This is a genomic window from Spongiactinospora gelatinilytica (assembly GCF_003236385.1).
Classification (GTDB): Bacteria; Actinomycetota; Actinomycetes; order Streptosporangiales; family Streptosporangiaceae; genus Spongiactinospora; species Spongiactinospora gelatinilytica.
Genome location: NZ_POUA01000009.1, coordinates 1 through 51,330 on the forward strand (window position 1 = coordinate 1; position 51,330 = coordinate 51,330).

A 51,330-nucleotide genomic window follows, 5' to 3' on the forward strand; every position below is an offset into this window, starting at 1 on the left:
CCCTTTGACCTTGAAGATGCGCGTGACAGCGGTAGGGTCCTCGGCATCGGCGCCCAAGCCGTAGACGGTTTCGGTCGGAAAGGCCACCAGGCCCCCGGCGTGCAGCACACCGGCCGCCTTGTCGATGTCATTGGTCGTTGCCGTCACCCTCACAATCCTCCCACTGTCCCGCTCTCGGCTGTCCCATGACCGCCTGGCACACTACGGCAAGCCCAGGGCAACGACCATCGCGATCGCCCCCGGCCGGCTGCTTCACGACCCAGGCCGGGATAATCTCGACACCGTAGGCCCTCCCGAGCCGACCGGCGGACGGTCGGCGAATCGTAAAGGAGACCCAGCGTGGATGCCGCACCCCGCATCGACGCATCCGGCCCGGTGACCCGCGGAGTGGATGCGCTGGAGGTGAGCGCTTTGCCCTACCGCTGCGGGATACGCGCCCGCGGCGCGATCAGCGCGGCCACCCGGCACCGCTGGGAACAGGCCCTGGCCGCACTGGCCCGCCGACATGCCGACGTGTCCTACCTGGAACTGTCGCAAGTGGCATTCGTGGACGTGGCCGGCGTCAGAGCGCTGGCACTGACCGCGATCAACCTGCCCGGCCGGCTGCTCGTGGTCGAACATCCGCCGCCACAGGTGCCACGCGTACTGCAGATGTTCTGGCCCGGCCTGCACGAGATCGAGGTGGTCCCGCGATGAGCACCGTGGCCACCGGCGAGACCTTCGAGCACCCGGCGCTGTTCTACCGCACCGCGCAGGAGTACACCACCCAGACGGTGCGGTTCGTACGCGACGGCCTGGCCGCCGGCGAGCCGGTGGCGGTGGCCGTCCCCGGACCCAACCTGGAACTGATCAAGGCCGGGCTCGACACCGACGCCGAGCGAGTCGTGTTCCTGGACATGACCGAGGCCGGCCGTAACCCGGGGCGGATCATCCCCCGGGTGCTGCGCGCGTTCGCCGACGCCCACCCGCACACGCGGGTACGGATCATCGGCGAGCCCATCTGGCCGGGCCGCACCGCGGTGGAGTACCCGGCGTGCGCGCAGCACGAGGCACTGATCAACGCGGCCTTCGCGGGCCGCGCCGCGACGATCCTGTGCCCCTACGACCAGGCGGGCCTGGACCCCGAGGTGCTGGCCGATGCCCGGGCCACCCACCCCCTGCTGATCACCCAGGGACGCGCGCACCTCAGCGACGTCTATGACTGGCAGGCGGTCCTGGCCCGCTACAACGAGCGCCTGCCGCCCGCGCCCGATGCCGCCACCTTCATCTTCGCCGCCGGGGAGCTTCCCGCGGCCCGCGCGTTCGCCGTCGAGCAGGCCCGGCGGCTGGGCCTGACCGGGGAGCGGCTGGGCGATGCCGAGCTCGCGGTGGCGGAACTGACGACCAACAGCGTCATCCACGGCGGTGGACAAGGCGCGCTGGCCATCTGGGCGGAGGCGGGACAGATCGTGTGCGAGGTCCGCGACGCCGGGCGGCTGACCGATCCCCTGGCCGGCCGCCTGCCCGCCGACCCGCACCAGACCGACGGCCGAGGCCTGATGGCCGTCCACACCATGGCCGATCTGGTACGGGTGCACACCGCGGCGGACGGCACGGCCGTGCGCTTCTACCTCGACCTCTGAAAGGGTGTCCTCGGTCCTTGAACGGTGGTCGCCGCCGGCTCAGGCAGGGCGTGGGTGTGCCGCCTCGCGTTGGTAGCGGGCGATCCACCGCTCATTGAGCTCGTCGGCCTGGCACCGATGCCGCGCCACGACCGCCCGGCCGGTCGGCATTTCTATCTGCAGAAACGCCACGATGTCGCGGGTGACTCCCGCCATGTCGCCACAAAGTTCCTCATAGCGCACCACATACGGCTGCATGCCGGCCGAGGCGAACCACGCCTCCCACGCCGCGTTGTCCCGCTCGATCCACCACGTCGTCACGGCGTACGAACACCAACCGCGTCCTGCCGAACACCCTGGTCAGCAGTCGCGCATCGTCCTCGGCGAGCTCGGGATCGAACTCGGGATACAGCGCCCTCAGCTCACCGAGCATCTGCCCAAGGCTCTCCCACATGAGCTTCGCCCCGAACACGCCATTCTCGCCACGGCCCTCGGCCAACGCCGTACGTAAGAAGTCGGCGTAGGCCCAACTCCCGTCCGCGGCCCGCGGTATCCGCCACCGATCCGCCCACAGCGGCTCATCCGGCCGGCGGAAGTACGCCTGCGGCCGACCGGCCACCCCCGTCGACTCCAGCAGCCCGAGCAGCAGTGAACTGCCCGTCCTCGGGGTGGCGCAGACGAAATACGAATCAACCCGCCCGGCAGCATCCCTCGACTCGGTCACCGCGCCACGGTACGGCCAGGAGGCGCGCTTCAGGCAAGCGGATTTCGACACGAACGCTCAGCGGCGGTATCCCCGTGTGCAAGTCCTGGGCGTGGAGTTGAGGTGCGGCTCAGCGCCGGGTGTGGGAGCCCGGCGGGCCGGGCCACAAGACGGCCATCGCCATGATGGCGGACAGCACCAGCAGCACGTCGAAGAGCCAATCCAGGAGGAACACCCGACCATCCCTTCGTCTCGTCAGGGCATGCGCCCACGTGGACGAAGGTCTTCCCGCACCCTCCCGTCGCGGCCGGGAGGGCCACCCCGCCGGGCCCGCCTCCGGTGCGGGCCGTGATGTCGATCAGGGTGTCGGGCGGCGGGTACTCCCCTCCGCTTTCTCCCACTATCGCCCTGCGACATGCTCGGGTCAATCACACCGCGTCGTTGCCAGGACGAGATGGAGCGATGCCTGGGATTGTTCTACCCTGGGCCTGGCGAGGGGAGTACTTCCCAAGCGCCGATCCGGTCAATACGGGCGTACCACGCGCCCCCGGACGGCCGCCCGGACCCCGGGTGAAGGAGACCTCGAACGACCGAGCGCGTTCGAGGAGGTTCCATGTCCCCGGGGACGATTTCGGCTGCGTCCGGACAGGCCGGTATCGCGTCGATGGCGTTGTGGTCGATCACCGTGGCCGTCCTGATTCTGCTGCTGGCCATCGACATCGTGCTCACCCGGCGCCCGCACGAGGTGCACATGCGCGAGGCGGTGGGGTGGTCGGTGTTCTACCTGGCGCTGCCAGTCGCCTTCGGAGCCTACCTGTGGGGCGTCTTCGGCGGCACGACGGCGGCGGAGTTCTTCACCGGGTACGTGGTGGAGAAGTCGCTGTCGGTGGACAACCTGTTCGTGTTCATGCTGCTGCTGGCCGCCTTCGCGGTGCCGTCCGATCTGGTCCAGCGGGTGTTGTTGTACGGGATCGTCGGGGCGCTGGTGCTCCGGGTGGTCTTCATCGCGCTGGGGGCGGCCGCACTGCGGAGCGGGACATGGGCGTTCCTACTGTTCGGGGCGATCCTCATCGTGACCGCCGGCAAGGTCTGGGCCGAGGCGCGCAAAGGGGAGGGGCCCAAGGTCGACATCGACGCCATGCGCAGCGTCCGGCTGCTGCGCCGCTTCGTCCCGGTCACCGGCGACTACCGCGGCTTTCGGCTGGTGGTCAGGGAGCAGGGCCATCTGGCCATCACTCCGCTGGCTCTGGCCACGGTGGCGGTGTTCGCCACCGACATCGTCTTCGCCGTCGATTCGGTGCCGGCCGTGTACGGGGTGACGGAAGACCCCTTCCTCGTCTTCGTCACCAACGCCTTCGCGCTGCTGGGTCTTCGGGCGCTGTACTTCGTGCTCCAGGGCGCACTGATGCGGCTGCGGCATCTCAACCACGGGCTGGCGATCATCTTGGCGTTCATCGGGGTCAAGCTGGTCCTGCACTGGGCCCACGGCATCTGGGCCTGGGTGCCGGAGATCCCCACGGCGGCCTCGCTCGGTGTGATCGTCGCGGTTCTGCTCACCGTCACCCTCACCAGCCTCCGCGCCGGCCGGGCCGGCCGGGCTGACCGTCAGGCCGAACCATCCGCCGAGGAGGCCGGCAACAGGTCGGTGCCCGGCTCCTGAGCCGTCCGGCCACGACGATGCCCCTGGCCAGCCGGCCACCGGTCGTTCGACGAGAAGCAGGCGCCGGGTGCGGCGCCTGCCCCTCCCCCCCTCACCCGCGCACTCCCGCTCACCGGCGGGATACCAGCGGCCAAGGCCGAGAGGCTCAGCTCGGCGTGCCCGGCGACCTGGCCGGTGACGTGGTCAGCGGCGCTCTGGCTCGGAGGCGAGAGATGTGACCGTCGCCGGCGAATCGGGCGCCCCCGGGGGCGCCACCTCCACCCGTGCCGAGCCGATGTCGAAGTAGAGCCCCATCAGTTTCAGCGTGCCGGCCTGGACCTGCTCGTTGACCGCCGGGTACGTCCTCAGGTTCGCCAACTGCTGTTGGATGTTGAGCCGGCAGAGCCGGTCCAGCTTGGTGTCCGGGTCATCCCCGTCGGCGCCGCCCTCCAGCAGGGCCAGGCTGGAGTCGCCGTGCCGGAGCCAGCGGCCCAGGTGCCGCAGGTGGGCCGTGGTGGCGGGGCCGTCGAGCAGGGCCGCCATCGCGCCGCAGCCGGAGTGTCCGCAGACGGTGATGGTGTGCACGTTCAAGATGCCGGTGGCGAACTCGATGGCGGAGGCGATCGAGTCGTCGCACGGGTCGGAGTCGGCGCGCGGCACCAGGTTGCCGATGTTGCGGACGGTGAACAGGTCTCCCGGTCCGCTGGAGGTGATCAAATGGGGCACGATGCGGGAGTCGGCGCAGGTGATGAACAGGTGGGCGGGCTGCTGTCCGGCGGCCAGCTCGGTGAAGACGGGCCGTACCAGCGGCGCGGTACGGCGGTGGAACTCCTGCGTCCCCTGGGTGAGCCGGCACTCACTTTCGGTCATGGCCGGCTCGGCCCGGCGGCGGTGGGCCCAGGGCAGCCACCAGCGTCCGGCCGGCTTCGGCGGGCTTTTGGCAGGGGACATCCGCGCGCCGCCCGCCGCCATCGTGTACCACTGGTCGTGGACCTCGTCGATGGCGACCGTGCCGCCCAGGCGTTCGTGGTCCAGCCGCCAGGAGTGGACGGCCTCGAAGGCGGCGTTGTCCATGAAGTCGATGTTCAGGTCGAGGTCGACGGCGGTGCCGGTGGGGATCGCCCGCAGTTCCTGGGTCAGGTGCGGCACACCGAGAAAGGTGAGCGAGCCGGAGACGGTGACGTGCAGGCGCCCGTCCGGTTCCTCGCGCTTGTCGATGGTGACCCGCGTCAGCCGCCGCAGCGCCAGCAGCGCGGCCAGGGCGAGCCCGGCCAGGACTCCCTCGGCGAGGCCGATCACGATCACTCCTGTCATGGTGACCAGGTAGACCGGCACCTCGTTGTGACCGTGCACCTTCCTGGCATTGCCGAGGCTGATGGTCCTGATGCCGATGAAGACCAGCAGGGCGGCCAGCGCCTCGATCGGGATCAGCTTGATCGTCCCGCCCAGGCACAGCGCGAAGATCAGCACCCACACGCCGTGCAGGATGGCCGAGGAGCGGCTGCGGGCGCCGGCCCGGATGTTGGTGGTACTGCGGACGATCACTCCGGCCACCGGGAGCCCGCCCAGGGCGCCGCTGACCATGTTCGCCACACCCTGCCCGCACAGCTCACGGTCCAGGTCGGCGCGGCGGCCGTTGTGCATGCCGTCGGTGGCCGTGCAGCACAGCAGCGATTCGGCCCCGGCCAGCAGCGCGATCAGCAGCGCCGCCCCGGCGACATGGTGCCAGTCGCCCTGGGGCACCTGCGGCGGCGCCCAGGTGGCGATGGCCCCCGACAGGTCGATGCGGGTGACGTCCCAGTTCAGCAACCAGGCCGTGGTGGCGGCCACGGACAGCGCCGCCAGCGGCGCCGGGACGGCGCTGATCCTTTTGGGCAGCCGCTCCCAGACCAGCAGTACCAAGACCGTGAGCACGCCCACCATGACCTTGTGGCCGTGCATGCCGATGATCTGGCCGGGCAACTGAATCAGGTTCGCCAGGGCCGAGTGCTGGGGACTGCCGCCGAGTACCACATGGAGCTGGGCGAGGGCGATGACGATGCCGACCCCGGCCAGCATGCCGTGCGCGACCGCGGGTGAGACCGCCAGCGCGGCCCGCGCCGCCTTGAGCAGGCCGAGCAGCACCTGTATGGCGCCGGCCAGGATGGTGATCAGGCAGGTGGCCTGCCAGCCGTAGGTGTGCACCAGGCCGGCGATCACCACGGTCAGGCTGGCGGTCGGCCCGCTGACCTGGATCGGGGAACCGCCCAGCCGGCCCGCGACGATGCCGCCCGCGGCGGCGGCGATCAACCCGGCGGCGAGCGGCGCCCCGGCCGCCATGGCGATGCCCAGCGACAGGGGCACCGCGACCAGGAAGACGACCAGCGACGCAGGCAGATCATACCTGAATGCACTCAACAGACTACCCTGTGTGACCATTTTCATGGAGGCCACCCTAATGTCGCCGTACGCCTCCAATCCCGGCATGGCATGTGCCGGACGCCCGGCCGCCATGCCTGCCTCCACCCGCCCTGCTCGGCGATCGAGCCGGGACACCGGCAGGCGCACCGGCATGACCGCGGAATTCCCCCGCGCGTACGCGTAGCGGTGTCACAAAAGCCACGAACCCCGGCCCTGCAGAAGGCCCCGACGTCGCGCCGGCGGGGGCGGAAGCGGTCGGGCACGTCGGCGTGACCCGTCATTTTTCGGCTCGCGCTGCCCCTGGTCGTCGCGTGCCGCGCAACACCGTCGTATGGTCGGCCGACGCCGCCGTCTTCACGGCCGTCCGGTCGCGGTCGTGGCGCAGCCCGTGGTAGATCGCCCGGAGCGTCAGCAGGGGCGCTTCGGCAGGCCAGTGGCTTGGATGTGTCCACGGGGCAACGGTGACCAGGCTTCCTGCCGATCGCATGACGCGCTACCAATGACGTGTGGAGCATCTATACTGGGATCTCGGATCGTGCGCAGGCGGTGCCTCCTTCGAGGTGGAGCTGCGCGGCTCGGCCGCGCGAGTGTGCCTCATGGACGGCGACCACTACCAGGCGTACCTCGACGGTGACCAGTACCGGTATCACGGCGGCTTCTACGACGTCAGCCCCGTCGTCCTGGAGGTGCCCTACGACGACTACTGGTACCTCGTCGTCGACAGCAACGGCCGGCGGATCAAGGTCCAGGTCACTCAGGTCGTCGATCGAGTGAATCGTCCCGGGTCTCGCCATGACCAGTGTCCGGTGGCGTGATCTGGGAGCGCGCCTCCGTGACCTGCCTCATGATGCGGTGCGCCCCGCAGGCTTCGGCGGTGGCGTACGCCTCCTCGGCCAGTGCCAGCGCGTCCTCACGCCGGCCTTGCGCAATGGCGATGTAGATCAGTCCGACCTGGTCTGCCGCGACACCGGCCAGTAGCCCGATCTCCCGGCGCAGTCGCGCTGCTTCCTCCAGACGCTCCCGGGCGGCATCCAACCGACCCGCGAAGTGGTCGGCGATCCCCAGATGCCGAAGCGCCTCCGACTGGGTGTACCGGTCTCCCGCCGGCTTGGCCAGGTCGTATGACCGCTCCAGGAGAGGTAAGGCGCTATCAACATCATTCCGTACGACCTGATGGAAACAGCCCAGCCAGAACACCGCCTCCGCTTCACCCGCCGAATCACCGAGCATCCGATACAACCGCGCCGCATGCTCGAACAGCCCCAGCTCACGCGAATCCTCATGCCGATCCTCCAGAAACCACGCATGCAGGATCCGTCCACGAGCCAGCGCCAGATCGGCCTCGACCTTGTCCAACGCCTGCTCGGCCTCTGTCAGCCCGCCGAGGTCGCCGGCGAAAACAGCGCGCTCATAGGACAACTTGGCCCGCTCGATACCGCTCTCCATGCCCATCCCGCTTCCCTGGTTCTCGTCCTCGGGGCTCATCGATGCCCTTTGTACGGGTGTACGAGGTCGACGACACCGTATGCCACTTGCCTCATACTGACGACGCTCATCCATCGGCCTCGAAGATGAAATCGTGCAGGCCTTCGAGAACGTCGAGCGGACCCTCGCCACGGCCGGCGCCACATGGCGCGACGTCATCGCCGTGACCTCCTACCACGTCCCTGGCTCCGCCGACTTCATCGGCGAGGTCCACAACCGTGTCATGGCGGAGCAGTTCCGCAGGCGCATGGGCGACCGCGGAACCATCTGGATCGAGATCGGTGTTCCCGCCCTTGGTGCCCCGAAGATGCGCGTCGAGATCCGCGTCACCGCCATCATCGGGCGCGACGACTGACGCACGCACCGCCTGAGCGGCCGGCCCCGCTAAAGCCTCCGGTTGACATAGGCGATCCGCCAGCCGCTCCGCGTCACGGTAAGCCCGGTGATGGACAGCGGAGCCAGGTCGATGCGGGCGGTGCTGAGCGGGTCCGCCCCCAGGGCGTGGCCGAGCGCCGCCCTGATGGTGCCGGCGTCGCAGACGGCGACCTGTTCCGGCTCATCTCGTACCGAGTCGAGCCAGCCGGCCACCCGCGACGCGTGCGCGGCCAGGGACTCGCCGCCGTGCGGGGCGGCGGCGGGGTCGGTGAGCCAGCTCATCAGCGCCTGCGGCTCCTCCTGCGCGACCTGGTCATAGGCAAGGCCGCGCCATCGGCCGCAGTCGGCTTCCCGGAGGGCCGTCGCCCGGCGCGCGTGCAGTCCCATGGCACGGGCGGTCTGCCGGGCGGCCTTGCCGGGCGCCGCCCATACCAAAGAGGTCGTCGTAAAGCGCAGCGAGGCGGCCTTGGCCAGGCCGGCCGCGTCCGCGTCCTCATCGCCGGGGAAGCGGGCCGCCCGCATCCCCGGCGTCGTGGCGTGCCGGACGAAGAGCACCCCAGGGTTCAGCTCGGTGCCGCGGCGGCCGGAGCGGGCGCGATCGTACGCCTCGCCGCCCGGTCGCTCGCCCAGCCGAACAGCACGCCGAGCGCCGTCCAGAAGACGAGCTGGGTACCGATCGAGGCGAGCCGGAACTCCCACAGCAGTGTGGCCGGGAAGCCCTCGGGCACCTCGTCGACCGTGGGCAGCAGCCACCATGCGGCCACCACCGGCACGAGGAACGCGACGACCGCCGCCACCCGGCGAGCCCACGGATCCCCGGTGATCCTGCGGGCGGTGGCCACCGCGATCACGGTCGCCGCCAGGCCGACGAGGATCATCGCCACATAGAGCAGGGTGCGGCTGTTGATGGTCGCCGGATCACCCACGGCGGGGGGATTCGCGGGATATTTCACGAACGGCACGAGGATGATCGCGGCGAACGCCGTCCCGGCCATGACAAGCGCGAGCCGTCCATCGGACGTCGGCCCGACCGGCCCGCCCCGACCGGCCCGCCCGACTCGTCCGACTCGTCCGCGAAGACCCGCGAACACCAGCGCGAAGATACCGCCCACGGCGAGTCCGTAGAGGCCGGTGGCCAGGAAGAGTCCGGCCTTCTGCGCGGGCCTGCCGACCACGGCCTCCTCGCTGTGGCCGTGTTCGGCCTCCTCGGCGTGCTCAGGAGCCGCGGCCTGCGCGGCGGCCTCCTCCAGGGCGATGGCGTCGTCCACCCGCGGTTCCCCGAAGGCGAAGGCGAAGCCGCCCGTGACAAGTCCGGCCAGCAGCCCCACGAGCAGGCCCCTGACCAGCAGGGTGCGTACCACACTCGGCCCCTAGTGGCAGGGCACGCCGAGCAGGTGCCGCCCGTCGTGCATGAGTTCGTGCAAGAATGCGCCGGTCTGGGAGACCGCGCCGTTGTCCATCAGGACCAGGTACGCGACGAGCAGCAGCACGGGTACGGCCGCCAGCCAGGGGCGCAGCCGCGGAAAGGGGATGCTGGACGGGGTGGACAAGCCACTCATATAGAGCCTCCTCAGGGTCACGCGTCCCATCTCACGAGGTCACGATCGTCAAGCGACCTGGCTCCCGGGATCTGCGTCCCGGATACAGTGGCGCGTCCGCACCGGCATCTCACCGGATTTCCCTTGAACAATCGTGAAGTCAAGCGGAACGTATCCCGCCTCCCCGGTCGCGTCAACACGGATCAAGGAAGTACGGGCTGCTCGCTCTCGTGCATTGTCGCTATAACGCTCGGAGGGTAACGACGCGATCAGCGGATCCGTCGCCGATCGGGTCGCCGTTCTGGTCTGGGGCCAGACGGTCAGGAGTGAGGATCCCACCCACGGCTATCGTCGCGGCGGTGTGGTCATGGAGCTGCGCAAGGTCGCGACCACATGGAAGCTGGACCACGTCTGGCCACCGACTCCGCGGCCGGACTCGGCCGAGATGACCAGCGGGGACTGGCCGTCCGGCAGAGCGGCGACCCTGCTGTCGGCCGCGTCGGGCGATGGTGCCCGCGCCATCGCGTTCGACGCCATCACACCCGCAGGCGCGTGGGTGTTCCGTCTCGGCGCGGACGAGACCGTGAGCAGGCTCGACATGGTCCCCGAGGGCAGGTCCTTCAAGGTCGAGAGCAGTTGGGAGCTTGGGGCGTCCTGAACGGGAATGTTACGAGGTCAGCCAGGTGGTGAGGGCGATGGCCGCCTCGCGCAGGTCGTGGTCGCGGCGTTCTTCGCTCATCTGATCGACGGTCAGCCGGAACTGCGGCGCGATGACCACGAACACCTGGTTGTACAGCGCCCGATCGCCGCCCCCGATCTCGGTGCCGCCGGCCTGTACTTCGACGCCGAGAGCGGCCAGTTCGGGAACCTCGACTTCGGGGAAGTCCTTGTACTTGGGGTGCGCTGACGGCAGGCCGATGGTCACGGCGGACGTCGGCACGTCCTTCCCCCACGAACAGGTCGCCCTGTCGGGGGCATCGTACCGCTTGTTGAACTTCTTGCCCTTGATCAGAACACCCATGGCCGAGACCAGCCGGGGATCGTCGCATTGCTCCGGCAGGGCGAAGGAACGTGTGGGGGTGGGCGATACGGTCGGCGCCTTCGACGCTGCCGACGTAGGGGAATTCGAGGGTGAGGCGGTCGTGGCGGGGGTACCGGCACCGCACCCGGCGAGCAGGCTACCGAGGAGCATCGTGCCTGACGCGGCTAATACGGCTCTGACAGTCATGGACATCGCCACAGTGTCCAAGATCGCTGATCGTCCCACCAGGAGGCCCGAGCGCCGCCTCGTTCTCGCCGGTGCAGGCGGCACGGTTGCAGGATTCTGCTACTGATCGACACCCATCTAATTTGACAGCCATCTAACCAATAGCTCATGATGACTACTGATTCGACCATATTCTAAGCAGAAGAGGGGGGAAGCACTGCGTGCCTTCGCCGAACTCGCCCGGCCCCCGTTGATCGACCCCAACGCCCATTCCTGCGGCAGCGTGCCCGCCCACGGGGTGGACGAACTGTCCCATCCCGAGCCGGGCTACTACGCCGTCGGCGTCAAGTCCTACGGCCGCGCCCCGACGTTCCTCATGGCCACCGGATATGAGCAGGTCCGCTCGGTGGTCGCGGCACTCGCCGGGGACTGGCAGGCCGCCCGGCAGGTGCGGTTGGACCTGCCCGAGACCGGGGTGTGCTCCTCCTCGGCGGCCGAGGCCCAAGAGCAGCGGATCGGGCCGGCCACCCCGCTTCCGCTCGCCACCGTGAATGCCACGAGGGCCGAGGGCGGCTGCTGCGGGTGACCGTTCTCGACGGGAGAAAGATGATCAACATGCTCCTCGCATGGCGGTTCGGCGAGCCCTTGTGAGCACCGCCACTCCGGCCACCGGCTCGTCCGCCGCCCCCCGAGGCGCCGGCGGCGGACGCTCCCGGCCGCAGTCCCGGCACGGCCGGCGCATCGTCGCCGCGCCGGCCGTCGCCTGGGTGGCCCTGGTCGCCTACCACCGCGTATGATTTCGACGAGCATCGAAATACGAGGAGGTGGGGGCCGTGGGGGCTGCTGTGGCCGCCGTCACGATCGAGTGCTGCCCGCCGATCGCGCGCCAGCGGCTGAACGAGTCCGAGGCGGCTGAGCTGGCCGTCCTGCTGAAAGCGGTCGCCGATCCGGTCCGGCTGCGGCTGTTGTCGATGATCGGCTCCCACACCGGCGGCGAGATCTGCGTGTGCGACCTGACCGGCGCCTTCGACCTGACCGCCCCCACCATCAGCCATCACCTGAAGGTGCTGCGCACCGCCGGGCTGATCGACGGCGAACGCCGCGGCACCTGGGTGTACTACCGGATCATCCCGCAGCAGGTGGCCAGGCTCGGCGCGCTGTTCACCCCGCTCGCCGAGACCGCCTCCCCGTGAGCGGACGTCTGGGCTCGTCTACTGCGGCAGCAGTTCGCCGATCAGCTTCTCGATCCGCTCGCGGATCTCATCCCGGATCATCCGCACGGCCTCGATGTCCTGCCCGGCGGGATCCGCCAGAGCCCAGTCCTCATAGCGTTTGCCGGGGAAGATCGGGCAGGCGTCGCCGCAGCCCATGGTGATCACCACGTCCGAGCCCTCGACGGCGTCAACAGTGAGGATCTTGGGCTGGTGGCCGGTGATGTCGATGCCCACCTCGCGCATGGCGAACACCGCGACCGGGTTGATCTCCGCCGCGGGCCGCGATCCGGCCGAGCGGACCTCGATGCGATCACCGGCCAGATGCGACAGCCATCCGGCGGCCATCCGGGAGCGTCCGGCGTTGTGGACACAGACGAACAGCACGCTAGGCAGCAGGGGCATGGGCGGGCTCCTTGCCGAACAGGCGCCGGCCGGCCAGGCCGACGTAGACCAGGGCGACCAGGACGGGCAGCACCGGGTACATCATCAGCAGCAGGCCGAGCGCGATGGGCAGCGAGATCTGGCCGATCTTCACCGTGTCCAGCGCGGTGTTCAGGCCGGGCAGCAGGCGGCCCAGCAGCAGCCCGGCGGCCATGGCCAGGCCGATCCACAGGGGCAGCAGCCGGTCCAGGGCCGACAGGGCGCCGATCACTGCGGCCTGGCGTGCCGGGGCGTGCGCGGAGGTGGAGGTCATGGGGTTCCTGTGGTGGTGGCGGGTAGGTTCAGCAGGCTCGACAGTTCGCCGAGGGTTTCGGGGACCAAGCGGTAGTACACCCACGAGGCCCGGCGTTCGCTGACCAGCAGGCCGACCTCCTTGAGCACCTTGAGGTGGTGGGAGATGGTGGGCTGGGAGACCTCAAAGGCGCCGGTGATGTCGCACACGCAGACCTCGCCGCCCTCGCGACTGGCCACGATGGACAAGATGCGCAGCCGTACCGGGTCACCCAGCGCCTTGAACACGCGGGCGATCGCGGCGGCCTGGCCGGCGTTCAGCGGCTCGCGTGCCAGCGGGGGGCTGCACTCCAGGAGTTGCAGCAGGTCCATCGCATCCTCCAGCTCGGCTCGGATCGAACGCGACTGGCATCGATCGGCGTCGAATCCACCATATGCCATATTGATACTCGCCTATTCACGGCCGCGGCAAGGGTACCTCCAGCTCGGCCAGTAGCCCCCGGACCCGGCGCTCGATCTCATCGCGGATCGGCCGGACCTCATCGGTCGTGCGGCCATCGGGGTCGTCCAGCTCCCCGTCCAGGTAGCGCTTGCCGGGGTAGACGGGGCAGGCGTCGCCGCAGCCCATGGTGACCACCACGTCGGCGGCCTGGACGATCTCGGCGGTCCACGGCTTGGGGAACTCGCGAGAGATGTCGATGCCCCGCTCGGCCATCGAGGCCACGGCGGCCGGGTTGATCTCACCGGCGAACTCCGAACCGCCCGACCGCGTGCTCACCGGCCAGGTGAGTGAAGAACCCCAGCGCCATCTGCGAGCGTCCGGCGTTGTGCACGCACAAGAACAGCACGATCGGCCGTCCGTCGCCCTTGCCCTCGACCCGGGCCAGGGCGTGCAACCGCTGGCGGGCGAACCGTTCGGCCGGCAGCGGCAGGAAGTTCGCCACCGCCGCCTTGGCGGCGAACTGCTCGTAGCTGCTGTGCAGAGGCGTTCGATCGTCTCGGTGCCGAACACACCGGTGAACGCCTCGCGCAGCCGCCGTGCCGCGGTGGTCAGGGCGAGCTGCTGGTCGATGGTCAGGTCCTCGCGCTTGTAGGTGCTGGTCATGAGCACTCCCGCCACAGCATATCGATGTCCGACTATTTCGGCCCCTATCGATATCGACAGGTATCTATGGGAGGTGGGCGAACGCCAGGTGAACACTCGCACCTCCCCACGCACCGGCCTGCCGGCGTCGCCAAAGGCACGATCTACCTGCACTGGAAGACCCACGACGAGCCGTTCGCCGCGCTGCCCGCGCCGCGAACGGGTCCATGTGATCTCTCCACGGGCCGCCGCCGTCGTGACCGGCCTTGGCGCGCCACTGTCACACGCCTCGATCGTGGCCCGCGGACTGGGCATTCCGGCCGTGGCCGGCACCGGGTGGACGGCGACCGTCATGGAGGATCACGCGCCGGCTGTTCGCCGTCGCTAGGAGCGATCGTTCGTGGGACCGCCGTCCTGCCCGCGTGTCGAAGCGCTGGTCGCGGCCGGTACGCGCGAGCCGGGCAGTGCGCCGCGCAGCCGGGCGGCGGCGGAGACGGCCGGCCACACCCGGATGGCCAGGTTCCGCATGAGGATTCCGCGCCGGGTCGCGGGTACGAGGAGCCCCGCGGCCAGGCCGACGCCGCGCTGCCTGGAATCGGCCAGACGCCGATGCCGGCTCTCGTAGCGGCGGAACGCCGACGGCGGGTCGTCCGGGCCGGCGGCCAGTTCCCCGGCCAGCGTGTACGCCCCCGCCATGGCCAGGGTCGAGCCGTCACCGAACAGTGACGCGCAGGACGCCGCATCGCCGAGCAGCGCCACCCGGCCCTGCCACCAGCGGGGCAGGGCGACCCGGCTCACCGCGTCGAAGTACAGGTCGTCGGCGGCGCGGACCCGCTCCAGCAGCTCTGGAGCGCGCCAGGACACCCCGGCGAACGCGCGCGCCAGCATCCGCTTGTGCCGGCCGGTGTCGCGGGGGTCGAAGCCGGGTTCGGCCGGGGCGCGGTAGAGGAAGAACGCCCCCTCACCACCCGGGACGGGGCAGACGGCGACGGCCTTGCCCGGCACGTTGTGCATGACGATGTCCCTGATGCCTTGGCCGGGACCGGGCTCGCCGCCGAGCGGCATGGTGGCGACGTACAGGCCCATGTGGTGCACGAGGCCGGTGCCGAACGTCAGCCGCCGGGTCACCGAGTGCAGCCCGTCGGCCCCGATCACCAGGTCGAAGCGGCGTGCCGTACCGCGCTCGAAGGTGACCTCGACCCCGTGCTCGTCCTGGGCGAGCGAGGCGATGGAGTCGTCGAAGACGTACTCGGCGTGCTCGCGGCCGGCCTGGAACAGGATGGCGGACAGGTCGGCGCGGGGCAGTTCGATCTCGCCCGGCCGCTGGACGGCGCGCATGTCCAGCCGGCCGGTCCGCCTGCCGTTCGCGTCGACGAAGGTGAGCCCGGCGTTGCCGGTGGCGGCCTGACGCAGCCGAGGCAGTATGCCCATCCGCTGGGCGATGCCGACGGCCGGCCCTTTGACGTCCACCGGGTTCCCGCTGGAGCGCGGCTCCCGGGCCCGTTCGACGACGGTGACCCGGAAGCCGTTCCTGGCCAGCCAGTACGCCAGCGTCGGGCCGCCGACGCCGGCTCCGGAGATCAGTACGGTCCGCTCGCTCATGACACACCCCATAACCGGATGAAATTACTCCGCTTTGTTGACTGTAACCTAAGCGGAGAAGAATCGTCCAGTTCGAGAGGCGGCCGAGACGTGGCAGGTACGACACCGCGGCTGCGCGCGGACGCCCGCCGTAACCGGGATCTGATCGTCACGGCCGCTCAGCGGCTGTTCCTGGAGCAGGGCATCGACGTTCCGCTGGATGAGGTGGCCCGCCAGGCGGGCGTGGGCATCGGCACGCTCTACCGCCGCTTCCCCGACCGCGACGCCCTGCTGCGCGCCGTGGCGGAGGACACCCTGCGACGCCTGGCCGACCTCGTCGAGGCCGCTCGCCGGGAGGAGCCCGACGCCTGGCACGCGCTGTGCCGCTTCCTGCGCTCCTGCGCGGAGCTACGGCTCGGCGAGCTGGCGGCCAGGCTCGATCCCCACCTGCACCGGCAGATGCGCACCGGTCAGGACCTGGACGAGATCCGGCAACGAGTGATCGCCACGGTCCTGGAGCTGGCCGCGCGCGCCCAGGCGGACGGGGCGCTGCGCGCGGACGCCGGGCCCCTGGACATCGCCATGCTCATGACCCTGCACGTCTACGCTCCGGCCAACGTGTCCGGCGACCAGGCCATGCGCCGGATGGTGGACATCATGCTGGACGGCCTGCGCGCCGGCGGCGGAGCCGTCCTGCCCGGGGCCCCGTCCACCGACGTCGACCTGCGTCGCTACACGGCCGTGGAACCCTGACACGTGTCACAGGCCATAGGCGGTCAGGACGCCCCCGGCGTAGGCGGCGATCGGCGCCGCAACGTGTTCGGCGTCGCGGTGGACGCCGCGCAGGGTGTTGGAGGCGAAGGAACGCTGGAACTCCAGTCCGACGTAGCCGAGCCCGAGGTGAGTGGTGGACAGGCCGCCGGCGTGCAGGGGCAGCCCCGCCTCGTCGAGGGCGCCGAGCGGAGCCAGGTAGTCCAGGCGCGGCAGGTAGCCGGTCGCGTAGATCACCGTATCGACGCGCTCGCGTTCGCCGTCGGCCCAGATGAGCCGGTCGCCGTCGAAGGCGGTGAACATCGCACGGCGCCGCAGACGGCCGTCGCCCAGGGCGGCGGCGTAGTCGCCGGTGTCCATGACCAGCGTGCCGCTCGCGACGCGGGCCAGCCAGGCGGGCGGGAGCCGGTCGAAACCGGTGGTGGTGTGCCAGTGGTGCACGTCCTGGCCGCCGACGATCTGCGGCATGAGCTGCAGCGGCCGACGTGAGGCGATGGTGACGTCGGCCACCGCGGCCAGTTCGTAGGCGACCTGGACGGCGGAGTTGCCGCCGCCGACCACCACGACGCGCCGCCCGGCGTAGTGCTTGGGGTTGCGGTAGCCGGCCACGTGCAGGGCTTGCCCGGGGTAGCCGTCCTGGCCGGGCAGGGCGGGGGTGTAGGGGTTGCCGAAGGAGCCGCTGGCCGCGATCACGCCCATGGCGTGAAGGGTCTCCCCGGCGGCGGTGTGGACGAGGAAGCCGCCCGCGCCGTCGGCTTCCACCGCGGTGACACGGGTGCCGGTACGGATCTCGACGTCCAGGCCGTCGGCGTAGCGCCGCAGGTAGGCGACGACCTCATCGCGGGTGGGGTAGCGGTCACCGTCGCCGGGGAAGTCCTGGCCGGGCATGGCGCTGTAGCGGGCGGGCGAGAACAGGGTGAGGCTGTCGTAGTAGCCGGCCCAGGAGCCGGTGGGCGTCGGGCCGGCCTCGACGATGACGGGGGTGCGCCCGGCGGCGCGCAGCGCGCGGGCGGTGGCGAGGCCGGACTGGCCGGCGCCGATGACGATGGTGTCCATGCCGCAGAATCATATCTTCATATCCGGAAATGACAATACGATAGAATCGCGCCATGCAGACGACAGGCGGCGGCATCCAGCTCACCGACGCGGCGCGCGGCTTCCTCAAGGCCCTGGCCAGCGACACCCGCCAGCAGATCCTGTTCCTGTTCGAGGGCGGGGTGGAGCTGACCGTGAGCGAGGTGGCCGAGCGCTTGTCGCTGGCCCAGTCGGCCACCTCCACGCACCTGGCGACGCTGCGTGAGGGCGGGGTGCTCACCTCCCGGCGCGAGTGGAAGACCGTCTACTACCGCGCCGACCCCGACGGGGTGCGGCGGGCGCTGGCCGATCTGCAGGTGGCCTTGGCCGCGTGCTGCCCGCCGGGCGATGGCGCCTCTGTCGGTGGTTGCGGCTGACCGGGCCGGAGACCGTCGCAGCCCGGCCCGTACCGCGACCGGCACGCCCAGGCTCCTGACGGACATCGGCTCACGCGAGGTCAGCGAATGCGCGTTCCGGCTGCTGCGGTGGATCTCCGGCCGCCAGGAACATGGCCGCGTCTGGGATGTCACCGCCGGGTGGTTGCCTCGCTTCAGCCACTGTGACCTGGGAAAACTCCCCTAAGCAGGAGGGCGGCCCTCACCCCCGGGGTCTTGGCGGCCGAAGGTACGACCCAAGCGGCCCGGGGGATGCGATGAAGCCAGGGACAGCGGGGACTTCCAGATGAAGACGATAAGAGAGTACGTGGACACGGCGATCCTCTCATCAGAGGATCTCAAGGGCGCGTTGCAACTGGCGATGCGATTGGAGTTCGCCACGATCCCGCCGTACCTCTGCGCGGAATGATCGGTCAAGGACTTCTCCCACCATGCCAGGCGCGCCCTGCATCGGATCGTCGTCCAGGAGATGTACCACTTCGCGCTGGCCGGGAACCTGCTCACGGCGGTCGGCGGCACGCCGTCACTGGCCCACGCCGATTTCCTGCCCGTCTACCCGGCCGACGAACTGCCCGGCGGCATCCCGCCGGTCGGCATCAGGCCGCTGGTCAAGGACCAGCTCGCGGTTGCGCGCAGGCCGTGGTGGAGGTGATGCGCTCGACGGACGGCGGGTCGATCACCCACATCGCCTCCATCGAGGGAAGCCACCCCGCCCGGCAGCACGCGCACTACTGCTCGTCCAAGGCGGCCGTCATCATGCACGCCCGTAGCGCGGCCATCGAGTACGCGCCGCTGGGCATCCGCGTCAACGTCGTCTCCCCGGGACTGATCGACAAGCCCGGCCTGGAGGAGGAGTGGCCCGACGGGGTCCGCCGCTGGGAGTCCGCCGCCCTGCTGCGGCAGAGGCCGGCCCCAGGACATCGGCGATGCCTGCGTCTTCCTCGCCTCGCCGATGGCCGAATGGGTGACCGGTCACAACCTGGTGGTGGACGGCGGCGTTTCCTCCGCACCCGCCTGGTAGCCACGAATCGCGTCGGCCCGGCCTTTCCCATCGCAGGCGGCATCACCGTGATGTGACCGCATCGGTCGAGAGACCAGAGGGACGGCACCGAGCCGCGCGGTCCCGGCCCGAGCTGTTCCACGTGAGCGTCATCCGCTTCAACGAGGCGGCGGGCGCGCCACGTCGCTACCGGCCCCCTCATCCACCCGTGTGGACGAGTTCGTACGCGGGGTGACGCTACGCGGCGTCCACGCGACCAGGCGTCGGCAGACCGGGTCCGGCATCGATGCCGCCTGTGGTCAGCTCCACGCCAAGTACCTCGCCGGAGCCGAACCGATCCCTGTCGCGCCCCGGCGCGGCTGACAGAAGAAAAGAGATCACCCATGTCCACGAAATCCGCCATCACGTTCCGCCATCTGACCTTCAAATGGCCGGACGGCACCGTCCTCGAACTCGGCGAGGCGCCCACCGGCAAGTAGACGGGTGCGGCCAGGTGAACTCACAGCACCTGGCCGCATCGTGCAGGGATTCACCTCAGAGGCTTGCGGCTTCGGTTCGCAGGGCCTCGGCGACCAGAAGCGTCCGCCCACCCCGCGTTTACGCGCATCCTCAATGGCCTGCCACTCTTCAGCCACAGGATCGGTCGACCTGTCGGAGAACTCTACACTGCACAATGTAATTCCTGCGGCAAGGATCACAGCGTCGGTCACAACGTTGTAGCCTTCTACCGTGGCCCTGTATTCGTCCTTGCGCAGCACCTTCCGCAGGCAGCTCGAAATAAGTAAGGGTATGCACGAAAAGGAGAGAGCCTTCGTTGTCACGCCGACAACGCGCTTCTTCGACCGGACGGGCGACATTGATATTCCCTATGGAAGTGGATGCGTCGAAATCAGAGTAAAAAGATATCCCGCCATCAATATCTCTCACATCGAGGGCACCGACGACTATGCGGGATTGGCGGCCCTGCCTTCGGTGCTGATGAGGACGACGGTGGAATCCGGGCCGACGGGCAGGGCGTGCCGGTGTTCGGTCAGGGCCGCGCGGGCTCCGGCGAGGGCGGCGGCGCCGCATGGGCCGGAGGAGACGCCGAGGGCGGCCGGCTTTCCCGCCGCGGCGGCGGTGTCCGCGTCCGTCACGGTGATCGCGGCGTCGAGTCCGCCTCGCAGGTACGGCCAGGCCAGGGCGGAGGGAGTGCGCAGTTGAGTCCGGCCATGGAGGTCCGGCCCGTCACCAGGGTGATCTGCCGGCGCCGGGTGAGGCTCTCCAGCAGACAGGCCGCGGCGACGGGTTCCACCGAGAGCAGGGCCGGGGCGAGGCCGTCGGGGCGGCTGCGGTAGTGGGTGACCGCGGCCTGGGGGAGCGAGCCGACGCCGACGGGGATGGCCACCAGTGCGGGGCATGCGGCGCGCCCTGCCGGACGCGGAGGCCGCGGAGATCGTCGACAACGGCGTCGAGATGTGGCTGCGCTGCTACCGCACCCGCTCGCCGGGATGATCCGCCTCCATGTCAGGTGCCGCAGTAGTTCTCACTGGCGGGACGGCCTCGCCTGCCCGGGCCGGCGGCTTGGGCTGCTACGCAACCGAGGCATGCTGGAGAGCCACACCGCAGGCGGACCGATCCTGTTACCTTCTCCCGTTGGCATTCGTCATGGGTGCGACGACCGAGAACGAGCGGTCATCGCACCGACGAGTGAATCGAGAACAGGATGCTGACCAACGTCATGTACGTGACGATCTACGTCACCGACCAGGATCGCGCGCTGGATTTCTACACCGAGGGGCTCGGCCTGGACCGGATGAGCAGGTCGCGCTGGCCGATTCGGTGGGCTTCGCGCTGCTCGTCGTACTCGACTCGCTCACTCCGAGCGAGCGCCTGGCGTTCGTCCTGCACGACATCTTCGCGGTCCCGTTCCGCGACATCGGCAAGATCCTTGGCAAGTCCCCCGATGCCACCAAGATGATCGCCAGCCGCGCCCGCCGCAAGGTCCAGGCCGTGGACCGGCCGGCGGGCTCCGGCCGCGAGCGCCAAGAGGTCGTCCGGGCATTCCGCACGGCGGCCCTCAGCGGCGACTTCGAAGCGCTCCTGCGTGTCCTCGACCCGAACGTGAAGCTCACCGTCGACACCCCCGCCGGCATGGTCGTCACCATCGGCGCCACCGAGGTCGCCACCGGTGCCCGCATGTTCTCCGGCGAGGTCGCCCGCCAGCGACCCGTGCTGGTCAACGGCATCCCGGGTCACATGTCGTGGCGTCCCGACGGAACCCCTCTGTCCGTCATCGCTTTCACCGTCACCGAAGGCCGGATCACCGGCATCCATGTCCTTGTCGACCCGGCCAGACTCGCCGCGATCGGTATGGCCGCTCCGGCCTGAGCCGGTGTGTCAGGGGCGTGTCCGCCGCGCGCTCCCCGGTGCTCGCTTCGGCGCCCGGCCGGTGGAGGGACAGAGGGGCTTCCATGGCATGGCGTTGATGGCCTGGAGTTCCTTGCCGGTGGTCGTCGGGCGCAGGTGGATGGGGCGGACCGAACAGCCGGTCACCGGCGCCTGAAGACGCGGTCGACGTCGGCGTCGGTGGAGATCAGGTTTCCTCGGGTGGAAGGGCACTCCTGACCTTGGGCGGCGACAGGCGGCGATGGCCGGCGGGCAAGCCCGCCTCGGGGACCAAGCGGGGCATCTCTCTCGAACACGATCAGATGCTTCGGGCACGGGCGGCGGCGCGGTACTCGCTGGGTGACAGACCTGTCTCGCGGCGGAACACACGGCTGAAATCCGCGGGTTGGGCGAAGCCCCAGCGCGCGGGGATGGCGGCGATGGGCACATGCCCCAGGGCGGGATCGGCCAGGTCGCGCTTGCAGTGGTCCAGGCGCCGGGTGCGGAGGTGGGCGCCGACGGACGTGTCGTGGTGCTGCTGGAAGATCCGGTGCAGGTAGCGCACGGAGATGTGGTGGGCGGCGGCGATGGCCGCGGGGTCCAGGTCCGGGCGGTGCAGGTTCTCCTCGATGAACGACAAGATGCGCAACACCAGCAGATCGGCCCGGGATGCCGGCGATGGGTCGTCGTCGTCGAGGTGGTGGGCCAGCACCGCGACGGTGAGGTCGACCGCGGTGCGCCCGAGGCGCGGCATGTCGAACGGCGTGTAGTCGATCCGGTCCTCGGTCAGCGTGGTCATGAACTGGGCGAGCAGCCGGCCGATACCGCCGGTGGCGGGGAGCGGGACCGCGAGCAGCCGGGCCACGTGAGCTGCGGGTAACGGTAACAGGCGCTTGGGGAATTGCAGGACGATCGTCGACGCCTTCGCGGGGCCACTGCACGACGCCTCGAACGGCTGTGAGCTGTCATAGAGCACCAGCTCACCTGGGTGTACCAGGGCATGCGTACGGTTCTGCTCGATCCCCTGCCGCCCGGCGCGGATGAAGGCCATCTGGTAGTGCTCCGGGTCTGATCGCCGGATCAATCGAGGCGTCCGAATGGAGGAGAGATTAGTATAGGACATTGCCGTGATATGGGCTGCCCCTAAAGGCATCACGTCGAGTCGTGCGGCGAATGCGGAGGGGTTATCGATGTGGAACCTCGTGGCCACCAATGCGGACGAGGTGACGTGCCGCCATCCCTCTACGCGCTCGCTGACAGGCATAACCGAAGTATCGAAGACCGCTTGCATGAGACCTCCAGGCCGCGCATTTCCTTCGGGAGAAGCGTGCCACCGCCGGACAGGCGGCGCTAGTGCACTCAATGCGCGGAGCACTGCGCTTACTGCTGATGACATGGGTGCCGTTGCCGCAGAAAATTTACTACAGAAAGTAGCCGATCAAGTGAGATCGGACTATTGAGCTGATCGCCTGGTGCGGCCGTTCGCCAAAACTGGGTGCGTCCAGGGAAAGTGCTGCAGGTCAGGCATCCGGGGAAGCGAAGAGCACTTAACGGCTCACAAATGCAGGGGGAGATCATTCGGCATGCGGCCAGCGTAACAAGGAAACCCTTCCGGCGAGGTCAGCCGCCGAAGGATGGACATCATCCGCAAAGCCACGGCGCTGATGATCACACCATCGGCCTCAGTCGCGACAGCAAGAACCGAAAGGCAGGTGTCCCGCCGTCACATCCGATCAAAGGAAAAAGCTCACATGTCCATCGCTGGGGCGAAAGACGGCCTTCAAGGCCGCCCCGGCGGCGACCTCCGGCCCCGCCACTGTCACGGAGCGCGACACCTGGCGTCCCTATGGCAACACGACTTCGATCACCTCCAGGTCCAGCATGTGGCGGCGCGCCGGCACCCGGGCCATCGTCACCAGCGTGTTGGCGCAGGTCTGCGCGATCAGATCGCCGGGCGGGGCCGGACGCGCCCTCACGCAGGGGCCAAGGTGAATTCGGTGGGAGTTCTCAACGGCACACTCCTCAGTAGATCTTCGAGCGTCTGAACCCCAGCTCATCGAGACGAAGCGAATCCTGCGGTCGCACCCACGATGTTCCAGAAAGCCCGCCGACGGTCGGCGCACCGGCTCACGCGGTTCCTGGGCCGCCACCGATTCCTCACCGAGTGGCGACACCTGGCCGACCCAGCGCTCACGGGAACCTCCCTGGAGTCGTCGACGGCAAGCCATTGACGCCCTCAATCAGATAGTGGACGACACGCCGATCATACGGAAACCGAAACAGGAGGAAGCGTTGAAACGAATAACGGCCGGCATCGGCTCATCGGCCTGATCATGTTCACCGCGCTACCCGCCGCCGCAAACGTTCCTGCCAACCGGATCATCGAAACCGGGCAGTACAGCGTCACGTCGGAGGCACGCTACTACAGTGCGGGCGAGCTCATCGCGCTGACGCTGGTTCCTTATGGCGACAGCAGAAATGCCATCAACGGCGACCTGGTGTTCTGCAAAACGAGCAGCGGCTGCAAGGATGCCATCTGGACGGATGTCGTCAAAGCGAACCACGACTATGCGCAGGAACGCTACAACGTTGGTCAGACGGGCTACTACTGGTTCCGGCTGAGGTGCACGGGCGGCGGAGAGCGACCACCACCTGCCACGGACGCGGCACCATGGACGACGTCGGATAACGAAATCGGTGGCCTGGCTCGCAGGCACGTCACTTCGGCATCGCAGCGTCCGAGACCAGCGATGGCAGCGGTGGTACCCAACTGATCGACCCCGGCGGCGGCTTCCATCAGCCGCCGGGGTCTCAACGGATGCCACCGCCGCACCGGTGCTGCGCGACGAGCCGGTCTCCGGTACGTGCCGTATACGCCGTCGTCGTGTCCCATGTCCCGCGACCGCGGTCACTCGACTACCGCCGCAGCCGCTGGCCTGGCACCACCAACCCTCATCTGCCGATCGACCAGATGAGCGCGCACGGCATCCACTGGTTCCGTTGACGACTGAGGGCGAAACGGCTTGTCACAGCCGTCGGGTGCGCAGTACGCCGGTCAGCATCGGGAGGGTGAAGTCGCCGTGGGCGGTCTCCGGTCTGGTCGCGAGGAAAGCGTGGATCCGGCCAAGGGCGGCCACTTGCGCCTGATTTGGGCAAATGCATGCCGGTTGTCGCGGCGCGCCAGCTCGTGGGCGTGTCGCGTGGGCCGATGGCCGCGCTTCCACTGATCCGTGCGAGTTCGGCAACCCAGTGGACGCGGTCGTCGAGGAGGTTCCACAGGCCGGCCAGGATGCCGCCGGGGGCGAGGACCCTGGCCATTTCGGGGCCTGCGACGGCCATGTCGAACCAGTGCATGGCGTTGCCGGCCAGTACGGCATCGACGGAACCGTCCGGCAGCGGGATCGACTCGGCGCTACCGGGCAGGGCGCGGACCGCCGACAGGGTACGGCGCAGTTCGGTCAGCATCGCCGGGTCGGGCTCGACCGCGATGACCTCGGCGCCCGGCGTGAGCAGGGTGGCGGTGAGCTTGCCGGTTCCGGCGCCGAGGTCGAGCACTCGCGGGCCGGGCGCGGGTTCGAGCGCCCAGTGGATTGCGGCGGACGCGTAGTCCGGGCGGTGCTCGGCGTACGCGGCCGCCGCAGCGCCGAATGACGAGGCATGAAGTAGCCGTTCATCCTCTTCCATGCGATCACCCATGTCCCCAGTACGCTCGTCGGCCGAGCATCCGACAAAGCACTACCAGACGCTGAAGCCGGGAAGTGCTAGGGGAGAACACCGGCACGCGATCAGCAGGGTGTCCCGCACGGGCCGCCGCGAGGACCGAGTGTTCGCTCGACCACCTGACGAAGGGATGGGCAGGATGCGGGCCTGGCTCATTCGGCATGCGGAGAGCGTGGCCAATGTCGGCGAGGCGACGGAGGACCCGGCGGCGATCTCGCTCACCGACCGGGGCAGAGCCCAGGCCGTACACCTCGCAGCGTCGATCTCCGCACCACCCGCGCTGATCGTGACCTCGGCCTACGCCCGTACCAAGCAGACCGCGCAACCCACCCTCGAACGCTTCCCCGGCACCCCGCACGAGGAGTGGCCGGTCCACGAGTTCACCTATCTGCCCACCCTGCACGGCCGGTTGAGCACCGTCGCGGAGCGTCGCCCCATGGTGGAGGAGTACTGGCGACGGGCCGATCCTCGCCATACCGATGGTGCCGGCGCCGAATCGTTCGCCGGCCTGCTCGCCAGAGCCCACGGCGTTCTCGAACGGATACAGCGATGCGCGGACGAGCCCATCGCGGTGTTCACGCACGGCATTTTCATCCAGGCGGTGCTGTGGGCGCTCATGACCGAACCCGTCCCGCCGACCGGCCCGGAGATGAGGCTGTTCCGGGCGTTCACCCAGGCGTTCAGGCTGCCCAACACGGCCGTGGTCGATTTACGGCTGGACGGCAACGGCAGAGGTTCGATACAGGGTGGCCGGATCGCGCATCTCCCGAGTGGCCTGGTCACCGGCGATTAGCGCGCAGCGGAAGTACTCCCTGCCGGCCTGCGCCTTTTGCCGAGGGCGGCGACGAGCGCCTCTGCCCGGTGCCGCACTGCTGTGCTCGGTCGCGTTCCCGATGCCGCCCGGGTGGAGCGGGCCGCTCGCCGGGTCGCCCAGGTCATTTCGGCGAGGACGAGCAGCCCGGCGATCAGGACGATAGCCGCGGCGATCTTCAGGGTCGCCGCCGCGCTGGAGGTGTAGGCGCTCACGATGGCGTCGTACCGGGACGGGGGTGCGGTGGCGAGGGCCTCGCCGACGGTGTACGGAACACGCCCGCCGACATCGGCCGAGACGGACCGGTGGTGAACGAAGCGGGACGTGAGCAGGGTGCCGATGACGGCCACCCCGATGGCGCTGCCCAGTTCGCGGGTCGTCGCCTGCATGCCGCCGTTGACCCCTGCCTGCTCGCATCAACGAATGTGCTGGGAGCGAGCGCCGCCGCCGTCCTGGACGCGGTCCTGTCCGCCGAGAACGCCGCGATCTCCCCCGATCAGGCGGTGGCCCTCCTGATCGGACCGATCTCTTCTCGATCTTGAGCGGCCAGGACCCGGCCACGATCAACGCGGGTGACCTGGCCGGGACGGTCCTCCTCGCGCTGCGCGAGGGGGCGCGCACCCGCTGGATCGGGCCGACGCGTACCGCGCGCGGGGCCACCACTCGGCGACGGCGCCGGAGGTGAACAGCACAATGCCTGTTGTGGGCTCATCATCGCTGATCACCGTCACCGCGCTGCTGCCGGCGGTGCTGCTGCTGCTCATCACGCTGGGCGTCGCCGTGGCCTGGCTGGGCAGGCTCGGCCACGCCAAGGCCGTCCTCACCGCCTGCCTGCGCGCGGCCCTCCAGCTCGGCGCGGTCTCCGCGCTGATCACCTGGGCGGTGAACCACGCGGGCGCGGTGGCGGGGTTCATCCTGCTCATGTACGCGGTGGCCGCCTTCACCGCCGGCCGGCGCATCACCCGGGGGCCGCGCGCGTGGTGGGCGGCCGTGCCGGTCGCGGCGGGCCTGCTGCCGGTACTGATCATCCTCGTGGCCGGCGGGGTGGTCGCCGTCAACGGGATCGTGCTGATCCCCGTCACCGGGATCGTGCTGGGCGGCTGCATGACCGCCACCGCCCTGGCCGGGCGCCGCGCGCTGGACGAACTCCGCGTGCGCCGCGGCGAGGTGGAGGCGGCGCTGGCGCTGGGTCTTCTCCCCCGCGAAGCCGCGCTGGAGATCTGCCGGCCCGCGGCGAGCCAGGCCCTGCTGCCCGCGCTGGACCAGACCAGAACGGTCGGGCTGGTCACCCTTCCCGGCGCCTTCGTGGGGATGCTGCTCGGCGGGGCCGGGCCGATCGAGGCGGGCGTGGTACAACTCGTGGTGCTGGTGTCCTTGCTGGCCGCCGAGGTGGTGGCCACGCTGGTGACCACCGAGCTGGTCGCCCGCGGCGTGTTCACCGACGCGGGCGGTCAGATCGAAGGGTGAGCGCGACGGCGTGGCTCCCCGGCATGTCAGGGCATGTAGCGCCCGGTGCCGCTGAGCGCGACCGCGAAGAACCGGAACGGGCGCTCGACCTTGTAGAACCCGAGCGGGCAGTGCTTGGTGCCGGCGGGGATGAAGACCGAACTGGTCGTGGTGAGCACGTGCCTTTCTCCCTCGATCGTCATGTACACCTCGCCGCCGAGGTCATCCGGGTTGTTCGGGTCGTTTCCCACGAACATCAGGATTTCGTCGTAGACGTGCTCGTGCTCGCGCACCCACTCGACCTCGTGGTCGATCTCCTTCACCCAGCTGGTCGTGATGTAGGTGGTCGCCTGGGCCACGTCGGCCGAGCGCATGGCGGCCAGCGGCTCGTCCAGGTTCGGCGGCAGCCTCTGCCCGGCGGGCTCGCCTTCGTAGACCATGTCGTCGCCGCACTCCTGGAAGTGGGTGACGAACAGGTTGCCGTACTTACCGCTCATTTTCTGACCCTTTCTGAAACAGCCGCCCCCTTAACGGGACAGGCCAATCGTATGAATGGCCGTATCGCCGATCCCATTCATGCGCCGAGGCAAGCCTGGTACTTTTCACGGGCCTGTCTGCGGTACGCCGACGGCGGCGCCCCGGCCTCGCGCCGGAAGAAGCGGGAGAAGTACGAGGCGTCTTCGAAGCCGAGCCGGTCCGCCACCTGTGCGCAGGTCATGCCCGTGTTCGCGAGGAGTCGCTGCGCCTCGGTCAGCACCGCCGAGCGGATGATCTGTCCAGGAGTCCGCCCGGTCTGCGTGACGACCACCTCACGCAGATATCCCGACGTGACCCCGAGGCGCACGGCGGCCGACCGCACCGTGAGGGTGGCGGACGCCTTTTCCGCGACGAGTTTGCTGAATTCCACGCTCAGTTCCGCCGAAAGCCCGGTGCGCGGCCCTTCGGGTGCGTTGAAACCGTCGAACCGGCGGCACAGCAAAAGCAGCGCGGAAAGCAGGTGCCGCACGATGGGGTCCGCCTGGTCATCGCCTTCGGCGTACTCGGCGGCCATGGCCGCGAGCAGCCCTTCGACCCTTGGGAGCCGGCCCGCGTCGGGGCAGAGCATGTTCGGGTAATGGCCGAGGTTCACCGGATCGGGCGCTCCCGGCCCCGCGAGGAAGGGCTCGTCGAAGAGCACCACGATCCCGTCCAGGGGTTCGGGGGTCACCCAGGCGTGTACCTGCCCCCGGCGGACCAGGTACAGCCGGCCCGCCTCGATCGGGTACGCCGTGCCGTCGATGATGTGCGTTCCGCGTCCTTCGCGGACGTAAAGGATCTCCAGGAACTCGTGCCGGTGCGGGATCGCCGCGGCCTCCCGGGGTCCATGGCTGAGCACCGGCCCGATCTCGAACTGCGGCGCGTCCCGGCCCCGTCCTCCCTCGATCACATGGACGGGAAACGTTGAGCGCGAGGCTTTTGTCATGGTCCTCGTTCCTTCGTCCGGGCGTGGGAGACGCACGGCCGGGGGCCGCGGTCTCCCACGCGTCGTCAACCGGCGGCGGACACCTCCAAGGTGTCGGCGAGCAGGGCCTTGGTGTAGGCGTGCCGTGGTTCGGTGAGCACCGTGTCGGTGCCGCCGTGCTCCACGACGTGCCCCTCGCTCAGTACGATCACGCTGTCGGCCAGGCTGCGGACCACGGCGAGGTTGTGGGTGACGAACACCATGCCGAGCCCGTCGTTGAGCAGGCCGCGCAGCAGTTCGACGATGGCCGCCTGGACCGACACGTCCAGCGCCGAGGTGACCTCGTCGCAGATCAGCACGGTCGGCGCGCAGCCGAGCGCCCGGGCGATGGCGACCCGCTGGCGTTGCCCGCCGGACAGCTCCGCGGGGTAGCGGGAGGCCAGGTGGCCGGGAAGCTCGACCCGTTCCAGCAGTTCCGCGACCCGCGCCCGGGCCGCCTTGGCGCCCAGCGCGAAGAAGTGCCGTAGCGGCTCGGCCACGCAGTCACCGACCGTGGCCCGCGGATTGAGCGAGCCGTAGGGGTTTTGGAAGATGTACTGCATGGACCGGCGCTGGTCCGGGTCCCGCCTGGCGGCGGCCGGGGCGAGGGGCGTTCCGCCCAGTTCGACGGTGCCGCCCCAGCGCTCCTGCAACCCGATCAGGCTGCGCGACATGGTCGTCTTGCCGCTGCCGGACTCGCCGACGACCGCCAGGCACTCCCCTTCGACCACGTCGAAGGAGACGTCGAAGAGGACCTGGCGGTCGCGGTAGCCGGCGGCCAGGTCGCGAACGCGCAGCAGCGGGGTGTCGCCCGGCGCGGCCTCCTGCACGGCGGAGGCGGGGGCGGTCGCGCTCTGGCGCGGCCGCTCGGGCAGTTCCTCGGCTCGGAGGCAGCGCGCCGAGTGGCCCGGCACCAGCTCGATCAATGACGGCGCACCGGTGGTGCATTCGTCGGTCGCGAAGGCGCAGCGCGGGGCGAAGACGCAGCCGGGGTGGGTGTCCTGCACGCCCGGGGCGCGGCCGGGGATCGACGTGAGCCGCATCCGCTCCCGGGCCGAGGGCACGGCGGCGAGCAGCGCACGGGTGTACGGGTGCGCCGGCCGGGCCACGACCTGCTTGGTGGGGCCCGCTTCCACGATCATGCCGCCGTACATCACGGCGACCCGGTCGGCGACCTCGCCGATCACGGCGAGGTCGTGTGAGACGTAGATGGCCGCCATCTGGTTGTCCGCACAGAGCCGGGCCACCAGGGCGAGCACCCGCGCCTGAGTGGTGACGTCCAGGCCGGTCGTCGGCTCGTCCAGCACGGTCAGCCGTGGCCTCGGCGCGACGGCCATGGCCAGGGCCACCCGCTGCTGCTGGCCCCCGGACAGCTCGCGCGGACGGCGGTGCAGGAAGGCGTCGTCGGACGGCAGCCCGACCGCGCCGAGCACCTCGCGGATGCGCGCGTCGACCTCCTTGGCGTCCCCTTCCAGGACCTCCGCCAACTGGACGCCGATCCGCAGTGCCGGGTTCAGCGCCGTCGCCGGGTCCTGCGGTACGTAGGCCACCACGTTGCCGCGGTGCCGGCGCAACGCGCGCGGCCCGAGCGCGAGCACGTCGGTGCCGTCGATCAGCACCTGACCGGCGGTGATCCGCGCCCCGTGCCGGGCGTAGCCCAGCATGGCCAGTGACATGGTGCTCTTGCCCGAGCCCGACTCCCCGACGACGCCGAGGACCTGACCCGGTTCCAGGTCGAACGTGGCGTCCTTGACGATGGGGCTTCCGTCGCGCAGTGCGATGGTCAGGCCGCGGACCTCGATCGCGCTCATTCAGCCACGCCCCTCGGTACGGGCGATCACTCGGGCGGAGCCCTCGGCGATCAGGTTGCCGCCGATGGTGAACAGCACGATGCAGGCGACCGGGGCCAGTACGGCCCATGGCATGTTCTGCAGCCCGGTGCGGTTCTCGCTGATCATCAGGCCCCAGTCCGCGGCCGGCGGCTGGATGCCGTACCCGAGGAAGCTGATCGCGGCGAGGATGCCGATCGACCACATCAGCCGCATCCCCAGCTCGACCAGCAGGGGCGAGGACACATTGGGCAGGAAGCAGCGCGCCAGGATGGTGCGGGCGGGAATCCCGACCGTGCGAGACCACATGACGTACTCCCGATCGTTGAGCGGTCGCGCCGCGCCGCGGATGACCCGCGCGACGCCGGGTGTCATGCCGATCGCGGTCAGCACCACCAGCAGCCACGGCTTGGGGCCGATCACGGACACGAACAGCAGCGTGAACAGCAGGGCCGGGAAGGCGAGCAGCACGTCCATGACCCGCATCAGGACGGTGTCGGTGATGCCGCCGTAGAAGGCGGCCGCGATGCCCACCAGCGCGCCCAGCGCGACCGCCGCGATGGCCGCCACCGGAGCCATCCACGCCAGGTGGAAGCCACCGGCCAGCACGCGGGACAGCACGTCGCGGCCCAGTTGGTCCGCTCCAAGGGGCAGCCCGTCGCCCGGCGTCGCGTAGGGCAGCGCGATGCTCTTGGCCGGGTCGTGCGGCGCCAGCAGCGGCCCGGCCAGGGCGAAGGCCATGGTCAGCAGGACCAGCGCGCAGCCCAGCCGCACCTGTCCGGAGCGCAGGAGCCGCAGCGCGCCGGGCCGGTTCCGCTGTGGCGCGGCGGGGCCATCCGGGCCGCTCGCACTCAGGTCGACCGCATCGACGACCTTCGACACGGTACTCACCTCCGCTCTCCGCTCTTGCCGGTGTGCAGCAGGTCGGCCAGTAGGTTGAAGAAGTAGTACACGGCGGCGATCACCAGCACGACGGCCTGGATGACCGGGAGGTCCCGGTTGCTGATCGAGTCGATCAGCAACCCCCCGATCCCCGGATAGCCGAACAGGTACTCGACCACCACCACGCCGCCGACGGTGAAGGCCGCCACGAGGCTCGCCGCGGGCACGGCCGGGGCCAGCGCGTTCGGCAACGCGTGGGTGAGCAGGATGCGGGCCGAGCCGAGTCCCTTGAGCCGGGCCATCTCCACGTACTCGCTGTTGAGCACGTCGATGAAGGAGACGCGGATCAGCCTGGACAGGTACATCACCCCGCCGATCACCAAGGTGGCGACCGGCAGTACCAGAGCCTGCGGGTGCCACCAGGGCATGTGCTCCGCCGGGATCAGCGACACCGGCGGGAACCAGTGGAACACGGTGGTGCCGAACAGCGCGACCAGCAGGGTCCCGACGACGAAGTCGGCCAGGGCGTTGGCCACCATCGACGACCACAGGAACGTGCGGTCGAAGAGGCTGTCCTTGAACTGCGCGGCGAGGATGCCGATCAGCAGTGACAGGGGCAGGATCAGCACGACCGCGAACAGGCTCAGCGTGGCGGAGTTCACCAGCCGCTCACCGAGCAACTGGGACACCGGCCGGCCGCTGGCCAGCGAGGTGCCGAGGTCTCCGCTGAGCACGCCGCTCAGCCAGTGCCAGTACTGGCTGAGAAGCGAACGGTCCAAACCGAGCTGGTGCCGGAGGGCCTCCACCCGCTCCGGCGTCGCGGACATGCCGAGCATGACCTTGGCGACATCGCCCGGCATGGCCTGGGTGGCGAAGAAGACCAGGGTCGTCACCACGAAGAGCATCGCGATGGCCTGGGCGACGATCCACCCGATCCGGCCGGGCACGGTCGCAGACCGGCGTCGGGTGAGACTGCGGCGGGGGCCCGCCGACCGGGTTGCACCGGTTAGTTCCGCGACCATTCCCGTTCCTTCGCGTCGTTCTCGCCTGTGCCCGAAGGCGATGTCGATCCCAGCAGATCGGCGAGACGGCGTCTTGCACCTGCGTGCAGTGCGGTTGTTGCCCAACGCACGCTCGCTGGCGCCTTGTGGCCGTCCGGCCTGTCCGGGGCGCAGAGTGCTCCCGACGACAAGGTTTCGTGCGCTGGCACGCAAGACGGCCTCCTGTGTCTAGCGGTTGACTCCGTGCAACCGGAAACCGACGTCGTGGCGATTCGGCCAGACACCAACCCTCCGGAGGGAAGACCTACATGCGCTTGTCAATGTGGCAACGTCGAAGCCGGCGGTGGAAGGTGGGTGTGCCAGGTCTTGCCCTGATGCTCGTCACAGCCGCAACGGTCTCCTGCTCGCCGCCGGCCGAGCCCACGGCGAGTACGCCCGGCGGTGGCTCCGGCACCCTCACCCTCGGGGTGGTCGGCAGCACGAAGGACATGCTCTACCCCTACGCGCCGCAGCAGACGATCTCCGAGGACGCGCTCTGGCAGAACACCCTGGACCAGTTGACCGCGTACGCCCCGGACGGCTCGATCACGTACGCCCTGGCCGAGTCGATGACGCCGAACAAGTCGCTTGATGTGTGGACCGTCAAGCTGCGGCCCGGAGTGAAGCTGCACAGCGGTAAGACCTTCGGCGCCGACGACGTCATCTTCAGCGTCAAGTCGCTGCTGACGGAGGAGGGCTACCCCTTCGCCTCGAACCTCGACTTCGTCAAGCCGGACGGGCAGAAGAAGATCGACGACCTGACCGTCGAGTTCCATCTGAAGCGCCCGTTCGGCCCGTTCGCCGCGGCGTGGGCCTACAGCGCCTTCAAGATGATCGGCGCGGGTTCCACCAAGGACAAGGTGGACGGCACCGGGCCGTTCACCGTGAAGAGCTTCTCGCCGGGGGCCCAGGCCGTGTTGGAACGGTTCGACGCCTACTGGGGTACCAAGCCCGGCTTCAGCACGCTCAACGTGCACTTCTTCCAGGACCAGACGGCGATCACCAACGCGCTGCGCGGCGGGCAGATCAACGTCGCGCCGTCCGTCCCCTTCTCCGACGCCAAGGCCCTGGAGTCCGCCGGGGTCAAGGTGCTGAAGAGCGACAGCATGAACGTGCTGTCGCTGGACATGCGCACCGACATTCCGCCGTTCAACGACAACCGGGTCCGCGAGGCGATGAAGCTGATCGCCGACCGGGAGCAGATCGCCAGCAACGCGTTCGGCGGTTTCGCCAAGCCGGCCAACGACTACAACGGCGCGAGCGCCTCCTGTCCCGCTCCGGATGTGCCCCAGCGCGCCCAGGACCTCGCCCGGGCCAAGGCGCTGCTGGCCGAGGCGGGGAAGAGCGACCTGAAGGTCGAGCTGGTGACCGACGGGGCGTTCCCGGGGATGATGGAGCTGGCCCAGTTGTTCGCGCAGCAGGCCGGCGAGGCCGGGGTCACCGTCACGGTACGCAAGATGGACGTCGCGACGCTGCTGAACAAGTGGCTGGAGTGGCCGTTCATCATCAACATCACCAGTTCGCCGATGATCAACGCGATCACCGACCACCTGCTGCCCAACGGCGGGAACAACGCGGCGCACTTCGACGACCCGGAGTTCAAGAAGATCGCCGGCGACCTGTTCGCGAGCGGTGACGTGGGCCGGCAGTGCGGCGACATCCAGAAGTTGCAGAAGATCCAGTGGGAGCGCGGCGGCAACCTCATCGCGGTCACCTCGCAAGATCTGACCATTCACACCGCCAACGTGCGCGGTCTGCAGCCCGACCTGTTCGGCCGTTCGGCCTTCCGCTACGGCGGCGTCTCGGTCGGGTGACCGGACCCGCCGTTGACGATCGGCCCTGCCCCCGGCCACCCGGCCGGGGGCAGGGCCATTTCGGGTGACGCGAACGGCGGGCGGGCGCGTCGCCCGCGCCCGCCCGCCGTGATGGGTGCGGGTTACCTATTCGGCCTTGTAGGGGACGTAGTCACGGTTGGCGTAGCTGGGGGCCAGAGACAGGGCGCTGAAGCGGAAGGGCCGGTCCACCCGGTTGAACCCCAGCGGGCAGTGGCGGGTGCCGGCCGGAAGGTAGACCGAACCGCTCTGCGTGACGATGTGGCGCACGCCCTCGATGTCGAAGTAGATCTCGGCGCCCAGGTCGTGCGGGTTCTCCGGGTCGTTGCCCGTCCAGACCAGCAGTTCGTCGTAGTCGTGCACGTGCTCGTTCACCCAGCGGACGGGCTCGCTGCACTCCTTGATCCACGTGTAGGTCATGTGGATCTTGCTCTCCGGCACGTCCTGGGAGCGGATCAAGGCGAGCGCTTCGCCCACGTTGTCCGGTTCGGGGGTGCCCGAGCCCGCGCCCTCGTTCACGAGGTCGTCGGCGCAGTTGGGCATCTTGCGGACGAAGAACCGCTCATAGGGACTTGACATGTCGATCTCCTTCGATCAGGTGGCCTAGGAAAACGCTAGGAAACGAACTGTTCACATTCGATGGACTCATTGCGCCAGAAGTGGGGCTTTTCGCGGCTCAGCGTCCGTAGTGGCACCAGACGCCCTTGACCTCGGTGTAGGCGTCGATCGCGTACGGCCCCATCTCCCGGCCCCAGCCGCTGGCCTTGAACCCTCCCCAGGGGGCGGCCATGTCCGGGATCGACGGCATGTTGATGAAGATCGCGCCCGCGCGGATGCCCTCGGCCACCCGGTGGGCCACTGTGAGGTCCCTGGTCCAGACCGTCGCGGCGAGGCCGTACTCGGTCTGGTTGGCCCGGGCGATCACCGCGGCCAGTTCGTCCTCGTCGTCGTACGAAAGGATCGAAAGCACCGGGCCGAAGATCTCCTTGGTGGCGATCGTCATGCCGTCCTGCACGCCGGTGAAGACCGTCGGCTGGAAGTACCATCCCCGGTCGGCCGCGCGCTGCCCGCCGGTGACGAGTTCGGCGCCCTCGGCCGGCCCGGTGGCCACCAGCCGCTCCACCGAGCGCAGGTGCTCGGCGGAGACCAGCGGGCCGAGCTGGGTGGACTCGTCCAGGCCGGGGCCGATGCGCATCCCGCTCACCCCGTCGGCGAGCTTGCCGACGAACTCGTCGGTACGTTTGCGATCGACGTAGAAACGGGTGTACGCGGCGCAGACCTGGCCGCTGTTGAGGATGCTGCCGGCGATGTTCCCGGCGACCGCGGCGTCGATGTCGGCGTCGGCGGCGATGATCGAGGGGGCCTTGCCACCGAGTTCGAGGGTGACCCGCTTGAGGTTGCCGGCGCTGGCTCGCACGATCGAGCGGCCGGTCTCGGTGGAGCCGGTGAACGACACCTTGTCCACCCCCGGGTGCTCGGCGAGCGCCGCCCCGGTGGAGCCGTCGCCGGTGACCAGGTTGATCACCCCGGGCGGGAATCCGGCCCGTTCGGTGAGCTCGACCAGCCGGATCGTGGTGAGCGGGGTCTGCTCGGCCGGCTTGATGACCACGGTGTTGCCCGTGGCGAGCGCGGGGGCGAGCTTCCAGGCAAGGATCATGAGCGGGAAGTTCCATGGCGTGATCAGCGCGCAGACTCCGACCGGCTCGCGGCGGGTGTAGTGCAGCGTGTCCGGATAGGAGACCGGCGCGGTGGCGCCCTCGATCTTGGTTACCCAGCCGGCGTAGTACCGGAAGTGCTCGGCGGCGCCGGCCACGCTCACGGCGCGGGAGACGCCGACCGGCTGGCCCTGGTCCCGGGTCTCCAGGACGGCCAGTTCCTCGGCGTGCGCCTCGATGAGGCCGGCGAGGTCGAACAGCAGGCGGGCGCGCCCGGCCGGGGGCATCGACCGCCACTGCCGATCCTCGAAGGCCCGCCGCGCGGCGGCGACGGCGGCATCGACATCGGAAGCGTCGGCGAACCCGACCTCCTCCAGCAATTCCTCTGTCGCGGGGTCATAGGTCGGGATGACGCCGCCCGATGCCGGCACCCATGTCCCGTCGATGTAGACGTTGGTCGCCACTGCCGCCTCTTCCTACTTGAGTGCGCTCTCTCGGCCCTCCCGCGTCGGCGGGAGCTTCCGCCAGCATGAGGGCTGGCGACCGTGGTCACCTTGACTATGCGCGTAAGGTGGTTGACCACGCGCGAAAAGCTGCCGCGCCGCCGCGAGCGAGGATGCGGCGACCGGCGGGAACTCCCCGCGGGGACGGCGTTCAGCGCATCCGCGCTCCCCGCCGCCGTCGATCGTCCCGGCATCAACACCCGGGGCCGGGATACGGTCCGGCGTTCCGCCGCAGGCGGGCCGACCGATTCCACGGCAGGTGACCGGCCATACCTCGCCGTTCTCGGACGCCGCCGATGGGTCCCTTTTTCGGACGCGATCGTATATGGTGACACGACCTGGCTTCGTGGCCTGCCCTTACAGCGCTGTGGAACCTTCTGGCAAGGAGGAGCAGGGTGACCTCAACCGCCGACGACCTCGCTGTCTCCGTCGCGTCGTCCTTCGAGGAGTGGCAGGACCTCGTCTCCCGATCGTTCGTCTCCCTCGGGGTGACCAGAGACGGTTCGCGGCGATTCCGTGGCGGCATGCGCCGCCGGGTGCTCACCGACGTGTCCCTGTGCGAGATCGCCGCGTCGAGCCACACCGTCCGGCGTACCTCGACCATGATCGGCCGGGACACCGCCGCGTTCTTCAAGCTGAGCCTGCAACTGTCCGGCACGGGACTGCTGATCCAGGACGGCCGGGAGGCGGTGCTCTCCCCCGGTGACTTCGCGATCTACGACACGAGCCGGCCGTACACCCTCACCCACGACGACGACTTCCGCTCGCTCATCGTGATGTTCCCGCGCACGCTGGTCGATCTGCCGGTCGATGCCGTGGGGCGGCTGACCGCCGTCCGGATGCCGGGCGACACCGGCCTCGGCCGGGTGATCAGCCCGTTCCTGGTCCACCTGGCCCAGAACCTCGACCAGCTCTCCGGCGCGAGCGGGCTGCGCCTGGCGCACAACGCGCTGGACCTGGTGACGACGATGTTCGCCGACGAACTCGGCACCACCAACCCGAACCACACGCTCGTCGACCGGATCCGCGACTACATCGACGCCAACCTCGGCGACCCGGACCTCTGCCCGGCCAAGGTGGCGGCGGCCCACTTCATCTCGACCCGGCACCTGCACAACCTGTTCCGGGCCGAAAGGACGACGGTCGCCACCTGGATCCGGTCGCGGCGGCTGGAACGCTGCCGCCGCGACCTTCTCGATCCGCTGCACGGTCACCAGTCGGTCGCGGCGCTGGCGGCCCGCTGGGGTTTCCTGGACGCGGCGCACTTCAGCCGCATCTTCAAGGCGGCCTTCGGCTTCTCGCCGAGCGCCTACCGGCAGCGCCGCGCAGCCTGAAGCGCCGGTGGCGGTCAGTCCGCCACGGCGGCGTTGAACGGCGCGTTGTCCACGACCTGCTCGAACCGCACCACCTTGCCGTCCTCCAGCCACCAGAGATGCACCATCCGGGTCCGGAAGGCACGGCCGGTGCCACGGTGTCTTCCCGAGTAGTGGCCCAGCGCGATCACCTGGCCCCCTGCGTCGAACAGGCTCTCGATCTCCACGGTGAAACCGTCGAACTGCGCACCGATCGGCGCGAAGACGCCGGCCACGATCGCATCAGGTCCAACATAGGTGCCCGCGTAGAGCGAACCCTCCGCTTCGGTCCAGCGGATGTCGCTCGCGAACGGGGCGAGCATGCCGTCGAGATCGCCTCGCGCGGAGGCGGCGTAGTGGCCGGCGACGATATCGGTGTTCTTCACGGTGTCACTCCGATCAGGCTGGCTGGACGCCGCCCGGCATGACCACCGGCGCGGCGGCCCCAACGTACCGGCCCGCCCCGCCGTCCTCCATGTCTGTCTCTGCACGTCTGTTGACGTTCCGCGAAGCGGGGACTCTCAGTGCGAAGCCCGTGGCACCAACTGGCCGTGCCGCTCGGTGCGCCACTCGACCAGCAGCACGGTGGCGTCGTCCTGGAGGTGCCCCTCCTGGTAGTTCAGGATGGTCTGGATCAGGCGGCGCAGGGTCTCCGGCGCCGACAGCCCCGCGGCCTCGTGCCGGATGATGTAGTCCATGAACCGGTCGATGCCGAACTGCTCCCCCGCCGGGCTCTGTGCCTCGATCACGCCGTCGGTGTAAAGCAGCAGCCGGTCGCCGGGCTGGAGCTGGTAGCCGTTCACCCCGCCGGCCATGCCCAGCCGCAGGCCCATCGGCGGCTCGGCCGGCATGACCTCCAAGGTGGCCACGTGCCGTCCGTCACGCAGCACCAGCGGCGGGGGATGACCGCGGTTCACCCAGGTCAGGGCGCCGGTACGGGTGTCCAGGTCGGCCAGCAGCCCGGTGGCGAACCGGACGTCGGAGAAGTGATAGTTGATCGCCTCATCGATCGTCTCGCTGATGGCGGGCAGGGCCGCCCCCTGCCGGCGCGCGTTGCGGCACGCGCCCATCGCGATGGTCGCGGTCAGCCCGGCGGAGATGTCGTGCCCCATCGAGTCGAAGATCGACAGATGCAGCCGGTCGCCGGATATCCCGTAGTCGTAAACGTCGCCGCCCACCTCGTACGCCGGCTCCAGGGCGGCGGCCACGACCACCTGCTCGTTGGCGAACGTGCCAGCGGGCAGCAGGTTCCACAGCACCTCGGCCGACAGGCCCATCGGCCGCATCCGCACCAGCTCGGCGTAGGTGTCGCTGGTGTCCCGCTTGCTCACGACCAGGATGGCGACCAGCGAGGCGACCCAGAAGGCCCGCCGCAGGTTGGCCTCGTCGGCGACGGGCACGGTGAGGCCGACCACGCCGACGCGCTCGGTGCCGTTGAGCATGGGCACCCACAGCCGCCGCCCGCCCGCCATGCCTTCGGGCAGCCCGCGCGACGGGTCCACCTCGACGATGTCCGCGTCCCGGAAGGCGCGCCCCGGCGGGGTGATGTCGATGCGGATCGGCACCAGGTCCATGTCCCGTGAGTCGACCTGCCCGGGGATCGGCACGAGGTACTGCTGCTGGAGGTCGGCGACGTAGATCACCGGATCGAACAGCGCCGCGGTCGCGCCGTACACGGCGAGGAGCCGCGGCAGGTCCTCCAGCGTCGCCAGATGGCTCGCGGTGAGCAGGTCGCCCATCGCGGGCCCGGCACGTTCCGGCATCACATCCCCCGAAGGTCGCTCACACTGAACCGTGGCCATGGTCGGTCTTCGTTATGCCCCCACATGGACCACGAAAGCGCGCCTTTTACCCCCGCTGGACCAGGGCCGCGGCGAGGGGCGTCAGGAAAGGCGGTCGCTGAACAAGTAGTTGCGCCTGTGTCCGGTGACCTCGTTCGTCTTCTGCCAGCGCCCGCGCCACCGGATGTACATCCGGTAGCCCATCCCCAGGAGCGGCTCGGCCACATCGGCCGCGGTCATCCCGTACTTGGCCAGATGACGCTCTTCGATCTCCAGCAGGAGGCCGGGCCGATGGCGCTCGATCGTGCGAATCCCGCCCGTCAGAACGGCGGACTCGAACCCTTCCACATCCACCTTCATGAAAGTCACGAATGGCAGCCTGCGGGTCTCGCAGATGTGATCGATGCTGTAAACGGGAACTTCCAGGATTTTGCCATCGCCGGGATTCTTCAGTCCCGTTTCCAGGTGGGCCCAGCCATGGTTGGGCAGCCCGAACCGGTACGGCAGGCAGAGCCGCTGCCGCCCGTTGGAAGGGCCGAGGGCGGCATTGGTGGTGATCACATGACCGGCCGCGGCGACCCGCCGCGCGGATTCAAGAATCTGGTACGGGAAACGCAGCGGCTCGAAGCTGTGCACCTGACCAGTGGGCCCCACGAGACGGGCCAGCGAAAAGGTGTACATACCGTAGGCGGCGCCGATGTCCAGGCATATGTCACCGGGCCTCACCAACTGCGCCAGCCCGCGTAATTCCGATTCCCGGGAAAGGGTGTGGGCGACCATTGCCGCCATCGACAATCTGAGCATGCCGAGGACGATAGGAACGGGATGGGTGCTCGCGAATCCCGCTCAGGAGCGTGATCGCCTGCCTCGCCGTGCCTCCGTGGAGCGATGTCCGGCCACCACCAGGCCGCTCTCGTAGGCCAGTACCACCGCCTGGGCACGGTCGCGCAGGTGCAGTTTGCCGAAGATCCGGCCCACGTGGGACTTGACGGTCTCCTCGGCGATCGTCAGGTCGCGCGCGATGTCGGCGTTGGAGCGGCCACCGGCGATCAGCCGGAGTACGTCGAGTTCGCGTGGGGTGAGCGCGTTCAGCCGCAGCGCCTCGCGTTCGTCGATCGGCTGCCTGCTCGCGAACGTCTCGATCAGCCGCCGGGTCACGGAGGGGGCGAGCAGTGCCTCGCCCGCGGCCACGACACGCACCGCGTTGATCAGGTCGGCCGGTGGTGAGTCCTTCAGCAGGAAGCCGCTGGCCCCGGCGCGCAGGGCCGTGTACACGTAGTCGTCGATGTCGAACGTCGTCAAGATCACCACGCTGGTGTCCGGGGCGCCGGCCAGCACCCGGCGGGTGGCCTCAAGCCCGTCGAGGTACGGCATGCGGACGTCCATGAGGACCACGTCGGGCCGCGTCCGTTCGGCGATGGTCACGGCCTCGATGCCGTTGGCGGCCTCCCCCACGACCACGAGATCGGGCTGCGCCGACAGCAGGGCCGCGAATCCGGCCCGGACCATCGCCTGATCGTCGGCGACCAGCACGGTGGTCATCTCTCCCCCTGGGGTAGTACCGCACGCACCGCGTAGCGCCCGTCGGACAGCTCTCCGGCGAACAGTTCGCCGGAGAGCGTGGCCACCCGCTCGCGCATGCCCACCAGCCCGTACCCGGGTTCGGCCCCGGACGCCGGGGCTGGGGCCGGCTCGTTGACCACTTCGAGCACGAGGTCGCCTCCGTCCAGTCTGGCCGTGACCACTGTCGGCGCTCCGCCGGCGTGCTTGACCACATTGCTGAGGGCCTCCTGAACGATCCGGTAGGCCGTGTGCGACAGGGCGGCGCCCAGCTCCGCCGATCGCTCCGGCAGCTCCAGCCGGACGGGTGTACCGGCCCGGCGTGCGGACTCCACCAGCTCCTCCAGCGCGCCCAGCCCCGCTCGCGGCGAGGCCGCGGGGTCGTCCCGGTCACCCCTCAGGACGCCGAGGAGTTGCCGCAGCTCGGCCAGCGAAGCGCTCGCGGCCGCGTTGATCTCGCGAAACTCCCGTAGCACCTCCGCCGGGGCCGCCTCCTTGACCCGGTTGGGAAACGTGGCCGCCTGCACCGCGATGATGGACATGTGGTGGGCCACCACATCGTGCAGCTCGCGGGCGATTCGCGCGCGCTCCTCCAGAATTCGCCGCTTACCGTGCTCTTCGGCGATGCGCAGGGTGCTCAGTCGCCGCGTCCGGAACCCGTACCCGATCAACGTCGCCGCCAGCAGGGACAGCGCCCAGTTCGCCATCCCCTGCGCGGCGTACGGCTGCTCGGCCCCCGTCCAGAGTGCGGACAGCAGCCCCGCCCCCAGCGTGATCAGGAACGCCGCCGCCGTGACCCGGCGCGCGGTTGTCACCGCCACGGTGAAGAGCACCAGCGACTGCACCACCAGTTCCGGCAAAAACCAGGGCCGCCAGTAATCGATGCCGAATATCGTCATCAAGACGAGCAGCGCCAGTGTAATCCACCATGCGGTCATCGGCCGGTACCAGCTCACCGCGACCGGCACCGCGTACAACGCGCCGATCCACCATCCGGGAACGCCCACCTCGGTTACGTAGGCGAACATCCATCCGAAGAACAGGCCGGCCGCGCCCGCGGCGATGAAGTACATACGTCGCGGCAGCAGCGGCTTTCCCGGGTCGGCCGGGGAGGCGGGCATCCGAGCGTGATGAGCACTGCGAATGACACTCAGCATTTCTGCAACTCTAGCCCGGCCGGGCGATTCATGGCCGCTGCGGCCGGTGAACCGCCGGCCGCCACCTGCCGCGGTGCGCCGGCCTTACTTGGCCGCGTACTTGCGGGCGTCGCCGAGCAGGCCGTTCTGGTGGCTCCACGGGCCGAGATGCTCGTAGATCATTTTGTCGAAGCCCGGCGCGGTCGCCTCCTCGGTCCAGGAACGCTGCAGCTCCGCCCCGATGGCCAGCCACCCGACCGGGATCACCCCGGCCTGGACCAGCCGCAGCACGGCGGTGTCGTGACTTTCCCTGCTGGTGGCGGCCGAGGCGTCCACCACCAGGTACACCTCGTGACCGCGGTCGAGGGCGGTCAGGGCGGTCTGTGCCACGCAGACGTCGGTCTGCAGGCCCGCCATGATCAGCCGCCGGCGTCCGGTGGCCTCGATCGCCGCGCTGAAGTGGTCGTCGTAGAACGCGTCGTACCCCTCGGAACGGGAGATGACGGGGTGGTCGCCCAGGATCACGGCGAGCTCCGGATACAAGGGGCCGGACGGCGCGCCGTAGTACCCGTTCGTGACGACCAGCGGCATCTCGAAGATCTTCGCGATCTTCGCTAAGGCGACCGTGCCGTTGATGTGCTCTTCGGGAGTGTGCGACCGGATCAGGTTGGAGAAGCCGATCGCGTGGTCGATCAGGACGATCGCGCTGTTGTCCCGAGACAGCGGTTTGCGTGCCATTATCTTCCTCTTCCATTCCGGAACCGCACATGCGGGCGTTCTCACCGCCCGGCCGATCGATGAGACCCTTACACAGGCTCGTCCACGCAGGCGGGTATTTGACCAGTGTGATGGAGATCGGGAGTGCTTCCGCCGACCATGCCGGACCCCCGCCGGTCGGCGGGCGGCCGTCCGGGCTGAACGCCGGCGATCCTCTCTAGCCGCGCGTTCGCGCGTTGAGCCGTGCGGCCTGACGGGTGAGGTGGTCGCGCTCGGGGAGACTGGACGCCGAGCGGGCGGCTTCGGCGTAGAGCCGTGCCGCGGTCGCCAGGTCACCATCGCGCTCGTGGAGGTAGGCCGCGACGGCGGTGTGACGGGGCAGGGCGGGGTCGAGTCCGGCCAGGGCGGCGAGGCCGGCCCGGGGGCCGTCGGCCTCGCCGACCGCGACGGCCCGGTTGAGGCGGGCCACCGGGCTGCCGGTGAGGCGTACCAGTTCGTCGTACCACTCGACGATCTGCACCCAGTCGGTCTCCTCGGCGGTCCGGGCGTCGGCGTGCAGCGCGGCGATGGCGGCCTGGGCCTGGTACTCGCCCAGGCGGTCCCGGGACAGGGCGGCCTGGAGTATCTCGACGCCCTCGGCGATCAGGCGGGTGTCCCACAGGCCGCGGTCCTGCTCGGCGAGCGGCACGAGCCGGCCGCCCGGACCGGTCCGCGCCGGGCGTCGTGCGTGGTGCAGCAGCATGAGCGCGAGCAGGCCCGCGACCTCCTCGTGATCGATCTCGGCCGCGAGCCGGCGGGTGAGCCGGATCGCCTCGCCGGCGAGGTCGACATCGCCGGAGTAGCCCTCGTTGAAGACCAGGTAGAGCACGCGCAACACCGTGGCGACGTCACCGGGCCGGTCGAACCGGACGCCCTCGACGGTCCGCTTGGCCCGGCTGATCCGCTGGGCCATGGTCGCCTCGGGCACGAGGTAGGCCCGCGCGATCTGGCGGGTGGTCAGGCCGCCGACCGCCCGCAGCGTGAGCGCCACGGCCGACGCCGGGGTCAGGGACGGGTGCGCGCACAGGAAGTACATCTGGAGCGTGTCGTCCGACGCCTCGCCCGGGCCGGGCGCGGGCTCGGCCCGGGCGAGCACCTCGCGCCGCCGCCGGGAGACCTCGCCGCGGGTGGCGTCGAGGAACTTACGCCAGGCGACGGTGACCAGCCAGCCCTTGGGGTCGCGCGGCGGGTCGCCCGGCCAGACGCGCAGCGCCTCGACCAGGGCGTCCTGGACGGCGTCCTCGGCCGCCGCGAAGTCTGCTCCGCGGCGGACGAGGATCCCGATCACCGTGGGGGTAAGGCTCCTCAGCAGGGCCTCGTCCACGTGCGTCACTCCGTGATGGTCGGGGGCTCGGTCAGGAACGGGCGCAGCTCCAGCCACTCGTGGATCGGCTTCCCGCCCGCTCCCGGGGCCGCGGACAACTCGCCGGCCAGTTCCAGCGCCCGCTCGTAGCCATCGACGTCGATCACCATCCAGCCGGCGATCAGGTCCTTGGTCTCGGCGAACGGGCCGTCGGTGACCGGCGGCCGGCCTTCGCCGTCGTAGCGGACGAACGTGCCCTCCGGGGAGAGCGCCTGACCGTCGACGAACTCGCCGCTGCGCTCCAGCCGGTCGGCGAAGTCCCGCATGAACTGGATGTGGGCGGCGACCTCCTCCGGCGTCCACTGCTCCATGGGGACGTCGTTGACCGCCGCGGGTGCGCCCCGGTAGTGCTTGAGCAGCAGGTACTTGGCCATCATGTACTCCTCAGTGCGTTACGGCCCATTGTGGCCGTGTTCGCTGCTGGGACGTAGCAGGCCCCGGGTTCTCGACATCGACCCGGGAGATTTTTCAGCTGATTTTTCCGACGCGTGATCAGGGCGTCCCGGCCTGGATGATCGGCGACCGATGATGCCGTGGTGAGACAGGGCATTCCCAGACCGCCACCCCGTCGGCCACTCCTGTGGAGAGCGGATGGGTGTGCCCGGGGCATGGGGGGAACGGCCGTCCCCAATGGACCTCGCAGGCGTGGTCTTGCAGGTCCGAGGCGAGCCGGGCCACCGTCTCAGGCCAGGGCCGGTCAGGATCGCAGTAGGCGCTGACCACTTCGCGGGGGTACGGACCCGCCGTCACCTTCACGGGTGTGGGCGATCCCGGTGTCCAGTCGATATCCAAGATCTTCCACGGCGCCGGAAGGCACAGGCCGTCCAGAATGGCCTCGGCCGCCAGGCGCACGGACTCGGGAGATGCGGTCGTCATACGGTCTCCTGCTCCTCGGAGGGGCGGGTCATGTCCTGGATCGCATCCTGCCGCACCTGGGCGATCACGACACCACCAGGAGTGATGCGCGGCGCCACCGGGGACACATGGAGCACGGTTACCCCCGGGGCACCACCGTGTGGTTAACTCAAGAAGGCCGATGTGGTCTGTGTCCCCCGGGCCGCAAATTACCGCCTTCACGGAATACCGTTCGGCTGGAACCGTGTTGTGCCTCTCGCCGAGGAGGCGACCGCCACATCGGCCTTCTAGGCGGAAAGGGCCCCGCGAGCACCGCTCGCGGGGCCCTTCGCCTGTCCAGGGACGGGTCTGTGGTGGCGGACATGAGCCGCCTGCCGGGCGGCGTGGTCCGCCGTCCGCGTAGGGTTGACGGCGTCCGCCGCGCCGCACGAGGAGAATACGTGCTCTACCAGGTGACCAAGATCGTTAGCGCTCCCTTCCTGCATCTGCTCTGGCGCCCCGAGGTCAGCGGGGCGGCGCACGTCCCCCTTCGAGGGCCGGCGATCCTGGCCTCCAACCACCTGTCCGTGCTCGACTCCACGTTCCTGCCGCTGATGCTGCCGCGGAAGGTCACCTTCCTCGCCAAGTCCGAGTACTTCACCGGCAACCCGATCACCGCCGCCTATATGCGGGCCACCGGGCAGATCAGCGTGGACCGGGAGAGCGCGGCCGACGCCCAGGGCGTCCTGGAGGCGGCCGTGCGGGTGCTGGAGGCGGGCGACCTGTTCGGCATCTACCCCGAGGGCACCCGCTCCCCCGACGGCCGGCTGTACCGCGGGAAGATCGGCGTGGCCTGGCTCGCCCTCAAGACCGGCATCCCGGTCATTCCGGTGGCGATGACGGGCACCGAGAAGGTGCTGCCGCCCGGCACGACGGTGCCCAAGCTCAGCAAGATCGGTATCAGCCTCGGCCCGCCGATGTCGTTCACCGGCGACCACCGGCACGCCCGCACCCGGCGCGAGGTGACCGACGAGGTGATGGCCGCCATCCAGAAGCTGTCCGGACAGGAGTACGTGCCGTCCTACGCCACCAGCCACAAGACCCGGCTGTCGGACGTGTCCTGAGCGGCCGGGCGCGCCGGCCTCGGCTTGACCTTGACGCGACGTCAACGTCTTAACTGACAGCATGCGGATCGGAGAACTCGCCGCACTGCTCGGGGTGTCCACCCGGACGGTGCGCCATTACCACCATCAGGGCGTCCTGCCAGAACCACCCCGCCGGGCCAACGGCTACCGGGAGTACGGCCTGCGCGACGCGGTCGCGCTGGCCCGCGTCCGCCGCCTCGTGGAGCTGGGCCTGAGCCTGCCCGAGGCGCGTGACGTCATCGCCGACGACCAGGCCAGGGACCTGCCGGAGATCCTGCGGGAGATCGACGCCGACCTGGCCGGGCAGGAGCGCGACATCAGGGAGCGCCGCGCCCGGCTGGCCGTACTGCTGCGGCAGGCGGAGGAGGGGCTGGCGCCGGACGGCACCACCTCCCCCGAACTGCTCGCGCTGCTGCACGAGATCAAGGCCCCGGCGTCGAAGTCGGCGGACTGGGACCGCGACCTGCTGGTACTGGTGGACGCCATGGCCAAGCCGGGCGACCAGGAGGGCGTCGGCGCGATGTTCACCGCCCTGGCCGCCGACCCGCGGCTGGGGGCGCACGGTCATGAGTTCTACCGGCGCCTGGACGAGCTGGCCGAGGCCGGGCCGGACGACCCCAGGGTCGCCCCGCTGGCGGGTGCGCTGGCACGGTACATCGGCGAGCACATGCCGCTGGAGGACGCGCGGGCGACCGGCGAGTGGGACACGGGTGCGGTCGAGCCGTTTCTCGACGACCTCTCCCCCGCGCAGGCGGAGGTCGTGCGCCGCACCGTCGCGCTGCTCGCCACCGGACCGGCCGGTGACACCGAACGACCCGACCCAGGGACCAACACCGGACGACCCGGGCACGCGCACGAGGCCGGGCAACCCGGGCGGACCGATGACACCGAACGGCCCGGTTCGGCGGGCGACGCCGGGCGGTCCGGGGCGGCGGGCTGCCCGGTGCTGCCGTTCGGGCGGCCGGACCCGCTGCTGCCGCCGCCGGACTACGCGCGGCTGCGCGCGGACGCCTCGGTGACCCGTGTGCTCGCCCCGGACGGCCGCCCGGCCTGGCTGGTCACCTCCTACGACGCCGTGGGGACGGTCCTGGCCGATGACCGTTTCGGGCTCGCGCCGCCCGGCGTGCCCGATACCGGCGGCGACACGCTCTTCCAGGACGGCCCGGCGCACCTGCGGCTGCGCCGCCTGGTGTCCAAGGCGTTCAGCCCGCGCGCGCTGGCCGGGCTGCGGCCCCGGGCCGAGGAGGTGGCCGCCGAGCGGGTCGCGGCGCTGGCCGCGGCCGGGCCGCCCGCCGACCTGGCCGCGGACCTGGCCGCCCCACTGTCCATCACCATGATCGGCGAGGTGCTGGGGATCGCGATCGGCGAGCGTGACCGCTTCCAAAGGCTGGCCGACGCCGCCGCCTCGGTGGACTTCCTGTTCGCCGGCGAGGACGACGACGCGCAGCAGGCGATGGCCGCCGCGGCCCGCGCCTGGGGGGCGCTCGGCGGGTACGCCGCCGAGCTGATCGCCGCCAAGCGCGAACGGCCGGGCGATGACCTGCTCAGCTCCTTGATCGTGGTACGCGACGGCGATGACGGGCGCCTGTCCGACAGCGAGCTCATCGCCATGGTCACCACTCTCGTCGGGGCCGGGTACATGTCGGCGCGCAACGCCATAACCACGGGCGTCCTGCGGCTGCTGTGCGACGGGGATCGGCCGCTCACCGCCGTGGCCGCCGCCGGGCGGGTGGACGACACGGTCGAAGAACTGCTGCGCCTGCAGTCCGGGCGGACCGGCGAGCCCTTCCCCCGGTACGCCCACGCCGACGTGGACCTGGCCGGTGTCACGATCGGCGCGGGCGATCTCGTCCTGATACGGCTGGAGGCGGCCAACCGCGACCCGGCGCGCTTTGCCGCACCCGACCGCTTCGAGCCCGGCCGCAGGTCGTCGCTGGCGTTCGGGCACGGCCCGCACTACTGCCTGGGCGCGCCGCTGGCCCGCGTGGAGATCGCCGCCGCCCTGACCGCGCTGGCCGAGGGCCTGCCGGGACTGCGGCTCGCCGTACCGCCGGAGCGGATCGAGTGGGCCGGCAACGCCACCGACGCCGGCCCCGCGCGACTGCCCGTCATCTGGTGAATGGCCCGCTCTGTTCGCGAGGAGACCAGTTAGTACGCCTGCTAACTATCTCCTCACGAACTAGAATTGGCGTCATGAGCGAACAGGCGGCCGACGGGCCTACGGACGCGATCGACCTGATTCTCCACCAATGGGCGCGGGAGCGCCCGGACCTGGACCTTTCGCCCATGGCACTGCTCGGCCGCCTGCGGATACTCACCAGGGCGATGGAACGCGAGCTGGACGAGGTCTTCGACCGGCACGGTCTCGGGCAGGCCGACTTCGACGTGCTCGCCACGCTGCGGCGGAGCGGCCCGCCGTACGCGCTGATCCCCTCGGAGCTGTCGGCGGCGCTGATGATGTCACGGGCGGGCATGACCGGCCGGCTGGACCGCCTGGAGCGCGCCGGACTGGTCGAACGCAGCCTCGACCCGGGCGACCGGCGCAGCTTTCGCGTGACGCCGACCCCGACAGGCCTCGGCCGCATCGACACCGTGCTCACCGAGCACGCCGCCGCGCTGCGGCGCCTGGTCAGCGGCCTTTCCCCGGAGGACTTCGCCACCCTGACCCGGATCCTGCGGACCATGCTGGCGGCCATCACCTGACGAGCCGCGAGCGGATGCGGCAGTTTTCTAACACCTTCAGCGGCGGAATCGGCGGGCCACGCGGGGCGCCGGAGTTTACACTTTGATCATCCGCGCCAGGGGCCGGCTCGGGTCGTCCGCCTGGCCTCTGGTCACGATCAACGCGTTCAGGTCGTCCGGGCCTTCTCGACATCGCGTCCCGGATCGCCGGGATCGCCGATCTCCTGGGGAGTGCGCCGTGCCGCGTCGCCGTACGATCGTGATCGTCTCCGCTACCGCCGTGCTGCTCGCGGGCGCCGTCGCCGGTGGCGGCTACTACCTGCTGCGTACGCAGGGCACACCGGCCGAGACCGCGCAGCGGTTCGCCCAGGCGTGGCAGCGCGGCGACCTGACCGCGATGCGCGCCGAACTCGCCACGCCGGTGCCGGGGTTCAGCCTGGCCTATGACCACCTGGAGAGGTCGCTGGGCGTCCGGTCCACCGCGGTCCGGGTGACCGGGGTGAGCGAGGGCGAGGACGCGGCCACGGCCAGGTACTCCGCCGCGCACACCCTCCAGGCGGGCGGGCGGTGGGCCTACGACGGATCACTGCGGCTGGTGGTCAAGGACCGCCGCTGGAAGGTCCAGTGGACGCACGCGGCCGTGCATCCCGACCTCACGCCCACCACGCGGCCGGCGCTGCGCGCACGCTGGCCGACCCGGGGCGCGCTGACCGCCGCCGACGGCGAGCGCATCGACGACGGCGACGACGGCGGGTCCATCCGGCAGCTCACCGGCGAACTGGCTCCGGCGGGCGCCAAGGATCTGGCCGGGCTCGGCGAGAGCTACAAGGTCGGTGACCCGATCGGCAGGGGCGGCCTTCAGGCCACGTTCCAGCGGCGGCTGGCCGGGGTACCGGCCACCGAGATCGCGCTGGTGGACGCCGGAGGCCAGGCGGTCAAGACGCTCGGCGTCCTCCCCGGTAAGGACGGCGAGTCGGTGCGCACCACACTGGACCTGAAGGTGCAGCGGGCGGCCGTCACCGCAATCCGGGAGGTGGAAAAGCCCGCCGCGATCGTGGCCGTGCGCACGACGACCGGCGAGATCCTCGCGGTGGTCAACAACGGCTCGTTCAACCGCGCGCTGGACGGTGCCTACGCGCCCGGTTCCACCTTCAAGGTGGTCACCGCGATCGGCCTGCTCGCGGCCGGGATCACCCCGGCCGAACAGGTGACCTGCCCCAAGAACGTGACGATCGGGGGCCGGGAGTGGCGTAACTCCGAGCACGCCGACTTCGGCGCGCTGTCCTTCTCAGACGCCTTCGCCTACTCCTGCAACACGACGTTCGCGCCGCTCGCGGTCGAGCGGCTGGGGGCGAGCAAGCTGCTGGAGGTGGCCGCGTCGGTGGGGTTCAACCAGCCGCTGGACATCGGGGTCCCAGCATCGCGGGCGAACATCCCGCAGCCGGGCGACCAGGCCGAACTGGCCGCGGAGTCGTTCGGCCAAGGCAAGATCATCGCCAGCCCGCTGGTGATGGCCTCGGTGGCCGCGGCCGTGGCCGACGGCACCTGGCGCCCACCCACCCTGGTCGCCGACATGGAGCGCGAAACCGCCCCGAGACCACTGCCCCAGGGGGTCGCCGGGCCGCTGCGGCAGATGATGCGCGCGGTGGTCACCAAGGGCACGGCCAAGGACGCGGGCCTGCCTGAGGGGACGTACGGCAAGACCGGCACCGCCGAGGTCGGCAACGCACCGGACACGAACGCGTGGTTCATCGGCTTCCGCGGCGATGTGGCCGTGGCGGTGGTCGTCGAGGGCGGCGGCGGAGGCGGCAAGGCCGCCGCCCCGGTCGCCGCCCGCTTCCTCCGCGCCCTCCCCTGACACCGGCCCGCAGAGCGAGCAGGCTCCTTTCCCGGCAGCGCGATGCGGCCTTGGCGGCGCATGCGTCAGCTCGCCGGCCGTTGCCGACGGGCCACCCGCATTGCGAGGCGCCTGCCCCGAGCGTGCAGCCGATAGCAGTGCCGCTCGGCGGCCAGGCGGGCGCACATCTCCGCGATGCCCTAGAAGCAAGTCGTCAGTACTCCGTTATGGCACCTGTCCCGAGTGCGCAGCCGAGAGAGGACCGCTCGGCGACCTGTCCCCTGATGCCCTTGGCAGCAGCAGGCCGTCAGTGCCCATTTGAGGGGCCTGCCCCGATCGCGGCGTCGCTCGGCGTCATGTTAGGCACATCTCCCCGTGATGCCCTTGATCGTGACCGTCAGTACCCCTTTGAGGGGCCTGTCCCAGTGCGCGGCCGATCGCAGGGCGCCAAGCGGCCTTTGCGGCGCACAACTCAGCGTCGCACCCTTTAGGGCGTGCGTCCCGGTATGGGGACCACCGCGCTCTGTGGGAGTTCAGCGGGCGGAGAGGGACTTCTTCGGTAGCGCGGTGGTCCCCATAC

Annotated in this window: 59 protein-coding genes and 4 pseudogenes; 27 read left to right on the forward strand and 36 right to left on the reverse strand. The window is 70.0% G+C overall.

The genetic code is table 11. The features are described 5' to 3' along the window. On the reverse strand, window positions 1-153 hold a 153-nt coding region (locus C1I98_RS43490), incomplete at its 3' end, for an L-threonylcarbamoyladenylate synthase (RefSeq protein WP_306461834.1). A gap of 186 nt (window positions 154-339) precedes the next feature. Here C1I98_RS43490 and C1I98_RS02085 point away from each other — a divergent pair. Both C1I98_RS02085 and C1I98_RS02090 read left to right on the forward strand, forming a co-directional pair. Beyond that, window positions 340-696, forward strand: a complete 357-nt coding sequence (locus C1I98_RS02085) for an STAS domain-containing protein (RefSeq protein WP_199536665.1) — start codon at window positions 340-342, stop codon at window positions 694-696. Continuing rightward, on the forward strand, window positions 693-1,622 hold the full coding sequence (locus C1I98_RS02090) for a sensor histidine kinase (protein ID WP_111165342.1): 930 nt from the start codon (window positions 693-695) through the stop codon (window positions 1,620-1,622). The genes C1I98_RS02085 and C1I98_RS02090 overlap by 4 nt, the downstream gene beginning before the upstream one ends. A gap of 39 nt (window positions 1,623-1,661) precedes the next feature. Here the strand turns inward: C1I98_RS02090 and C1I98_RS02100 are convergent. Further along, a pseudogene (locus tag C1I98_RS02100) lies at window positions 1,662-2,376 on the reverse strand (Stf0 family sulfotransferase). 541 nt (window positions 2,377-2,917) lie between these two features. On the opposite strand from C1I98_RS02100, the gene C1I98_RS02105 reads away from it, so the two are divergent. After that, complete coding sequence (locus C1I98_RS02105) at window positions 2,918-3,964, forward strand: TerC/Alx family metal homeostasis membrane protein (protein WP_111165345.1); 1,047 nt, start codon at window positions 2,918-2,920, stop codon at window positions 3,962-3,964. Window positions 3,965-4,147: 183 nt separating this feature from the next. On the opposite strand, the gene C1I98_RS02110 is transcribed toward C1I98_RS02105, so the two are convergent. Continuing rightward, window positions 4,148-6,340: a SulP family inorganic anion transporter gene (locus C1I98_RS02110; RefSeq protein WP_233507037.1), complete on the reverse strand. Its 2,193-nt coding sequence runs from the start codon at window positions 6,338-6,340 to the stop codon at window positions 4,148-4,150. A gap of 509 nt (window positions 6,341-6,849) precedes the next feature. Between C1I98_RS02110 and C1I98_RS02115 the strand changes: the two genes are divergently transcribed. Continuing rightward, window positions 6,850-7,158 carry a DUF1883 domain-containing protein gene (locus C1I98_RS02115; protein WP_111165347.1) on the forward strand — a complete coding sequence of 103 codons (309 nt, stop codon included), beginning with the start codon at window positions 6,850-6,852 and terminating at the stop codon, window positions 7,156-7,158. Here the strand turns inward: C1I98_RS02115 and C1I98_RS02120 are convergent. Beyond that, complete coding sequence (locus tag C1I98_RS02120) at window positions 7,094-7,828, reverse strand: tetratricopeptide repeat protein (protein WP_199536666.1); 735 nt, start codon at window positions 7,826-7,828, stop codon at window positions 7,094-7,096. The two genes, C1I98_RS02115 and C1I98_RS02120, sit on opposite strands and share 65 nt — an antisense overlap. Window positions 7,829-7,922: 94 nt before the next feature. Between C1I98_RS02120 and C1I98_RS02125 the strand changes: the two genes are divergently transcribed. Next, window positions 7,923-8,183 (forward strand): Rid family hydrolase, encoded by a 261-nt coding sequence (locus C1I98_RS02125; RefSeq protein WP_233507038.1) that lies wholly within the window; start codon window positions 7,923-7,925, stop codon window positions 8,181-8,183. Window positions 8,184-8,212: 29 nt separating this feature from the next. Here the strand turns inward: C1I98_RS02125 and C1I98_RS02130 are convergent, their stop codons facing one another. The 3 genes from C1I98_RS02130 to C1I98_RS02140 are packed head-to-tail and all read right to left on the reverse strand — an operon-like array spanning window position 8,213 to window position 9,762. Continuing rightward, entirely contained in the window at window positions 8,213-8,758 is a 546-nt protein-coding gene (locus C1I98_RS02130; RefSeq protein ID WP_111165349.1) for a histidine phosphatase family protein, read from the reverse strand. An 8-nt stretch (window positions 8,759-8,766) separates the two neighbouring features. After that, complete coding sequence (locus C1I98_RS02135) at window positions 8,767-9,564, reverse strand: CbtA family protein (RefSeq protein WP_111165350.1); 798 nt, start codon at window positions 9,562-9,564, stop codon at window positions 8,767-8,769. Between the two features lie 9 nt (window positions 9,565-9,573). Next, complete coding sequence (locus C1I98_RS02140; RefSeq protein WP_111165351.1) at window positions 9,574-9,762, reverse strand: CbtB domain-containing protein; 189 nt, start codon at window positions 9,760-9,762, stop codon at window positions 9,574-9,576. Window positions 9,763-10,108: 346 nt separating this feature from the next. On the opposite strand from C1I98_RS02140, the gene C1I98_RS02145 reads away from it, so the two are divergent. Then, entirely contained in the window at window positions 10,109-10,399 is a 291-nt protein-coding gene (locus C1I98_RS02145; RefSeq protein WP_146607251.1) for a hypothetical protein, read from the forward strand. 9 nt (window positions 10,400-10,408) lie between these two features. Here C1I98_RS02145 and C1I98_RS02150 read toward each other — a convergent pair whose 3' ends face one another. After that, a complete protein-coding gene (locus tag C1I98_RS02150; RefSeq protein WP_111165353.1) occupies window positions 10,409-10,762 on the reverse strand; it encodes a hypothetical protein in 354 nt (117 codons plus the stop codon). A gap of 415 nt (window positions 10,763-11,177) precedes the next feature. Here C1I98_RS02150 and C1I98_RS02155 point away from each other — a divergent pair. From C1I98_RS02155 to C1I98_RS02160, 3 genes and pseudogenes are all read left to right on the forward strand, one after another. Further along, a pseudogene (locus tag C1I98_RS02155) lies at window positions 11,178-11,534 on the forward strand (flavoprotein); the annotation flags it as partial. A 40-nt stretch (window positions 11,535-11,574) separates the two neighbouring features. Further along, a complete protein-coding gene (locus tag C1I98_RS41095; RefSeq protein WP_158557867.1) occupies window positions 11,575-11,745 on the forward strand; it encodes a hypothetical protein in 171 nt (56 codons plus the stop codon). Between the two features lie 36 nt (window positions 11,746-11,781). Continuing rightward, complete coding sequence (locus tag C1I98_RS02160; protein ID WP_397562427.1) at window positions 11,782-12,141, forward strand: metalloregulator ArsR/SmtB family transcription factor; 360 nt, start codon at window positions 11,782-11,784, stop codon at window positions 12,139-12,141. Window positions 12,142-12,159: 18 nt separating this feature from the next. Here the strand turns inward: C1I98_RS02160 and C1I98_RS02165 are convergent, their stop codons facing one another. The 5 genes and pseudogenes from C1I98_RS02165 to C1I98_RS45275 all read right to left on the reverse strand — a co-directional run bounded on the left by C1I98_RS02165 (window position 12,160) and on the right by C1I98_RS45275 (window position 13,778). Next, window positions 12,160-12,564: an arsenate reductase ArsC gene (locus C1I98_RS02165; RefSeq protein ID WP_111165355.1), complete on the reverse strand. Its 405-nt coding sequence runs from the start codon at window positions 12,562-12,564 to the stop codon at window positions 12,160-12,162. Window positions 12,565-12,631: 67 nt separating this feature from the next. After that, a pseudogene (locus C1I98_RS02170) lies at window positions 12,632-12,856 on the reverse strand (ACR3 family arsenite efflux transporter); the annotation flags it as partial. After that, entirely contained in the window at window positions 12,853-13,206 is a 354-nt protein-coding gene (locus tag C1I98_RS02175; protein WP_111165356.1) for an ArsR/SmtB family transcription factor, read from the reverse strand. The gene C1I98_RS02175 and the pseudogene C1I98_RS02170, both read right to left, overlap by 4 nt. Before the next feature lie 85 nt (window positions 13,207-13,291). Next, window positions 13,292-13,612 (reverse strand): arsenate reductase/protein-tyrosine-phosphatase family protein, encoded by a 321-nt coding sequence (locus C1I98_RS42565; RefSeq protein ID WP_306461831.1) that lies wholly within the window; start codon window positions 13,610-13,612, stop codon window positions 13,292-13,294. Continuing rightward, window positions 13,575-13,778, reverse strand: a complete 204-nt coding sequence (locus C1I98_RS45275) for a hypothetical protein (protein WP_306461832.1) — start codon at window positions 13,776-13,778, stop codon at window positions 13,575-13,577. Before C1I98_RS45275 ends, C1I98_RS42565 begins: the two co-directional genes overlap by 38 nt. Before the next feature lie 159 nt (window positions 13,779-13,937). Here C1I98_RS45275 and C1I98_RS43495 point away from each other — a divergent pair, with 159 nt between their 5' ends. After that, window positions 13,938-14,306, forward strand: a complete 369-nt coding sequence (locus tag C1I98_RS43495; RefSeq protein WP_233507040.1) for a PEP-utilizing enzyme — start codon at window positions 13,938-13,940, stop codon at window positions 14,304-14,306. On the opposite strand, the gene C1I98_RS02190 is transcribed toward C1I98_RS43495, so the two are convergent. Beyond that, window positions 14,303-15,520, reverse strand: a complete 1,218-nt coding sequence (locus C1I98_RS02190; protein ID WP_111165357.1) for an FAD-dependent monooxygenase — start codon at window positions 15,518-15,520, stop codon at window positions 14,303-14,305. The two genes, C1I98_RS43495 and C1I98_RS02190, sit on opposite strands and share 4 nt — an antisense overlap. A 90-nt stretch (window positions 15,521-15,610) precedes the next feature. Here C1I98_RS02190 and C1I98_RS02195 point away from each other — a divergent pair, with 90 nt between their 5' ends. Beyond that, window positions 15,611-16,252 (forward strand): TetR/AcrR family transcriptional regulator, encoded by a 642-nt coding sequence (locus C1I98_RS02195; protein WP_158557869.1) that lies wholly within the window; start codon window positions 15,611-15,613, stop codon window positions 16,250-16,252. Between the two features lie 6 nt (window positions 16,253-16,258). On the opposite strand, the gene C1I98_RS02200 is transcribed toward C1I98_RS02195, so the two are convergent. Next, entirely contained in the window at window positions 16,259-17,326 is a 1,068-nt protein-coding gene (locus C1I98_RS02200) for a flavin-containing monooxygenase (protein WP_111165359.1), read from the reverse strand. Between the two features lie 53 nt (window positions 17,327-17,379). Between C1I98_RS02200 and C1I98_RS02205 the strand changes: the two genes are divergently transcribed. From C1I98_RS02205 to C1I98_RS41100, 5 genes and pseudogenes are all read left to right on the forward strand, one after another. Then, window positions 17,380-17,721, forward strand: coding sequence for an ArsR/SmtB family transcription factor (locus C1I98_RS02205; protein ID WP_111165360.1), 342 nt, complete (start codon window positions 17,380-17,382; stop codon window positions 17,719-17,721). Window positions 17,722-18,025: 304 nt separating this feature from the next. Then, window positions 18,026-18,148 (forward strand): ferritin-like protein, encoded by a 123-nt coding sequence (locus C1I98_RS43500; RefSeq protein WP_233507042.1) that lies wholly within the window; start codon window positions 18,026-18,028, stop codon window positions 18,146-18,148. A 21-nt stretch (window positions 18,149-18,169) separates the two neighbouring features. Beyond that, window positions 18,170-18,391 (forward strand): annotated as a pseudogene (locus C1I98_RS02215) (ferritin-like domain-containing protein); the annotation flags it as partial. Beyond that, window positions 18,391-18,816: an SDR family oxidoreductase gene (locus C1I98_RS46295; protein WP_199536667.1), complete on the forward strand. Its 426-nt coding sequence runs from the start codon at window positions 18,391-18,393 to the stop codon at window positions 18,814-18,816. The pseudogene C1I98_RS02215 and the gene C1I98_RS46295, both read left to right, overlap by 1 nt. 133 nt (window positions 18,817-18,949) lie before the next feature. Then, entirely contained in the window at window positions 18,950-19,102 is a 153-nt protein-coding gene (locus C1I98_RS41100; protein ID WP_158557871.1) for a hypothetical protein, read from the forward strand. 581 nt (window positions 19,103-19,683) lie between these two features. Here C1I98_RS41100 and C1I98_RS46300 read toward each other — a convergent pair. Beyond that, window positions 19,684-20,139, reverse strand: coding sequence for a pyridoxal-phosphate dependent enzyme (locus tag C1I98_RS46300; protein WP_158557873.1), 456 nt, complete (start codon window positions 20,137-20,139; stop codon window positions 19,684-19,686). A gap of 235 nt (window positions 20,140-20,374) precedes the next feature. On the opposite strand from C1I98_RS46300, the gene C1I98_RS02230 reads away from it, so the two are divergent. Beyond that, on the forward strand, window positions 20,375-21,109 hold the full coding sequence (locus tag C1I98_RS02230) for a sigma factor-like helix-turn-helix DNA-binding protein (protein WP_233507044.1): 735 nt from the start codon (window positions 20,375-20,377) through the stop codon (window positions 21,107-21,109). 316 nt (window positions 21,110-21,425) lie between these two features. Here the strand turns inward: C1I98_RS02230 and C1I98_RS02235 are convergent, their stop codons facing one another. Next, complete coding sequence (locus C1I98_RS02235) at window positions 21,426-22,502, reverse strand: AraC-like ligand-binding domain-containing protein (protein WP_306461833.1); 1,077 nt, start codon at window positions 22,500-22,502, stop codon at window positions 21,426-21,428. Between the two features lie 448 nt (window positions 22,503-22,950). Further along, window positions 22,951-23,082 (reverse strand): hypothetical protein, encoded by a 132-nt coding sequence (locus tag C1I98_RS44880; protein WP_267898010.1) that lies wholly within the window; start codon window positions 23,080-23,082, stop codon window positions 22,951-22,953. Window positions 23,083-23,439: 357 nt separating this feature from the next. On the opposite strand from C1I98_RS44880, the gene C1I98_RS40285 reads away from it, so the two are divergent. Continuing rightward, a complete protein-coding gene (locus C1I98_RS40285) occupies window positions 23,440-23,880 on the forward strand; it encodes a hypothetical protein (RefSeq protein WP_146607252.1) in 441 nt (146 codons plus the stop codon). Between the two features lie 178 nt (window positions 23,881-24,058). Here the strand turns inward: C1I98_RS40285 and C1I98_RS02240 are convergent, their stop codons facing one another. Then, window positions 24,059-24,790 carry a class I SAM-dependent methyltransferase gene (locus C1I98_RS02240; protein ID WP_233507045.1) on the reverse strand — a complete coding sequence of 244 codons (732 nt, stop codon included), beginning with the start codon at window positions 24,788-24,790 and terminating at the stop codon, window positions 24,059-24,061. A gap of 175 nt (window positions 24,791-24,965) precedes the next feature. Between C1I98_RS02240 and C1I98_RS02245 the strand changes: the two genes are divergently transcribed. Continuing rightward, window positions 24,966-25,619, forward strand: coding sequence for a histidine phosphatase family protein (locus tag C1I98_RS02245; protein WP_158557875.1), 654 nt, complete (start codon window positions 24,966-24,968; stop codon window positions 25,617-25,619). On the opposite strand, the gene C1I98_RS02250 is transcribed toward C1I98_RS02245, so the two are convergent. After that, window positions 25,616-26,026: a hypothetical protein gene (locus C1I98_RS02250; RefSeq protein WP_111165365.1), complete on the reverse strand. Its 411-nt coding sequence runs from the start codon at window positions 26,024-26,026 to the stop codon at window positions 25,616-25,618. The genes C1I98_RS02245 and C1I98_RS02250 overlap by 4 nt on opposite strands. 149 nt (window positions 26,027-26,175) lie before the next feature. Here C1I98_RS02250 and C1I98_RS41105 point away from each other — a divergent pair, with 149 nt between their 5' ends. Both C1I98_RS41105 and C1I98_RS02255 read left to right on the forward strand, forming a co-directional pair. Beyond that, window positions 26,176-26,322 (forward strand): hypothetical protein, encoded by a 147-nt coding sequence (locus tag C1I98_RS41105; RefSeq protein ID WP_158557877.1) that lies wholly within the window; start codon window positions 26,176-26,178, stop codon window positions 26,320-26,322. A gap of 17 nt (window positions 26,323-26,339) precedes the next feature. Continuing rightward, a complete protein-coding gene (locus C1I98_RS02255; RefSeq protein WP_233507047.1) occupies window positions 26,340-27,104 on the forward strand; it encodes an ABC transporter permease in 765 nt (254 codons plus the stop codon). 26 nt (window positions 27,105-27,130) lie between these two features. Here the strand turns inward: C1I98_RS02255 and C1I98_RS02260 are convergent, their stop codons facing one another. From C1I98_RS02260 to C1I98_RS02280, 5 genes are all read right to left on the reverse strand, one after another. Further along, window positions 27,131-27,580 carry a cupin domain-containing protein gene (locus C1I98_RS02260; RefSeq protein ID WP_111165367.1) on the reverse strand — a complete coding sequence of 150 codons (450 nt, stop codon included), beginning with the start codon at window positions 27,578-27,580 and terminating at the stop codon, window positions 27,131-27,133. A gap of 77 nt (window positions 27,581-27,657) precedes the next feature. After that, a complete protein-coding gene (locus C1I98_RS02265) occupies window positions 27,658-28,545 on the reverse strand; it encodes a helix-turn-helix domain-containing protein (protein ID WP_111165368.1) in 888 nt (295 codons plus the stop codon). A 65-nt stretch (window positions 28,546-28,610) separates the two neighbouring features. Then, window positions 28,611-30,374, reverse strand: coding sequence for a dipeptide ABC transporter ATP-binding protein (locus C1I98_RS02270; protein WP_111165369.1), 1,764 nt, complete (start codon window positions 30,372-30,374; stop codon window positions 28,611-28,613). Continuing rightward, complete coding sequence (locus C1I98_RS02275; RefSeq protein WP_233507049.1) at window positions 30,375-31,283, reverse strand: ABC transporter permease; 909 nt, start codon at window positions 31,281-31,283, stop codon at window positions 30,375-30,377. Next, a complete protein-coding gene (locus C1I98_RS02280) occupies window positions 31,280-32,221 on the reverse strand; it encodes an ABC transporter permease (RefSeq protein WP_233507051.1) in 942 nt (313 codons plus the stop codon). Before C1I98_RS02280 ends, C1I98_RS02275 begins: the two co-directional genes overlap by 4 nt. Before the next feature lie 410 nt (window positions 32,222-32,631). Between C1I98_RS02280 and C1I98_RS02285 the strand changes: the two genes are divergently transcribed. Then, entirely contained in the window at window positions 32,632-34,128 is a 1,497-nt protein-coding gene (locus C1I98_RS02285; RefSeq protein WP_158557879.1) for an ABC transporter substrate-binding protein, read from the forward strand. 126 nt (window positions 34,129-34,254) lie between these two features. Here the strand turns inward: C1I98_RS02285 and C1I98_RS02290 are convergent, their stop codons facing one another. Both C1I98_RS02290 and C1I98_RS02295 read right to left on the reverse strand, forming a co-directional pair. Continuing rightward, entirely contained in the window at window positions 34,255-34,725 is a 471-nt protein-coding gene (locus tag C1I98_RS02290) for a cupin domain-containing protein (RefSeq protein WP_111165372.1), read from the reverse strand. Between the two features lie 97 nt (window positions 34,726-34,822). Beyond that, window positions 34,823-36,265 (reverse strand): aldehyde dehydrogenase family protein, encoded by a 1,443-nt coding sequence (locus C1I98_RS02295; RefSeq protein ID WP_111165373.1) that lies wholly within the window; start codon window positions 36,263-36,265, stop codon window positions 34,823-34,825. Window positions 36,266-36,699: 434 nt separating this feature from the next. Here C1I98_RS02295 and C1I98_RS02300 point away from each other — a divergent pair, with 434 nt between their 5' ends. Continuing rightward, window positions 36,700-37,638, forward strand: a complete 939-nt coding sequence (locus tag C1I98_RS02300; protein ID WP_111165374.1) for an AraC-like ligand-binding domain-containing protein — start codon at window positions 36,700-36,702, stop codon at window positions 37,636-37,638. Between the two features lie 14 nt (window positions 37,639-37,652). Here C1I98_RS02300 and C1I98_RS02305 read toward each other — a convergent pair whose 3' ends face one another. From C1I98_RS02305 to C1I98_RS40290, 9 genes are all read right to left on the reverse strand, one after another. Further along, window positions 37,653-38,042 (reverse strand): nuclear transport factor 2 family protein, encoded by a 390-nt coding sequence (locus tag C1I98_RS02305; RefSeq protein WP_111165375.1) that lies wholly within the window; start codon window positions 38,040-38,042, stop codon window positions 37,653-37,655. Window positions 38,043-38,177: 135 nt separating this feature from the next. Further along, window positions 38,178-39,419, reverse strand: coding sequence for a PP2C family protein-serine/threonine phosphatase (locus tag C1I98_RS02310; protein WP_111165376.1), 1,242 nt, complete (start codon window positions 39,417-39,419; stop codon window positions 38,178-38,180). Between the two features lie 120 nt (window positions 39,420-39,539). Further along, window positions 39,540-40,241 (reverse strand): FkbM family methyltransferase, encoded by a 702-nt coding sequence (locus C1I98_RS02315; protein ID WP_111165377.1) that lies wholly within the window; start codon window positions 40,239-40,241, stop codon window positions 39,540-39,542. Window positions 40,242-40,283: 42 nt separating this feature from the next. After that, window positions 40,284-40,979, reverse strand: a complete 696-nt coding sequence (locus C1I98_RS02320) for a response regulator (RefSeq protein WP_111165378.1) — start codon at window positions 40,977-40,979, stop codon at window positions 40,284-40,286. Then, the gene (locus C1I98_RS02325; RefSeq protein ID WP_158557881.1) at window positions 40,976-42,118 is read right to left on the reverse strand and encodes a sensor histidine kinase; all 1,143 of its coding nucleotides are present in this window, start codon (window positions 42,116-42,118) and stop codon (window positions 40,976-40,978) included. Before C1I98_RS02325 ends, C1I98_RS02320 begins: the two co-directional genes overlap by 4 nt. A gap of 120 nt (window positions 42,119-42,238) precedes the next feature. Further along, on the reverse strand, window positions 42,239-42,871 hold the full coding sequence (locus C1I98_RS02330) for an isochorismatase family protein (RefSeq protein ID WP_111165380.1): 633 nt from the start codon (window positions 42,869-42,871) through the stop codon (window positions 42,239-42,241). Between the two features lie 196 nt (window positions 42,872-43,067). Further along, window positions 43,068-44,213, reverse strand: coding sequence for an RNA polymerase sigma factor (locus tag C1I98_RS02335; protein ID WP_111165389.1), 1,146 nt, complete (start codon window positions 44,211-44,213; stop codon window positions 43,068-43,070). A gap of 5 nt (window positions 44,214-44,218) precedes the next feature. Then, entirely contained in the window at window positions 44,219-44,626 is a 408-nt protein-coding gene (locus C1I98_RS02340; protein WP_111165390.1) for a YciI family protein, read from the reverse strand. Window positions 44,627-44,744: 118 nt separating this feature from the next. Continuing rightward, a complete protein-coding gene (locus tag C1I98_RS40290; protein WP_146607253.1) occupies window positions 44,745-45,128 on the reverse strand; it encodes a hypothetical protein in 384 nt (127 codons plus the stop codon). Between the two features lie 341 nt (window positions 45,129-45,469). On the opposite strand from C1I98_RS40290, the gene C1I98_RS02345 reads away from it, so the two are divergent. The 4 genes from C1I98_RS02345 (at window position 45,470) to C1I98_RS02360 (ending at window position 50,771) form a co-directional block, all read left to right on the forward strand. After that, a complete protein-coding gene (locus tag C1I98_RS02345; protein ID WP_199536670.1) occupies window positions 45,470-46,210 on the forward strand; it encodes a lysophospholipid acyltransferase family protein in 741 nt (246 codons plus the stop codon). Between the two features lie 61 nt (window positions 46,211-46,271). Continuing rightward, window positions 46,272-48,350: a cytochrome P450 gene (locus C1I98_RS02350; RefSeq protein ID WP_111165382.1), complete on the forward strand. Its 2,079-nt coding sequence runs from the start codon at window positions 46,272-46,274 to the stop codon at window positions 48,348-48,350. Between the two features lie 74 nt (window positions 48,351-48,424). Next, entirely contained in the window at window positions 48,425-48,934 is a 510-nt protein-coding gene (locus C1I98_RS02355) for a MarR family winged helix-turn-helix transcriptional regulator (RefSeq protein WP_111165383.1), read from the forward strand. A gap of 217 nt (window positions 48,935-49,151) precedes the next feature. Continuing rightward, entirely contained in the window at window positions 49,152-50,771 is a 1,620-nt protein-coding gene (locus C1I98_RS02360; RefSeq protein WP_111165384.1) for a penicillin-binding transpeptidase domain-containing protein, read from the forward strand. The last annotated feature ends 559 nt before the right edge of the window (window positions 50,772-51,330 follow it).

Excerpts from the sequence above, each read along its gene's own strand:
- C1I98_RS02090 (WP_111165342.1), top strand. The coding sequence starts at position 693 with ATGAGCACCGTGGCCACCGGCGAGACCTTCGAGCACCCGGCGCTGTTC.
- C1I98_RS02105 (WP_111165345.1), top strand. The coding sequence starts at position 2,918 with ATGTCCCCGGGGACGATTTCGGCTGCGTCCGGACAGGCCGGTATCGCG.
- C1I98_RS02120 (WP_199536666.1), bottom strand. The coding sequence starts at position 7,828 with ATGAGCCCCGAGGACGAGAACCAGGGAAGCGGGATGGGCATGGAGAGC.
- C1I98_RS02140 (WP_111165351.1), bottom strand. The coding sequence starts at position 9,762 with ATGAGTGGCTTGTCCACCCCGTCCAGCATCCCCTTTCCGCGGCTGCGC.
- C1I98_RS02145 (WP_146607251.1), top strand. The coding sequence starts at position 10,109 with ATGGAGCTGCGCAAGGTCGCGACCACATGGAAGCTGGACCACGTCTGG.
- C1I98_RS02150 (WP_111165353.1), bottom strand. The coding sequence starts at position 10,762 with ATGGGTGTTCTGATCAAGGGCAAGAAGTTCAACAAGCGGTACGATGCC.
- C1I98_RS41095 (WP_158557867.1), top strand. The coding sequence starts at position 11,575 with ATGGCGGTTCGGCGAGCCCTTGTGAGCACCGCCACTCCGGCCACCGGC.
- C1I98_RS02165 (WP_111165355.1), bottom strand. The coding sequence starts at position 12,564 with ATGCCCCTGCTGCCTAGCGTGCTGTTCGTCTGTGTCCACAACGCCGGA.
- C1I98_RS02175 (WP_111165356.1), bottom strand. The coding sequence starts at position 13,206 with ATGGACCTGCTGCAACTCCTGGAGTGCAGCCCCCCGCTGGCACGCGAG.
- C1I98_RS43495 (WP_233507040.1), top strand. The coding sequence starts at position 13,938 with ATGAGCACTCCCGCCACAGCATATCGATGTCCGACTATTTCGGCCCCT.
- C1I98_RS02190 (WP_111165357.1), bottom strand. The coding sequence starts at position 15,520 with ATGAGCGAGCGGACCGTACTGATCTCCGGAGCCGGCGTCGGCGGCCCG.
- C1I98_RS02200 (WP_111165359.1), bottom strand. The coding sequence starts at position 17,326 with ATGGACACCATCGTCATCGGCGCCGGCCAGTCCGGCCTCGCCACCGCC.
- C1I98_RS02205 (WP_111165360.1), top strand. The coding sequence starts at position 17,380 with ATGCAGACGACAGGCGGCGGCATCCAGCTCACCGACGCGGCGCGCGGC.
- C1I98_RS43500 (WP_233507042.1), top strand. The coding sequence starts at position 18,026 with ATGAAGACGATAAGAGAGTACGTGGACACGGCGATCCTCTCATCAGAG.
- C1I98_RS46295 (WP_199536667.1), top strand. The coding sequence starts at position 18,391 with ATGCGCTCGACGGACGGCGGGTCGATCACCCACATCGCCTCCATCGAG.
- C1I98_RS46300 (WP_158557873.1), bottom strand. The coding sequence starts at position 20,139 with ATGCCCCGCACTGGTGGCCATCCCCGTCGGCGTCGGCTCGCTCCCCCA.
- C1I98_RS02235 (WP_306461833.1), bottom strand. The coding sequence starts at position 22,502 with ATGTCATCAGCAGTAAGCGCAGTGCTCCGCGCATTGAGTGCACTAGCG.
- C1I98_RS40285 (WP_146607252.1), top strand. The coding sequence starts at position 23,440 with ATGTTCACCGCGCTACCCGCCGCCGCAAACGTTCCTGCCAACCGGATC.
- C1I98_RS02240 (WP_233507045.1), bottom strand. The coding sequence starts at position 24,790 with ATGGAAGAGGATGAACGGCTACTTCATGCCTCGTCATTCGGCGCTGCG.
- C1I98_RS02245 (WP_158557875.1), top strand. The coding sequence starts at position 24,966 with ATGCGGGCCTGGCTCATTCGGCATGCGGAGAGCGTGGCCAATGTCGGC.
- C1I98_RS02250 (WP_111165365.1), bottom strand. The coding sequence starts at position 26,026 with ATGCAGGCGACGACCCGCGAACTGGGCAGCGCCATCGGGGTGGCCGTC.
- C1I98_RS02260 (WP_111165367.1), bottom strand. The coding sequence starts at position 27,580 with ATGAGCGGTAAGTACGGCAACCTGTTCGTCACCCACTTCCAGGAGTGC.
- C1I98_RS02265 (WP_111165368.1), bottom strand. The coding sequence starts at position 28,545 with ATGACAAAAGCCTCGCGCTCAACGTTTCCCGTCCATGTGATCGAGGGA.
- C1I98_RS02270 (WP_111165369.1), bottom strand. The coding sequence starts at position 30,374 with ATGAGCGCGATCGAGGTCCGCGGCCTGACCATCGCACTGCGCGACGGA.
- C1I98_RS02290 (WP_111165372.1), bottom strand. The coding sequence starts at position 34,725 with ATGTCAAGTCCCTATGAGCGGTTCTTCGTCCGCAAGATGCCCAACTGC.
- C1I98_RS02310 (WP_111165376.1), bottom strand. The coding sequence starts at position 39,419 with ATGCCGGAACGTGCCGGGCCCGCGATGGGCGACCTGCTCACCGCGAGC.
- C1I98_RS02315 (WP_111165377.1), bottom strand. The coding sequence starts at position 40,241 with ATGCTCAGATTGTCGATGGCGGCAATGGTCGCCCACACCCTTTCCCGG.
- C1I98_RS02320 (WP_111165378.1), bottom strand. The coding sequence starts at position 40,979 with ATGACCACCGTGCTGGTCGCCGACGATCAGGCGATGGTCCGGGCCGGA.
- C1I98_RS02325 (WP_158557881.1), bottom strand. The coding sequence starts at position 42,118 with ATGCCCGCCTCCCCGGCCGACCCGGGAAAGCCGCTGCTGCCGCGACGT.
- C1I98_RS02330 (WP_111165380.1), bottom strand. The coding sequence starts at position 42,871 with ATGGCACGCAAACCGCTGTCTCGGGACAACAGCGCGATCGTCCTGATC.
- C1I98_RS02340 (WP_111165390.1), bottom strand. The coding sequence starts at position 44,626 with ATGGCCAAGTACCTGCTGCTCAAGCACTACCGGGGCGCACCCGCGGCG.
- C1I98_RS40290 (WP_146607253.1), bottom strand. The coding sequence starts at position 45,128 with ATGACGACCGCATCTCCCGAGTCCGTGCGCCTGGCGGCCGAGGCCATT.
- C1I98_RS02345 (WP_199536670.1), top strand. The coding sequence starts at position 45,470 with ATGAGCCGCCTGCCGGGCGGCGTGGTCCGCCGTCCGCGTAGGGTTGAC.
- C1I98_RS02350 (WP_111165382.1), top strand. The coding sequence starts at position 46,272 with ATGCGGATCGGAGAACTCGCCGCACTGCTCGGGGTGTCCACCCGGACG.
- C1I98_RS02355 (WP_111165383.1), top strand. The coding sequence starts at position 48,425 with ATGAGCGAACAGGCGGCCGACGGGCCTACGGACGCGATCGACCTGATT.